The following is a 57,671-nucleotide window of genomic DNA, read 5'->3' on the forward strand; positions in this document are numbered from 1 at the left end:
GTTTCGCAGGAATCGGAGCGGCGATTCGGTTGAAGCAGAACGGTATCGAGGACTTCGTCGTTCTCGAACGCGGCACGGAGGTCGGCGGGACGTGGCGCGACAACACGTATCCGGGAGCTGCGTGCGACATTCCGTCCCGTCTGTACTCGTACAGTTTCGCCCCGAACCCGGACTGGTCGCACACCTACTCGGCCAGCGCGGAGATCCTCGGCTACATCCGAACGATGGTGAAAGAGTTCGGCCTCGAGCCGAAGATTCGGTTTCGGTGCAACGTCACGGGCGTCGAGTGGGACGAGCAGACAGGTGTCTGGGCGATCGCGCTCGAGGGCCGTGAAGCGGTCATTGCCCGGACCGTCGTCATGGCGTCCGGTCCGCTGGCGAACGTCAGCTTTCCTGCTGTTCCGGGTTTGGAGAGCTACGAAGGACACAAGATTCACAGTGCTCGCTGGGACCATGACTACGACTTCACCGACAAGCGGGTCGCAGTGATCGGAACCGGGGCCAGTGGCGTCCAGATCGTCCCTGAACTCGTGAAAACTGCACGATCAGTGAAGGTTTTCCAACGAACACCGGGATGGGCATTGCCGCGAGCAAACCTACGCACCCGATCTCGCACGAAGGATCTGTACCGTCGTCATCCGGTCGTCCAGACTCTGGCGCGTCGGGCTTGGTACTGGGGACACGAATCGGTAGCTCTCGGGGTGGTGTGGGAATCCCCGTTGACGAGGGTGGTGGAAACAGTCGGGCGTCTTCATCTGCGCATGCAGGTGAAGGACCCGTGGTTGCGGCGACAACTCACTCCCGACTTTCGGGCAGGGTGCAAGCGGTTGCTGATGACCAGCGAGTATTACCCGGCTCTCCAGCAAGACAATTGCACACTCGTGACCTGGCCGATCGCGAGATTGGCGCCACATGGCATTCGCACGGTCGAAGGGATCGAGCATCAATTCGACTGCATCGTCTTCGCCACCGGCTTCGACGTTTGCAAGACCGGAACACCGGTCCCGATCATCGGCCGGGACGGACGTGTGCTCGCTCAGGAGTGGAAATCCGGGGCGCGTGCGTACAAGAGCATTGCGGTATCCGGTTATCCCAACCTGTATTTCACCTTCGGACCCAACTCGGGTCCGGGGCACAGCTCCGCCCTTGTGTACATGGAAGCGCAACTCGACTATCTCGCCCAAGCGATCAAGATCGTTCTCGAGCGCGACCTCAAGGCACTCGATGTTCGTCAAGATGTCGAAGATGCGTACAACGTCGAGTTGCAGCGTCGGCTGTCGAAGACCACGTGGAACTCGGGATGTTCGAGTTGGTATCTCACCGACGAAGGATTCAATGCCACTATGTTTCCCGGTTTCGCGACCCAGTACGTGAACCAATTGAAATCGGTGGATCTTCGGGACTACACGAGCACGGTGCGCGAGAAAGACACCGCGCAGACCTGATCCCGGGTTCTGATCGGCCTGGTGTTGCCACTAAGTTGGAATCGTGACGACCGACGCGGCAGAGGAGACGAGGCGGTGACCGAGTACCGCATCGACGATCTAGCGCGCGCTGCGGGCACCACCTCGCGGAATGTACGGGCATATCAGGAACGTGGATTGCTTCCTCCGCCGGAGAAGCGTGGGCGGGTAGGCATCTACGGCGACGCGCACCTCGAACGCCTCAAGCTGATCGACACGCTTCTTCAACGAGGTTTCACCACTGCGCATATCGACGACTTCATCACCGGGTGGGAAAGCGGGAAAGACCTGACAGAGGTGCTGGGTCTGCAGCACGCGGTCACCGAACCATGGTCCCGCAGCGACACCGTGAGTATCGAGATGGCCGTCGTACGCGAGTTTCTCGGGGGAGATGCAGATGGTCAACTGCATCGTCTCGTAGATCTCGGACTGGTACAGATCGAAGGAGAGAACTGCGTTTTCACCGATCCTGCTTTGCTCAGCGGATTTTCGAGTCTCCTCGACTACGGTTTCACTCTCGATCAACTGGTCGATGTGCACGAAAAGCTTCACAACGCTGTGGACGGGATCGCCAAAGACCTGATTCAGGCGGCAAAGGATCGCATCGTCGATCAGCACGGGGTCGGTTGGCTCCCGGAGGGCGACGAGGTTGCCGGAACAGCCGAGATGCTCCAGACGATGCGTGAACTCGGTGTGGCGTCGGTACATTCGGCACTGGCCCGGGCACTCGACGCGAACCTTCAGCGTGAACTCGGCGACTATCTTGCCGCTGCGATCGGCTCGCGGAGCGACGCCGACGAGTCCGACTAGCAGCATCGATCACGTTCGGGATGTGCGGCCCGTCGCGGTGCGCTCAGCTCTTGCGTGCCTCGATCAGGAATCGACTCGAGTGCGCGACAAAAGATCCGTCGCGACGGATCTGCTGATCGAGTTCGCGGAGCCGGTCCCGATACTGCGCGACGGTGAATCCCGGAACCATCCAGATCACCTTGCGTAAGAAGTAGACAACGGCGCCGATGTCGAAGAATTCCATGCGCAGACGCTCGAAACGAAGGTCGACGACGGTGAGCCCGGCCGCAATCGCGTCGGCAGTTTCGTCCTCGTGGTGCCGTCCGCGACGAGCCTGCGGCTGAGGACCGAGAAAGTACTCGACCAGTTCGAACACGCTGGCGTGACCCACATGTTGAGCGAAGTACGTTCCTCCCGGTTCGAGTACCCGCGCGATTTCGGTCCACCACACCGTCGCTGGGTGTCGGCTGGTCACCAGGTCGAAAGCCGAATCGGCGAACGGTAGCGGCGGCTCGTCCTGATCCGCGACCACCACCACACCTCGGGGACGCAGAAGGGCGGTGGCCTTGGCGATGTTCGGTGGCCAGGATTCGGTTGCTGCCATCACCGGCGGGAGTGACGGTGCAGCGGCGAGGACTTCGCCGCCGCCGGTCTGGATGTCCAATGCGGCGCCGGCGCGGCCGAGACGTTCACCCATCAGCCTCTGGTACCCCCACGACGGACGCTGCTCCGTGGCGCGTCCGTCGAGCCACGAGAAATCCCACCCGTCGACGGAGGCGGATTCCGCTTCGGCGACAAGTTCGTCGAAACCTCGTGACATGCTCTGTGACTCGCCTTCAGGCGTTCCTTCCGACATCACATCATCATCGTCGCGGAGGGTCGATGGTGCCAGTTGTTTACGGCTACTTCGGGGTGGCGCCGAGCATCGGTGCGAGTTGAGTGGCAATCGGGTTCAGGTTGAGCTTGTCCGGGTCCACCTTGGGCTTGCCGTCCCACGGTTGCGAGGTGTTCGGGTCGGCGAACGCGATGCGGTTGGCGCTACGAACTCCCGTTTCGCTGCCCTGAGGTGCCTGGCAGTTGGCGGCAGTGTTCAACGGGAAGTTCTGCGTCGTGTCGTCGAAGTTCGGGTCCTTGCGCTTCATCTCGTCGAGGATTGCCATGGTCCCTTCGTAACCGACGGTGCACGAGAGCGGGTTGTTGGTCTCGAGTACCAAGCCCAGATGTACTGTGCCGTCTCCCGGTGCAACGGTGGGCGCCGCCCCGGCGAGCGCAGGCAGGAAGAGCAGGAATGGCTGCAGCGAGGGCAGTGTCGGTGCGGCTGCCGCTGCAACGGCGGAGAGGTTGGAGAGGTTGGTCGTGAGCGCGGGGCCGGCTTCGGTGACGAGAGAGCCGACTTGTTCGCTGGCCGGTATGCCGTTGTCGATCACGCGTCGGATGTCGGGGTCGCTGGTGCGCAATTGCGCCGTCAGTGCGTCGAGGTCGGTGCTGAACTGCTTGATCGCCGACGATTGATCGGACTGGGTCGTGAGCACCGTCTGGCTGTCGCGGATCAGTCCGAGGGTCTGGGGAAGGGTGTCGAGGCCCGACTGGGAGATCCCCGACAGCGAGTCGGCAAGTACCTGCAGATCTTCGCCCTTGCCGTTGAATGCCGCGCCGAGTTCTTTCGCGACGGTGTGGAGTGCGTCGACCGGAACGGAGTGCACCAGACCGTTGGCGCTGGTCAAGACATTCTCGATCGGGATCGGCGTGGTTGTGTCGCCCACGGCGATCACCGAGCCGTCTTCGAGGAACGGGCCCTGGTCGGTATCGGGCTGAAGGTCGACGTACTGCTCGCCGATGGCTGAGCGATTGGCCACCACGGCCCGCGCGGATGCGGGAATCTGCGGAGCACTGCTGTCGATCAACAGGTCGACTTCGATTCCGTCGGACGTGAGCGACATGTCACCGACGCGTCCGACGGGTACACCGCGATAGGTCACTTCGGCGTTGGTGAAGATGCCACCGGACGTCGCCAGTTCGGTTTTGACCGTGTATTGGCCGAATCCCAGAAGATTGTCCAGCCGTACGTATTTCGCTCCGACATAGATCAAGCCCAGGAGTGCAACCACGACGAGGGCGACCAGCTGCCATTTGGCGAGCTTCGACATCACCATGAGGTGAGGACCCTGAACTGATGCGGTGTGTTCATGGTTCGACTCCCGAATGACAAGCCGGGTACGGCTGGTGTTGAGCGAATTGTGTTCACCCACGGACGTTCTGAGGTGAACCGGAAACTTCCGGCAATTCGTTGTTGGCGATAACTATAAACAAGTCGTCACAGATAGAAAGTCGGCGCTGAGATTTCCGCAGGTCGTCGAAACGTAAGTGTCGCAGCTCACTTCGAATGCTTCGATGTGATGCAGACGGCTTTCGGTCCGAATCGGGCTTGACTTCGCCAAACATATCCACAAAAGTAGATGCGTTCCGGTTGTCGTGCAGAGGGGTGTGGTCCATGGATGCTTTGGCGATCTTCAAGGCGCTGTCCAACCCGACTCGCCTGCAGATCATGGAGTGGCTCGCGCATCCGGCGAAGTATTTCGACGAGGACTCGTATACGCAGCAGGATCTCGGGTTTCACATCGGAGTCTGTGTCGGTGACATCCAGGGGCGATCGGGACTTGCCCAGTCGGTGATCTCGGGGTACCTGCAGGGCATGAAAGACGTGGGTCTGCTCGAGTCCGAGCGCATCGGGAAGTGGACGTATTACCGACGAAACGAATCCGTGATCGGCGAGTTCAGGGAATTCGTTCGCGAAAAGCTGTAGCGGCCGAATTGCCCTCGTCGGCCTGTTTGTTCAACCAAATATATCTACATATCTAGATATGTAACTGTCTTGTGTGACGTAGTAGTGAGGAGTGTGTCGTGAAGTCGAAATTGTTGATACCGGTTCTGGCGTTGGGTGTATTCGGAATCATCACTACGGAGATGGGCATTATCGGGGTTCTGCCTCAGATCAGCGAAAAGTTCGGTATCACCGCGTCGACTGCCGGATGGTTGGTCGGTGTGTTTGCACTCGTCGTGGCGGTGACCGGTCCGTTCACAACGCTGATCACCTCGGGAATCAACAGGAGAACCGTTCTGTTGGTAGCGATTGCAGTCTTTGCGGTCTCCAATGTGGTGTATGCGACCACATCGAGTTTCGAGGTGATGTTTGCATTTCGGATCATCCCCGCCGTGGTTCATCCGGTCTTCTTCGCTGTCGCGCTTGCAAGTGCGGTTCGTCTGGTATCGCCGGAACAGGCGACCGCCGCGGTGACCAAGGTATTTGCAGGCGTCACAGTCGGATTCGCGTTCGGCGTGCCCTTGACGTCCTATTTGGCCGAGAACTTTTCGGTGTCGACAGCATTCGTGTTCGGCGCCGTGGTCAACATTCTCGCGTTTCTCGGGATTGTCGTACTTCTGCCCTCGGCTCCTGTGACACAACGCCTGTCGTACGGTGCACAGGTCGGGATACTTCGCCGGCCGCGCGTGTGGTTGACCATTCTTTCCGTCACCTTCGTCTTCGCAGCCATGTTCTCGGTGTACGGATACTTTGCCGAATACCTCGGCGAGGTGACCGGCATGAGCGGATCGTGGATCAGCGCGATGCTATTGGCTTTCGGTGTCGTGATGATCTTCGGCAACTTCGTCTTCGGGGCTCTGCTCGCCAAGGGGGTGGTGCGCACGGTTGTGGCTTTTCCCTTGCTGTATATCGTCGTCTACGTGATGCTCTATCTGGCGGGCCCGTACTTCGGCGCGATGGTTGTAGCCGTGTTGGTTTGGGGTGTAGTGCATTCCGGTGGACTGGTGGTTTCGCAGAGCTGGATGGGGCGAGACGCAGTCGACGCGCCTGAATTCGGCAACAGCCTTTTCATCTCGTTCTCCAACCTGGGGATCACGCTCGGCACTGCGGTCGGTGGACTGTTTCTCGCGCATTTCGAAACCCGCCAATTAGTCTGGGCTGGAGTATTGTTCGCGATCCTGGCGCTGCTGGTGACAGGTGTTCGACTCTCGCTCAGGCACGCTCACAGCGAGAACGGTGTCAGTGTACCGGTGTAGTTCTTGGGAAGTGGGCGTGCGAACTCGCCGCGCGAACTGGTCGACAGCCCGAGGGTGACCAACGACTGAACCATCGTGACCCCAGCGGCAACGCCGTCGACTACCGGGACACCCAGTTCGTCGGACAAGTCCTGGCACAGGTCCGCCATGCCGGCGCAACCCAGCACGAGGACGTCCGAGTCGTCTTGCTCCAATGCGTCGAAACAGGCTTCCAAGATCACCTTTCGCGCGTCGGGATCACGATCGAGTTCCAGAACCGGAATCTCGCAGGAGTGGATACCCCGGCACCGAGCCTGCATGCCGTACCGGTCCACCAGATCGGCTGCGCGGCCGCGGGTTCGACCGAGAGTGGTCACGATGCTGAATCCGCGACCCAGGAAACTTGCGTAGTTCATGGCCGCTTCGGCAACAGCTACGACGGGGCCCTTGGCCAACTCTCGGGCTGCATCAAGACCTGGGTCACCGAAGCAAGCGATGACGTAGCCGTCGACTTCGTTCTTTTCTCCGGCGGCGATCTCGGTCAGGATTCCGGGGACGCTGAGAGCTTCGTCGTAGTGGCTTTCGATCGACGCGGGACCCATGGCAGGGCTGACAGCCTCGACGAATGTGCCCGAGCCTGCGACGGTCCGGGCACATTCCTCGATCTTGGCGGTCATCGCCCACGTGGTGTTGGGGTTGATCACCTTGATTCTCATGACGATCAGTCGACCGTCACAGTGTCGGGAGAGGAAGCATTCCGGACAGCTGAGGAAGAGCGCGCGGCGAGTAGGTAATAGACGGTGAATCCGAGCCCACAACCGATGAACCAGCTGTACTGCGCTGCGGTGTACATCCCGGTGAGGTCCTTGCCCAGGACCGGGACCATCGCGACGACGGCTCCCACCACGGTGGCGATCACTGCAGCAGGGTTGTATCCCTTGCTGTACCAGTAGGTTCCGGTCGGCGACATGCTGAACAGTTCGTCGACGATGACCTTCTGCTTGCGCACGAGGTAGTAGTCGGCAATCAGAATTCCGAACAGCGGACCGATGAAGGCTCCGAGGGTTTCGAGTGTGTAGTGAATGACGTCCGGATTGTTGTACAAGTTCCACGGCGTGATGAGGATCGAGCCGATCGCTGCGATCATTCCGCCGGCGCGCCAGCTGATCTTCTGCGGACTCACGTTGGAGAAGTCGAAGGCCGGGGAAATGAAGTTGGCCACGATGTTGATGCCGATCGTGGCGATGGTGAAGGTGAGTGCGCCGAGAACGATGGCGAAGGTGCTGTCGATTCGTGCAACGGTCGCAACGGGATCGGTGATCAGTTCGCCGTACACCGGCAGCGTCAACGATGCAGTGACGACGACCAACACCGAGAATACGAGGAAGTTCAACGGCAAACCGAGGAAGTTGCCCTTCTTGACGGCAGCGAACGACTTTCCGTAGCGGGAGAAGTCGCCGAAGTTGAGCATCGGTCCGGAGAAGTACGAGACAACCAGAGCGATCGCACCGAGCATGACCGGCACGGCGTCGAAACCCGAGTACTTGACGTCGCCGAGCGTGAGATCGATGGCGCTCCAGCCTGCCTTGTAGATCAGGTAGCCGCACAGCATGAACATCACGACATACACAGCCGGCCCGCAGAAGTCGATGAAGCGGCGGATCGATTCCATGCCTCGCCAGAAGACACAGGCCTGAAGTACCCACAGGAGCATGAAACTTCCCCAGCCCAGTGCGGAGAGTCCGGCGAATCCGTAGTCTTCGACGACGGCATAGGGCGCGAGTGACGGAAAGAGTTTGATCAGTACGACATCGAGGGCTGCTGAAGCGAGGAAGGTTTGAATTCCATACCAAGCCACGGCAATCAGGCCACGAATGATTGCCGGGATGTTCGCGCCGAGGACGCCGAACACGCTGCGGCAGATCACCGGATACGGCACGCCGGTAACTTGGCTGGGCTTGGCGACGAGATTGCAGAAGAAGTAGACGATCGTGATACCGACCAGCAGGGCGACGAGTACTTGCCAGCTGGCCAATCCCAGTGCGAAAAGACTACCGGCAGTGACATATCCGCCGACGCTGTGTACGTCGGACATCCAGAAGGCGAAGATGTTGTACGACGACCAGGTCTGCTTGCGAAGCGGCGCCAAGTCCTCGTTGGTCAAACGAGGGTCGTAGCCCGGCTTGATCAGGCCGCTTCCGACAGGGTGACCCGCGGCTTCGACAAGGTCACCCGATCCGGTTTCCTTTGGGGGAGTGGGGGTAGTGGTCGTTCGGGACGGAAGAATGTCGGTCATGACAGCTCCTGTGCATCAGTGCAGGAAATCAGCGGACGGTGCCACGAGCTCTCAGCGTCAGTGATGAAAACTGTGTTGAGAGAAAGGTATCGATGCTGTGTTGCACGACTATTGCGTGATCGGTATATCTTTTTCGGCCAATAGACCGGTGTCTGTCGGTAGAGTCGCGATCACGGTATCGAGTCGGCGATGATGGATTTCGGAAGCGCTCAGAAGTGCGGATGCGTCCCGACGCAGGAATGCGTCCAGCATCGCGGTGTGATCGGAGTGCAGAACCCGGCGATCGACGCCGGCAACATGGACCATCGGCTGTACTGGTTCGGTGATATTCCAGGCAGCTTCGAACATGTGCAGAAGTCGAAGCATCTGAGACGGTCGGGTCAGTGCGAGATGAAAGTTTCGGCTCTCACAGTGATAGGACTGAGAGTCGTCGTAGCGCAATGCGATCTCCAAACGGGAGTTCACCTCGACGGCGTGTTCGTGATCCTCTTCGGTTGCCTGCTCGACGGCGACGGCCAATGCAGCTGATTCGAGAGTTTCGCGGACGATGTACATCTCTCGCAGTTCTGCCGGCGTCAGCTGAGCAACGGTGTAGCCGAATTGATGTCGATGGTCGACCAAGGACTCTCCGACCAGTGTTTTCAGTGATTCCCGCACAGGTATTCGACTGACACCGAACACATCAGCCACGTCGCCGAGAGGAATCGGGGTACCCGGAGGCGCCGAACCCGACAGAATCACTCGCCGCAGTTCGTCGAGGATCGTTTGTTGTGGACTTCCGGGAGCATCGATTACCAGTTGCGTCAGCAGTACCGATCTACGGCGCGGCGGCATGTCGGTCTCCCTTCGTCTGTCTGCCAGAGTAGGAATACGTTGTTTCGTCTGCGTGACACCGGTGTGGCCGTCGTGCATCTCGCACTCGGGGGAGAACAAGTGGGCTCCGATCACATGCTCGCGTGAGTGCTGCTCGGGAGGCCGATCGTGGGGGTAGCGTTGTTGTGTAGTGGTATGGCAGAAAGCGAGTCGGTCGATGGCATCCGCTGTGCGCTCAGAAGCCGACCAGCGAGTTGTCGGCAACCTGCCCTTGGAGCTGACGAGTTTCGTCGGTCGTCGGCGTGAGTTGGCCGACGCCAGGAGATTGTTCGAGACGTCCCGTTTGTTGACACTCACCGGGATCGGTGGCGTGGGCAAGACACGGCTCGCGATCCGACTTGCGGGCGCGTTGCAAAGGGTGTTTCGAGACGGTGCCTGGTTGGTGGAACTGGGGGAGCAGACAGATTCGGATCTCCTCGAAGATCATGTCGCCGTGACCCTTGGTGTCCGGTCGGTCTCGTCGGCGGACCCGCTGCAGGCATTGATCGACTACTGCGCCGATCGGAGTCTGCTGTTGGTGCTCGACAACTGTGAACATCTGGTCGATGCCGTCGCTGTGTTCGTAGGCGCGATCCTACGGCGATGTGCCGGCGTCAAGATCCTGGCGACGAGCCGCGAATCGCTGGGCCTGGGCGGTGAGGTGACGATGCGCGTTCCCTCACTCACCACACCGCAGCAACAGCCGCCCGAATTCGAGGGAATTGCCCAGTACGAATCGGTGTCGTTGTTCACCGAGCGTGCGGCTTCCGTCGTACCTGGTTTCACCCTCACCGAGGAGAACAAGCGCGCCGTTGCGCATATCTGTCACGACTTGGATGGACTCCCACTTCCGATCGAACTGGCGGCAGCTCGCCTGCGTGGTATGTCTGCTGAGCAGATCATGAACAGGCTCTCGGATCGATACCGACTTCTTACAACGGGTGGACGCGACGTTCCGAGTCGTCAACAGACGCTGCGATTGTCGATCGATTGGAGTTACGACCTCTGCTCGCCAACCGAACAGCAGTTGTGGGGGAGGTTGTCGGTGTTCTCGGGTGGGTTCGATCTCGATGCCGCTGAGGGCGTGTGTGGGCAGGACATGAATTCGACCGAAGTGCTCGATCTCGTCACCGCGTTGGTCGAGAAGTCCATCCTGATTCGTGAGGAAACCGACGGGGATGTTCGGTACCACCTCCTCGACCTACTCCGGGAGTACGGACATGAAAAGTTGGAGTCCGCCGGTGAGTATTCCGCTCTGCGTCGAAGCCATCGTGATTGGTTCGAGGCACTGGTCGTTCATGCGGAAGCCGAGTGGATCAGTGGCCGGCAAGCTGCCTGGATCGCAAGGCTCGGTCGTGAACAGCGCAACGTCAACGATGCGTTGGAGTACTCGATTTCCACTGCCGGAGAGGCGCGATCTGCAACGCGAATGGTCGGTGCGTTGTACAGATTCTGGCTTGCAGGTGGATTACTTGTGCAGGCGCGTTACTGGACGGATCGAGCCTTGAATGCAGAGGATCGAGAGCTGGATCCGTTCCGAGTGGATGTCTTGGCCATCGACGCCGTGAATCACGCGATGCAGGGGGAACTCGAACGGGCAGAAGAGTTGGTCGACGAGAGTTGGCGCCTGGCAAACGACTTGGCGGATGTGCGCTCGCGCGGCTTGGCGACGTGGGGAGACGGATACGTCGATACCTTCAGAGGTAACTTCGATACCGCTACAGCCAAGCTGGAATCCGCGTTGACGCTGTTTCGACTCGACAAGAATCTGCTGCATGTTGTGATCGGCCTGGACACCTTGGGAGTCGCGTACTTCCTGTCCGGCGCTCTTGATCGCTCTGTGGAGTGCAACGAAGAGATTCTCGCGATCACCGTGCCCGCCGACGAGATGATGTTCCAGGCATTTGCGCTGGGAACTCTCGGGCTCGTGAGCTGGCTCCGAGGTGAATTGGATGCCGCAAGTGACTATTTGACTCGAAGTCTGAGAATTCTCGATGCCCCGATGAACTCGGCGTGGTGTATCGAGCCGTTGGCGTGGATTGCTGCAGCGCAACGTGATTGGAAGCATGCAGCGGTTCTGCTCGGCGCGGCAGCCATGTATTGGCAGAAGGTCGGGGGACGGCTGGCGGGCCTGCCGGGTTTGTCAGCTCATCACGACACTGCTGCAGAGACTGCTCGCAAAGCCATGGGTGACGATGCTTTCGACAAGTCGTTTCGCAGCGGGTTTGCGATGTCCGAGGGTGAAGCTGTCGCATATGCGCTCGACAAGCGCTCCAGTGTCACGACTGCGTCGTCGGCTGAAGGGCCTCACCTCACTCCTCGTGAGCAGCAAGTTGCGGAACTGGTTGCCCAAGGTTTGACCAATCGCGCGATTGCGGAGCACTTGGTAATCTCGCTGCGCACCGCTCAGGGACACGTGGAACACGTACTGACAAAACTGGGATTCAGTTCCAGAGCGCAGATCGCAGCGTGGTACGTCTCGACCGCGCAGGAGCGTGACTCGCGTGAGGTCAATGGCTCAGCAGGCCGGAGTTGACGTCCGATAGCAGTTCACCACGGTCGTCGCCGCACAAGCAGAACACCGGGTAGCGCTTACCTTCTTCACGCCCCTGAAACGACACTCGTAGCGGTCCAGGCGCATCCGCGCGAGGGGATTCGGTGAGGAAAGTGTACAGCCACGGCCCCTCGTCCAATTCCACGATGGCGAGAACGGTCGAGGGGTCGCCGTGAACCGTTCGCCAGGACACGACAGTGCCGTCTCCGCAACACCGCGTCACGTCCAACCGCGCCCCACGGCACCTGGCGCAGACCGCGCTCGCGGGCGAGAGGATGACATCACATTCCGCGCAATGGGGGAGTGTCAATCGTTCGGCTCGCGACGAGCGATTCGAATATCGCCGCGATACACGCTGTTTCATCGAGCTTGCGGGATTCATGTCAGTAACGTCGGGCGAGGTAGTACGGCATCGAGTCCACGGGTGCGCGTTCGACCGACTCCCCGGACGTCGGGGCATGAACGATCTCACCGCCTCCGGTGTAGATCCCCACATGCTCCCCGCCGTAGTACAGGACCACGTCACCCGGCTGTAGATCGTCCCGGGAAACTGGAGTGCCGCCAACCGCCTGGTCGTAGCTGGTTCGCGGAATCGAAACGCCCGCTTGTGCATAGGCCCATTGAACGAGACCGGAGCAGTCGAACGAGTCCGGCCCGGTCGCGCCCCAGACGTACGGAGCGCCGATCTTGGACTCTGCGGCTGCCAATACGCGGCCTGTATCCGAGGAAGCGAAAGCTGACACCTTCGCCGGATTCGTGTCGACGGAAACTGCGGCGATGTTCCAGTCCCGAAGCACGGGGGCCTGAGCGTTCGCGGTGTCGATACTCACGGCAAGGGTTGTCAGGGAAAGAACGCCGACGACAAGCGCTCTTCCGAGTGCATGCTTCCTCGTGCGGGGGTCGGTGAATCGGTGGTGCGACATTTCTCGTGTTGCCTTTGCGTCGATGCGTCCCGAAGCAGGTGTCCAGCTGGGTGTGATCGGGCTTCGGCTTGCGACACTCAGCCTGGTTGCGCCTCGACGTGTTCGCATCGGTCAGTTGGACGGGGTGCATACCTGTTTCGAGCGGCATTGTGGGTGCAAGGCCTGTTGATCGATCGCGAGAACTTCGACGGACTTTCGTGATCCGAATCAAGGAGGGCACGGCGGCCGGCCTCACCCCGGCTCCGGTCAGGCGATTCGCAGCGGGAGCGCCGAACGCTCAACAGTGGCACGGTCGGATGGACCACGATCCTGCGCACAAATGGCTGCGCGAACAAGTACGTGAGGCAAGCGTCTGGCTGGATTCGGCGGACGTTCTGTACTCTCGCAGTCATGCAACAGCGGAGCACAGGAACGGTGACACGGTCACTGTTGCTGCTTCTGCTGCCGTTCATCGCTCTTCTCGCAGTGCCTCCGCTTGGTTCCTCGGGTAGCGCCGCGGTGCTGGGAACTGCGATTGCCGTCTTCGTGGTCGCTGCGCTCGCAACTTCCTCGAAGTACGAACTTCTGCAACTGTGCGCGGTTTCGACCACTGGCCCGTCTGATGACGAACGCTGCCTGCGTGGTGCTTTCCGCAGGCAGAGCAGCCCGGACGCGCCCGGTCGTCCGCAACCTCGAGCTCCGGGAATCGGTCTGTAGATCGGCAGTCGACGGGTGTGAACTCGTCGTAGGTCGGTCAGACGTCTTGCGTCCACAACCATTCCCGCGCTCTCATCTCTCTGAGCGTGCCTCTCGGTGAGGTTCATTCGTCATGCTCGATTTTGTCTACTACCCCGTGTCCGGAATCCTCTGGTTCTGGCACAAGGTCTTCTCACTGGTCTCCGGATCACCCGACAACGGCGTCGTGTGGGCGTTGTCGGTCGTATTTCTCGTCTTCACGCTCAAAGCCCTGCTGTTCAAACCCTTCGTCAAGCAGGTCCGCACTCAACTGGTGATGCAGAAGCTGCAACCTCAGATCAAGGCGTTGCAGAAGAAGTATTCGGGTGACCGGCAGAAACTCACTGTAGAGATGGCCAAGCTGCAGAAAGAACATAATTACAGTCCGTTGCTCGGCTGTCTGCCGATGCTGGTTCAGGCACCGGTGTTCATTGGTCTCTATCACGTCCTGCGATCGTTCAATCGGACCGGAGCGGCATCGCACGTCCCGTTTCTGAGCCCGACCGAACCGATGTCGGTGGCGGACAACGCGAACACGGCCAACTACTTCTTCAGTGCCTCGGATGTGCAGTCTTTTCTCGACGCCAAACTGTTCGGCGCACCGTTGTCCGCCATGATTTCGAGCCCGGCAGCACAACTGGAAGCATTCGGCGACGTCAGCCGTATCTCCATCATTCTGGTAGCTGTACCGCTGATGATATTTGCCGCCGTCGCTACACATTTCACATCGCGGGCATCCATCGCGCGCCAAGTGGACACCGGAACCGTCAACCCTCAAACAGCGATCATGAACAAGCTCGCATTGTGGGTGTTTCCGGTGGGGGTGATCGCTTTCGGTGCGTTCGCGCCTGTGGCGATCCTGCTGTATTTCGTGAGTAACAACTGCTGGACGCTGGGACAACAGCATTTTGTGTACGGACGCATCGCTGCGGAGCAGAAGGAAGCCGAATCGTCGCCGACTCCCGGAATGACCGCGCCCCCGTCGCCCAGAGTGGCTGCACCGCCGCTGCCGGGCGCCAAGCCCATCCGCGCCAAGCGCAGGCGATGACGGAAAGCGACCCCTCCCTACCGGCGAGTAAGGCACGTACGCTGGAAAGCATGACCAAATGGACCGCAGAAGACGTAGTCGATCAGACCGGCCGCACATTTGTCGTCACGGGGGCGAACAGCGGACTGGGTGAGGTAGTCGCACGAGCGCTGGGCAAAGCCGGGGCCGACGTCGTCCTCGCCTGTCGTGACACCACGAAGGCCGACGCCGTAGCCGCCGAGATCGGGCCCAACGCGGTTGTCCGCAAATTGGACCTCTCGGATCTGTCGTCGGTACGAGCCTTCGCCGACGCAACGGAGAAGGTCGACGTCCTGGTGAACAACGCCGGCGTGATGGCGGTTCCGTTCCGCCGGACGGTCGACGGATTCGAAATGCAGATCGGCACAAACCATCTCGGACACTTCGCATTGACCGGATTGCTGAAGGACAAGCTCACCGATCGTGTCGTGACGATGTCCAGTGCCCTGCATCAGCTCGGAACTGTCGATCTGGACGATCTCAATTTCGAGCGTCGGAAGTACAACCGATGGTTGGCCTACGGGCAGTCCAAGCTTGCCAATCTGTTGTTCACGTACGAACTTCAACGCAGGTTCGCGGCGTCGGGATCTTCGCTCAAAGCGCTCGCTTCGCATCCGGGATACGCGTCGACGAACCTGCAGGGGCACACCGAGTCGATCCAGGACAAGCTGATGGGAATCGGCAATTCGATCTTCGCGCAGTCCGCGGAGATGGGCGCCCTTCCCGAACTGTGGGCGGCAACCGCGCCGGATGCCTTCGGCGGCAGTTACATCGGACCGGACGGTCCGTTCGAGCAGCGAGGGTATCCGAAGGTCGTGGGGTCGAACAAGAAGTCACACGATACGAAGACAGCCTCGGGTTTGTGGACACTGTCGGAGAAGTTGACCGGAGTCTCGTTCGGGATTTGATTCAGATATGAAGGTGGCCGCGAACTTCGAGAAGTTCGCGGCCACTTTCATATCCGTTCGAGCTAGATGTTGTTCGGGTTACAGCGTGACAACCATCTTGCCGGTGTTCGCGCCGCGCATCAGGTCGATGAACGCTTGCGGTGCATTCTCCAGGCCTTCGACGATGGTCTCGTCCCACTGAATCTTGTTGTCGGCGAGCCACCCTGCCATGTGGGTGCGGAATTCGCCACCGAGATGACGGTAGCCGCCCACGAGGAATCCGCGCAGTGTGAGCTGCTTGCCGATCACCAGTGCCAGGTTGTGGGGAGCGGTGGGCTTCTCGGTGGTGTTGTACTGAGCGATGGCTCCGCACAGGGCAATCCGGCCACCCTGGTTCATGGCATCGATTGCGGCTTCGAGATGCTCGCCACCGACGTTGTCGAAGTACACGTCGATGCCGTCAGGGGCGGCAGCGGCGAGTAGTTCGGTGATCGGGCCGTCGTGGTAGTCGAATGCCGCATCGAATCCGAGTTCGAGAAGTCGGGCAACCTTCGCCGGTGAACCGGCGCTACCGATTACTCGCTTCGCTCCGAGCAACTTGGCGATCTGACCGACGAGCGATCCGACGGCACCTGCTGCGCCGGAGACGAATACGGTATCGCCTTCCTTGAACTCCGCAACCGCGGTGAGGCCGGCATACGCGGTGAGGCCAGTCATGCCGAGGGCACCCAGGTAGGCCGTCGCCGGCGCGATGGACGTGTCGGCCGGAGTCACTGCGGATCCGTCGAGGATGGCGTATTCACGCCATCCGAGGCCGTGGACGACAACGTCGCCCACGGCGCGATCAGCCGACTTGGATTCGACGACCTCGCCGACGGCACCACCGTCGAGCGGCGCACCGACCTGGAACGGCGGAAGGTAGGACTTCACGTCGTTCATTCGGCCGCGCATGTACGGGTCGACGGAGATGGCGATGTTGCGGACCAGGATCTGGCCGTCTTCGAGTTCGGGGAGTTCTACTTCGGCGGTGGCGAAGTTCTCCGACGTGGGCCAACCGTTCGGGCGTGAAGCGAGACGGATTTCCCGGCTGACAGTGGTAGTGCTCATTCGTCGTCCTTACTTACTTCGAGGGTGACCTCGATGTTGCCGCGAGTTGCATTGGAGTACGGGCACACCTGGTGTGCCTTCTCCGTCAGCTCGACGGCCTGATCATGGGGTAGATGGGGGAGTGAAACCTCCAGCGTCACAGCGAGTCCGAAGCCTCCTGCACCGTTGGGGCCGATGCCGACCCGCGCGCCGACTGCGGAATCAGCCACGTTGGCCTTCTCGGCACGGGCGACCATCTGCAGAGCGGAGTGGAAGCATGCTGCGTATCCGGCGGCAAAGAGCTGCTCGGGGTTGGTGCCTTCGCCGCTGCCACCCATTTCCTTGGGAATGGCGAGGCCGAGATCGAGGCGTCCGTCCGAGGTGCGAGCGTGACCGTTGCGGCCTTCGCCGGTGGCAAGTGCTTCTGCGGTGTAGACGATGTTCATGACTTCTTCTTTCCGTCGGAGTGGGCGTTGGATGCTTGAAGTGACTCACCGAGACGAGTGAGAACGTCTCGGAGTTCGGTGAGTTCGTCGTTACTCAGACCAGTGGCGCCTGCGAGCTTGGCCGGGATGTCCTCGGCCTTGCTACGCAAGGTGGAACCCGCCTCGGTCAGGTGAATCTCGACGCGACGCTCGTCCGTGGTGAGGCGTCGGCGCTCGATGAATCCCAGACCCTCCAGCCTCTTGAGCAGCGGCGACAGAGTTCCGGTATCGAGATCGAGTGCCTCACAGATCTCACGCACGCCCCGGCCGTCTCGTTCCCAGAGTGTCAACAGGACGAGGTACTGGGGATACGTGATTCCCAGGTCGTCGAGCATTGCCCGGTACGCGGCCGTAGTGGCCCGCGACGCCGAATAGAGGGCGAAGCAGACCTGGCGTTCGAGAGCGAGTGGGTTGGTCACGAGAACAACTGTAGCGCACAGTTAAGTTGTGCACAACAAAGAAGTGTCAAATAGATCTACGGATAGGCGGCCGTTCGTCTACGGCGTCGACAGGATCTCGGAGACATGCGAGAGGAAGGTGTGCACTGTCCGGGCAGCGGGCGCAGGAAACCTGGTCCGCACTGCCAATCCGTCGTGAGTTCGTGAGAACCAGAACTGAACGTCGTCGGCGTTCGAGACGCGACTGAGTTGCTGCGGATTGATCGGCGCAGGCTGTGATTCGCTGGACTTTGATTTACGGGGGCGAGATCCACCGGGCATGGTTCTGTAGTCGGCGTAGGACACCGAGAAGATGTCTCTGCGAGTGGGCGAAACCTCGGGCCCCAAGCTCCGCAACACCTGCCTCGACGAGACGGACGACAGTGAAAGTGACTCGTGGAAAGCGAGATTGACTGCCCGGGCAGTGCTGTGAAGATTGTCCATGCTCGTCACGGTGATGGGCGCATTGGCTACCAGCCATCCGAAGGTGTGGTTGTGTCGCGGTTCCCGACGCGTGTGAACAGGGAACAGTAGGTGCGTGTCCCTCTTGCCGGTCAATTGTGTTGTGGCCAAACCGATCGACGCAAGAATTGCACCGAACGACGAGTGCCGATGATCGGCGCAGTTCTGGTCGAACAGCTCTGCTTCGTCGGCGTCGAGGAGCATTCGGGTGTCTGTGCCCTGGGGCGACATCGCCCCGGCGGGCAGTCCCAGATCTACGGGAAAATGGGGAGTGTCACCCCCGCATGCTCGGAGGAAGGACCGCCAACCCGCAATCCGGTGGTCGCCGGGCTCTGGATCCGCGGTTGCCGATTCCCGGAAGCAGTAGTTGAGGAAACTCCCGGGCTCCGGAAGGAGATCAGACGCGATCGGATCACGGTCCGCCCGCGTGTATTCGCGATACAGAGTGCTGATCTCGGTAATTGCGATGCTCATGGACCAGCCGTCGCAGATGGCATGGTCGAACCCGCAGACCACTGTCGACTGGTCCTCGCGGGTGATGGCACCGAGAAAGTACGCGGGAAACGCGAAAGGATTGCACCATCGATCCAAGCGCTCGCCCAAGAGTTCTCGCACCTGCTCCGGTGTTCTCGCGTCAGCCACTGTTTCCTCACGCAGGCGCAGATCGCCGACGTCGGCGACGTCGACGAACAGTGCCGAGGATTCACCCGATTCTTCGGCCTGGGAGAACGAGCACGACAGGGCGTCGTGACGGGACGTCCATTCCTCGAAGCTGGCCTTGAGTGCGTCCGTGTCGATGGGGCCGGGAACGTCGAAAGTAGCAGCGAGCCAAGTCGTATCGCCGCGGCTGCCGGCAAGATGCAGCTGCTGATTGGAGGTCGGGGGAACCGGATACGTCGTTCCGGTGGAGATTTCGCTCGGCGTCCACTGCAGAATGCGGCCCGGCCGTGCCTCGAACCTGTCGAGAAACGTGATGTGCATCAGGCGGTCTCCACTTCCTGACGTGCATCCGCCTGACGCACGACACGGTAGTCGCCGGTATCAGCGACCGTTCTCAGGACGTTGCGAAGGTGTCGTAGGTACCGATTCACCGATGTGTGCGCCTGCTCGGTGTCTGGAAAACTGACCATCACGTACGTACGGTCTTCCTTCCGGTTGATCCACATCGACAGATCACCCGTCGTTCCTGGCCCACCCAGTGCCCGCGCCTCGAGTTCGTCATGGTGCTCGGCACCTGGAATCAGGCGCATGTCGATGTACGACACCATCGGCGGGACCGAGGTTCCACCGATGTCGGATCCGGTCAACTTCGACACCTGGGCGATCACCGAGTGAATGGACACGTCCGCGAGTCCCTTCACCGCAGCGCGAGCAGCGTGGGCAAGGGGGAGTGCATCGGTAAAGTTCGTGACACCGCTCAGCGTGAACGAGACCGGGACGAGATTGATGAACCAGCCTTGGGAATAGAGGTATCTCGGATCGGAGCGAGTGCCGACTGCGTTGAGCGCGAAGTAGTTCGCTCGATCCGCAACTTCGATCTCGGTGAGGGCGAGGGCTGCGAAGATCCCCGTGGAGAAGCCGACGCCATTGGACTTGCACAGCGCTGCGAACGCGGCTGACTCGTCGCTGTCGAGAACGTCGATGTGTGTGCGGGTCGACCGGGCCTGTTCGCCCCGCGCGACACCGAGGTCGAGGGGGAACGTCGGGAGTTGGCCGGCGTTGGCGGCGAGAATCGAAATCCACTGCTGCACAGGCGTTGCGGCCAGGTCGAGGTTCCCCGCGGATGTCCGTTCCTCGCCGCTGTACTCGACGTAGCTGCCGGGAGAGGGAAGTTGAGCCTCGATGCCGGCGCTTTCGGCGATGTACAGCGCACGAAGTTCTTCGACGCCCAGCATCAACGACAGGCCGTCGGTGTGCGAGTGATCGACGCCGTAGTAGACGGTGAAGCCGGCGCCGTGCTCGACGACGCCACTGATGAACGAGGGCCATTGCAATGGGCTGGTATCGCCGGCGAAACTTCGGCTCACATGCTCGCGAACCGCATCTGTCGTGTTCAGAGAACCGACGCTGTGCGGCGTGAGTTCGATCGTCGACGCATCCACCACGTGACGGTCGATGACCCCGCTACCGTCGGGATCTTCGGATGATCTCACCTCGAACCAACTGTGCAGTGTGTTGTGCCGCAGGACAAACGCCTGGACCGCCCGACGCAGTGCCTCCCGATCGAGATCACCGGGCAGAGTGAACGTGAATCCGATCCACGGTGACCAGTCGACGCCTTGTGCGCGCTTGTGATCGGCGGTACGAATGTGTCCTTCCTGTAGGAACGAGAGCGGTTGGTCGCTCCGCGGTGCCCCGGATGCCGCCGCCAGGGATTGTTCAGTAGGCCTGAACTCGGTGAGCGTCCCGGCTTTCGGTGCCCAGAGATCGATGGGTGTCATTTCCATGAGAGTTCTCCTCGATCGGTGCAGCGGTTTTGGTCGGAGGTGCGAAAGTGTCGGTCGAGAAGGCAAAGTCCTCCATTTCGCGGCGTAGGAGTCCCGCGAACTGATGGATGTGGCGGCTCGTGCGCGCGTTGCCCGGGTGGCGTATGGCCAGATTGAGCCCTTCGGGAGTCCGCGTGAGCCAGATGTAGACGTCGGTTCCCGAATGATCTCGACTACGAAGGCCCCTGGTCTGCCAGCTCGTCCATTGCTCGGCACCAGGAACGTGACGAACGTCCATGTACGAGAGCACGAACGGCAGGTGCTGCGGGGAGTCGATCAGCTCGCACACTTTCGAATACGGCAGTGCCGCGGCGGGGCGGACGCGCCGTATCTCCGTGCCGGCAACCTTGGCCAGATCGCTCACGGTTGCGGCGGGGGCAATCGGAATCCTCACCGGCACAACACCGATGAACCATCCCAGCGACGCGGCCCATCGAAGCTCCGAACGGGTGTGTTGCGGCACGACGACGCGGAATTCGTCTGCACCGGTGAGATCGCCGGTCACCTTGGCCGCGCACGCGAGTATCGCGGCCAGGAATCCTTGGTTGCTGCGCTTGCTCGCTTCTGCCAGGCGTTCGGCTCCCCGGGCGCTCAGAAGCCAGGCAGACAGGCTCTGCTGAGGGACTCGGCGTCCGGTGACCGGTTCGGGTAGCGCTGGAAAGTACGGAGCCTCGCCCTGCGCGTAGAACTCGCGCCACGTCTGCACTGCCGGGTGAGAGCGGTCCGCGTGTCCCACGAGATCTCGTTCCTTGGTGCCGAAGTCGATGTAGCTTCCGGTCTCCGGCGGCGAGGGAGGGCTTCCCTCGCTCAACGATCGGTAGATCGTCTGCAGTTCGTGCGCGGTCAACGCCACCGAATATCCGTCCAGCAGAGCATGATCAGCGGCAAAAACCACGGTGAAGTGGTTGGGGCCTTCGATCGTCGCGAACTGATACGCAGGCCAGACAAGTGGATCGGTCGATCGGTCGAGCAGTTGCTGCAGATGCGTGAAGACAGACATCGAGGACGCAAGGTGTCCGACCTCGGTGCCCAGAATCCGGACGTCTCCAGACGCCGCGGTGCGTCGGACTATCGTTTCGCCCTCCACGGCGACGTGTGTTCGGAGCACTTCGTGGCGATCGATCCAGTGATCGAGAGCGGCCGCCCAGATCCTTCGGTCGAGTCGGTCGTGGATGCGAAACGAGGTACCCAGCCACGACGGAGTGCACACGTCGGTCTGATGGTGCACCTGCCGTTTCGCCTGCTGGGCATGTTTCAAGTGTGCCTCGTGTATGTAGCTGGCGGGACGCTGGTCGACAGGCCACAGCTCGGGCGGATTCACCGCGGCGGGAGTCCACTCGGTGACGGTCCCTGGAGGTAGGGGATAGTCGGCAAGTTCCGTGAATTCCATTGGCAAACCTGATCTCTCGAGATGGCGAAAGGTGGGGATCGTGAACGGGGCGGATGTTTGTAACCGAGAGTGACAGATGATTAGTCAAGGCAAGTAGAACGCGGCCCGAGGCTCCGCGCAACTGCTTCGGTGCGGGATGTGACGAGGAACATTCCGCTCGTTATTTCGGACAATTCGAATACTGGACATCCGGTTTACGGCCCTGGTCACCTGTCAGTTGATCGATCAATCACTCTGTGGTGAAACAAATTTCAACAGACCGTTGTGAATTCCGTCGGCGACGAAGCATGTGCGCATGCGAACATCGGAATATGTTTATGTGTAGCAAGTTTCGTATGGATTCGGCTGTATCTCTTTTAATTGCAACAGGGTTCGTGTACTGCCGTCGTGTCGTTTCGGCGCGCGGATTGTTCACCGAGTATTGACATGCTCGGCATCTGCCGGTCGTATGCAGACGGTATTTCTAAGCGATGACTGATCCGATGGAATACGACCTGGTTGTGATCGGCTCCGGCCCGGGTGGGCAGAAGGCTGCCATCGCGGCGGCCAAGCTGGGTAAACGGGTAGCGATGGTCGAGAAAGGCAACATGCTCGGGGGAGTGTGCGTCAACACCGGCACCATTCCGTCGAAGACGTTGCGTGAGGCGGTTCTCTACCTCACCGGGATGAACCAACGCGAACTGTACGGCGCGAGTTACCGCGTCAAGGAGAACATCACTCCGGCCGACCTGCTGGCGCGAACCCAGCATGTCATCACCAAAGAAATCGAAGTCGTTCGATCTCAGCTCCTGCGCAACCGCGTCGAATTGTTGGTAGGGGTCGGCTCGTTCGTCGACGAGCACACCATCCTCGTCGAGGACGCCTCGCGCGGAGACAAGATGACGATCACGGCGAAGTTCGTCGTGATCGCGACCGGAACGTTGCCTGCTCGCCCGGCGGGGGTGTCCTTCGACAGTCACCGGGTGCTCGACTCCGACGGAATCCTCGATCTGACCTCCATCCCGACCACCATGGTCGTCGTGGGCGCGGGAGTGATCGGTATCGAGTACGCATCGATGTTCGCGGCACTCGGCACCAAGGTCACCGTCGTCGAGAAGAGGACGTCGATGCTGGACTTCTGCGACCCCGAGGTCATCGAATCGCTTCGATTCCATCTACGCGATCTGGCGGTCACTTTCCGATTCGGTGAAGAAGTGACGGCCGTCGACGTCGGAGCGAACGGAACGCTTACGACGCTGCGCAGCGGCAAGCAGATTCCCGCCGAGACCGTGATGTACTCGGCTGGACGGCAAGGCCTCACGGCGCCACTCGCGCTGGAGAACGCCGGGCTCGAAGCCGACGAACGTGGCCGTATCTACGTCGACGACAATTTCCGCACCAAGGTCGAACACATCTACGCCGTCGGTGACGTCATCGGATTCCCGGCGTTGGCGGCGACGTCGATGGATCAAGGTCGACTCGCGGCCTATCATGCCTTCGACGAACCAGGCGCGAAGCTGATGGATCTGCAGCCGATCGGCATCTACTCGATTCCCGAGGTGTCGTACGTGGGCGCCACCGAGGTCGATTTGACCAAGGAATCGGTGCCGTACGAGGTCGGGGTTTCCCGATACCGCGAACTCGCACGCGGGCAGATCGCAGGCGACACCTACGGGATGCTCAAGATCTTGGTGTCGACGGATGACCTGAAACTGCTCGGTGTTCATATCTTCGGCTCGGGTGCAACGGATCTCGTGCATATCGGCCAAGCGGTGATGGGGTGCGGCGGGACCGTCGAATACCTTGTCGACGCCGTCTTCAACTATCCGACACTGTCCTAGGCGTACAAGGTGGCGGCGCTCGACGTCATGAACAAGATCAGGGCTCTCAAGCAATTCCACTAGGGGTCGGGGTGTCCCCAGGTACCGGTCAGGGGCGGTCGGTGTACTTCTCGGGTAGCACTTGTTCGAATACCTGAGGGTGATGTCAGGCCTGGGGAAATAAGGCAGGGTCTATCTCCATGACCATTGCCCAGGAACTTCGTGTGGAATTTCGATGCTGATCGGACTGATTGCCGCGATCGTGGCATGCGTCGGGTACGGCGTTGCATCCGTGCTGCAAGCCTACGGCGCGCGCAAGTCGGCAGCTGCCGCCGAGCAGCGTGGCGAGGCCGGACACGTGACGGCGTCGGGTGGCCCGACCTTGCGTTCGACGTTCGCGGCCGCGCTGACGGCGTCGTTCATCCTGGGCACCGTGCTCGATGCGGTCGGATTCGCCGGAAGTGCCATCTCCGCGCGGCTCATTCCACTGTTCTTGTCGCAGACAGTGGTCAGTGCCAATCTCGTCATCACGGCAGTGCTGGGGACCGTGGTCCTCGGCATCCAGTTGCATCGTCGCGACTGGTTCGCGATCGCTGCGGTGATCGGATCGCTCCTGCTGCTCGGATTGTCGTCAGGTCACGCGGGCGGTGGGAGTTCCAACGACGTCGTCCATTGGGGTGTCCTCGTGGGCTCGGCGTTGATCTTGCTGATCGGCATCGGTTTGATCCGATGGTTGGGCTCACGCGCAGCAGTTGTCGCCGGGTTGATCTCGGGTGTGCTGTTCGGCTGTCTGGCCATTGCCGTACGCGTGGTCTACGGAATCGATCCGTTCGAAATCGGTACGATGCTCCGCGATCCGGCCGGCTGGGCGATCCTCGTTTCGGGCCTGGGCGGTTTCTATCTGCACACGGTGGCGCTGCAACTGGGATCCGTCAACGGAGCGACAGCGGCTCTGGTTGTCGGCGAGACGGTGGTTCCGGGAATCGTCGGCGTCGTGGTGCTCGGCGACGCGTCGAGACCGGGCCTGGAATGGCTTGCCGTGGTCGGCTTCGTCGGGGCAATCGCGGGCGCCGTCGCCGTGGCCGTCTTCGGCGCGGCGAGCCACGAGGAGAAACCGGTCGAAGAAGTGACCGTCTGATGCGGTAGCGAAAAGCTGTGCTGTTCGACCGGTCAATTGGTAACGGAAACCGCGTTGTCGCAGATAGTTCCAGCGCGCCCCAACGTCCCGCATACGTTGTGCGGTCACGGGCAGCGGGACGAAGAACGGAGGAAAGTGATGAGCAGCTTGGATATTCAACGCTGGTCGAACGACTTCACCGCGCTGACCAAGGTCATATCGGAAGGCATCGAGCAGTTTGTTCTCCGGTTCATTTCCAGCTGAAGTGATCTGAGCTCGTTGCCGGGTGCGGATAGTTCAGTCGTCGCTTCCGCGGTTCGAGTGATGAATTGCGATGAAATAGAGGTTCTTACGGCGTCTGGGAGGCCTGGGCGGGGGCGAGCAGGTAGGAGAACACGTACGTAACTGCGGCGATGACCGCCAGTACGATCAAGGACATCGGGAACCCTGCGGCATCTCGCACCGGGTCACCAGTAGCGACGACAGCCGACATGAACAGTCCTATCCAGGACCAGGCTCCATCTCCGACTATCGGGATCATCACGGCGACACCTGTGACCGCACCTGTGAGCGCAGCCAGACTCAGTTCCTTGTCGACCCAGCTCATGGATCAACTAGAACACAGGCACGCTCGCGAGGCTGTGGAGTATCTCGGATTCAGGGGCTGAAGAACTCGAGTCTGCGGCGCAGGCGTGCGATCGACGGGTCCCCGATCGTGCGTCTGCCGTCGGTTCGGGCTTGGCTCGGGGTCATCCCGTAGAAGTCCTTGAACGCTCGCGCCAACTGGGATTTCGAGGTGAAGCCGCATCGCAGGGCCAACGCTTCGATCGTTTCGTTCGGCATCTCGGTTCTGGTCAATTCGCGGTAGACGAGTTCGAGACGCTTCCGCCGAATGACAAGAGCTATTCCGCCGTCGGATGCGAATGCGCGATAGAGCTGTGCCCGGGAGACGGACAATGCTGCGCACATGCTCGTCGGGCCGAGCCAGGTCTCCGAGAGATGCTCGGCGATGTGGGCGTACGCACGATCGCGGAGAGAGTGATCGGGCCGCGGCGACAGATCAGGTTCGGCGATACCCAAACTGACACGAAGGAGGGAAGCGACGACGTCCTCGTAGCCGGCCGCAGCATCGGGATCGAGATGCGGTAGCGCGAGTACGACCGATTGCATGCACTGAGCGAGCACGACGGCAGGAACTCCGCGCAGTACCGTCCCGTGTAGAGAACGACCCTTCGACTCGGCCTCGACGAGGGAACGCGGTGCGAGGAGCGTGATTGTGCGCCCTGTCGATTCCGCCTCCGCGTCGGCGGTCCAGGTACGCCCGAGGTCGAAGAATGTGACATCGCCTGGACGTGCGACGAAATCGACTCCGTCGGCGTTGCCGCTCAACTGCCCGTCGAGGACGACCTGGACCATGTATTCATCGTCGAGTCCGCTCTCGGCGATCAGCCGATTGTTTCGGGTGTACTTCTGTGCGTTGAAGGTAGTTTGACCGATCAACGAGGTTCCGATGGAAAGCGCTGTGATCGAGCCTTCGAGAGATGTGTCAGGGTCAATTCGGTCGGTGACGAAGAACGGACGTGTGACACTGCGCCAGAAGTCGTCGGCGTCCGCAGGATCGACCGATCGGGTCGACACGCGGATGCGGGCGGAATTCATCGACACGCGGGCATGATATGTCAGATCCCGCAGGTCGCAGTCACTCTCCCGCAAATAGACGTCAATAGTGACCGAGCCCACATAATGAGACAAATCGGGCGTATTTGTGAGACGGCCAGTGCTCGCGTGTCGCGGCGAAGCTGTCTATGTTGTTCGTTATGGGTGGACAGGTTGGGAGTTCGATGCTCGAACGAAATCTCGAGTTCGGCGGGGATCGACTGCTCGTTTGTCGGCCATCATGACGTCCACTTCGAATCGATCGCAGCTATCTCGAGCAAAGCGAAATCCTCGAGGAAGGGGCACGCTGCAAAGGCGGCTTGCCGGGCGTGGAGCCACGGCGATTCGTCCCCGCCTCCTCGGATTGATGGAACGCTCGGCGGGATTGACTGTCATCGATTCGCCGCTTGGGTTCGGCAAGACGGAACTCGCCGCGTTGTGGCTCACGACTCTCGGGCAGGTGCCGAGCAGACCGGTAGTCTGGGTGCCGGCGCCATCGCATCGGATGACCCCCCTCGAGTACTGGAACACCGCGCTCGCAGTAATTCAGGATTCGCTGGAATCACTCGAGGCCCCGCCACGAATGCGCGAGGATCCAGTGGGCGCGATCGAATCACTCCTCGACTCGTCGCCCGCACCATTCGTGTTGGTGTTCAACCGCATCGACCTGGTTGAGGGTGACGAGGTGGGACGCCGAATCGTGGATCTGATCGTGCGGCTTCCCGGATTGAAAGTAATCGTCACGCTGCAGGATCGGTCTGCGACGGACTTGCTCGAAGACGTCCGTGTGGACGAGTACCTGTGCGCGAACGACCTCAGATACACGCTCGACGAGTCCACCGTTCTGTTCGCGGAGGCAGGGATTCACCTTCCCTCGGGCATCGTCCATTCGATCTGTGAACGCGTCGCCGGCGTTCCCGTGCTGATGAAGGTTGCTCTGAGTGCGGTTGCGGGGCTGAGTGAACCGAGCCGTGGACGCGAACGCGTTCAGCAGCGAGTGGACCAGGCGATCCACGCGTACGTCAGTCGGACCGCTCCTCGGTCGGGCAAGTCGCTCGAGTTGTTCGACTTCGCGACTACGATCGCCGCTGCCCGCACGGTGACACCAGAGATCGCTCGTGTCTTGTCCGACGATCTTGACGTGGAGGGCAAACTGGACTTGCTCGAGTCTTTCGGTCTGATCTTCCGGAATGGTTTCGAGGGAGAACCGTCCTGGTACTTCGCGCCGTCAGTTCGACTGGCATTCATACAGATACGGGCCGAACAAGGGGATGGATTCGAAGATCCCTTCCAGGTTCTCGTCGATCACGCTCTCGGGACTTCGGATATAGCCGGTGCCGTTCACTACGCCTTGGACGGACGCAAGTGGACCAGGGTGCTCGACATACTCGAGCGCCACTGGGCTGATCTTCTGGTCGATCACACCGGATTGGTCCGGACTGCGTTGCAATCCATACCCGGTGACGTACTCAGTTCGAACCCTTCGATTCTGGTGGGTCGTGACCTGCTCGAATCACGTCTGCGGCCGCAGTTGATCAACGGCGATTCATTACCGACGGAACCGGCGGAATTGCGTGCGATAGGTGGTAGTCCGCATGCGCACAGCTTGTTGAACGTCGGAACTGTCCAATCGGTGGTGCTGAGAACATCCGGTAAGTACCAACGCTCTACCGAGATCACGCGCAAATTGGCGCACGTCGTGTACGGCCTCGGCGACGAGTCGTTGGGCGCGTTGGGGTCTCAACTGCCCGCCCTGCGGCTGATCTGGGGGGTCTCGCATCAATTGACCGGTGACCTCGGTGATGCCGCGGTGGAATTGCGACTCGCCTATCAAGGTGCGGTGCAACATGGTCCGGAGTTCGTCCTGCGTCACGCCGCAGGCAATGCCGCGCTCAACTCCGCGCTGATCGGGGACGTCGCGCACGCGACGGACTGGCTGCACCTGGAAAGCACACACCCGGACGTTTCGGGATGGTTGGGACCGCCCTCGCACATGGGGGGAGCGATCGCGCGGGCACTGGTGGCGTGCGACAGCGTGGACCTGCACGCCGGAGCTGCCGCGATGGACGCACTCGCCGAGGTTACACCGCCGGGCGACCTGTGGGCGTTCGCGGCCTACACTTACACCAGATTTGCACTGCTGCAATCGGACCCGTTCTCGGGGCTGATTTCCCTCCAGCGCGCAGTGGCAACGCACGGGCACGTGAATCCGTGTGAACGATCGCTCGGTGACGCGCTTCTCACCGCGGCACGTATCGATCTTCTGTTGGCGTCCGGGGAGGGTACCAAGGCGCTGGAAGAATCAGTCGCTGCGCCACATACGTTTGCAGTTGTCACGGTCTCCGTGGCGCGGACGCATCTCCTGACCGGGTCGCCGTCCCAGGCATTGGAATTGTGCCGCGAAATCGACTGGAGCGGGCAGTATCTCACGAGGTTTCGGCTCGAATCTCTGCTGATCGAATGCGCTGCTCTGTGTGAACTGGGCAGGATCCCCGCTGCCGCGAGTACATGGGAGGAAGCTCGCGGACTGCTCGAAACCTCCGGTGTCCTGTCGGCCCTGGCGACGATACCGCGTGATCTGATCAGGCAACTCGAAGATCGGGCCGAGGGCTCGAGCAGTGCCGTCGCGACCTTTCTCGAATCCGAAGCGGCGCAGATATATCCGGCGGCCATCGTTCGGGTCCAATTGACGAAACGGGAGATGGACGTTCTCGTGGAACTGGGTCTCGGCATTCCGATCGGTGAGATCGCGCGGCGGTTGTTCGTATCCAACAACACGCTGAAGAGTCACCTCCGAGCCTTGTATCGCAAACTCGGTGCACATTCCCGGGAAGAGGCTGTCGCGGCAGCGCACCGACACAACCTCCTCGGCAGTGGGCAGGACTGATCGGCGTCAGTGCAGATTGCGCTCGGCGTAGACCTTCATCGCGTCACGGACCAGCGAAGCGGTGCCTTCTCCGTACTTGTCGTAGTTTGCAGTGAAGCGGGGATCGTCGACGTACATCTGGCCGAGTCCGGTGAAGGCGTCGGCGCTGGGAGTCCTTCCCTGCCAACCGATCTTTATCCACTCGAACTGTCTTCGGGTAATCGTCTGGACGTCGTCGCTTTCCGCGGACAGCCCCGCTGTCAGTGCTTTTCCGAATGCCGCTGCGATGTCGGCTTGAGCTTGCAGATGAGCTTTACGGTCCTGCTCCGACATCGACCGCCACCAGTTGTCGCCGCTGGTGTAGGCGTCCTTGCCCCAGCGCTCGATGACCTCGTCCTTGTATCGGGTGTGGTCGAACCCGTCGAAAACATCTTCCGGCATGAGTGATTCACCATTCTTCGTCTTGTTCAAGGTCCTGTTGACCGATTCGATCTGTCTCGAGATCCGCGTGCGCTCTTGCTCGAGGAGTTCGAGGTGCGTACGCAGTGCGGCGGCCGTATCGCGTTCGCCGGTGAGGACTTCGGCGATGGCCGGCAATCCGAGTCCGAGTTCCCGAAGTAGAAGGATGCGTTGCAGTCGCACCAGGGCGTCTTCGTCGTAGAAGCGGTAGCCGTTGGCGCCGATGCGACTCGGTTCCAGGAGTCCCAAATCGCCGTAGTGACGCAGCGTTCTGCTGGTGGTACCTGCGGATTTGGCGAGTTCTTGGATGGACCATTCGCTCACGTGGAGTTCCTACTCTCGGATCGGTTGTGCTCATTCAGCATGCAAGTTGACGTTGCGTCAATGTCAAGAAAGTTCTCGGTGTGCATTGTCGGGAACGTTTTATGTCCGTTTCGCCGTATCGCCACGAACGGGTCTCCAACTGATTGATTCGATGACCTAGGTCACGTGATTTGGCTCACAAATTGTCAATTTGAATAGTTGAACAAGCCTCTGTTGACGCTTTCACATACCTCGACCACGATCATCTGAACAGATCGAGTTACGCGGTTGTTGAAAATGCACGGTAGTTGAAATGCACTGCAGACGGAACGGTGGTCCACGATGACTGAACTGGTGTCGGGCGTAGCCCAGGCCAAGCCCTATGACCTCGATGATCGGTACCGGTCGGGATCGGGACCGGTGTTGCTGACCGGTGTTCAGGCAATTGCACGCGGCTTCGTCGAGCAGCACGTTCGCGACATTCGGGCAGGTAAGCGTATTGCCACCTTCGTCTCCGGTTACCAGGGCAGCCCCCTCGGTGGCGTCGACAAGATGCTTCACGGCATGCCCAAGGTTCTCGCCGAGCACGACATCACCTTCATCCCTGGCTTCAACGAGGAGCTCGCCGCCACGGCGGTATGGGGAAGCCAGACGGATCTCCCTGCCGGAACCGCGACCCACGACGGCGTGACCGGCGTCTGGTACGGCAAGGGCCCCGGCGTCGACCGCGCTACCGACACCATTCGCCACGCCAACATGTACGGCGTGAACCCCAAGGGCGGCGTCGTCCTCCTGGTGGGCGACGACCCCGCGTCGAAGTCCTCCACGGTTCCGGCCGTCAGCGAGCGCTCGCTTGCCGCGATGGGCGTGCCGGTTCTCTTCCCACGCAATGCCGAAGAGATCATCACGATGGGTATGCACGCCGTTGCTCTCTCGCGTGTCTCCGGTTGCGTCGTAGCGCTGAAGATCGTCGCCGACGTCGCAGACGGTGCCTGGACGATCGACGGCAGCATCGCGGACTTCGACATCGTGGTTCCGGAAGTGCAGTTCGAGGGCAAGCCCTTCGTCTACAAGCAGCGTCAGATGGCCGCGCCGCCGGACAGTGTCATCGCCGAGGCCGATCTGTACGGCCCGCGATGGGATCTTGTGCACGCGTACGGAACTGCCAACAAGCTCGATGTGATCGAGGTCAACCCCTCCGGTGCGAAGATCGGTATCGCCGCCACCGGTACAACTTTCGACTCCGTCCGTCAAGCTTTGGCAGACCTCGGCGTCGATGATGCCGCACTGCACCGCGCCGGGATCCGTCTCCTTCGCATCGGAATGTGCTACCCCGTCGTGGGCGAGAAGATCAAGGAGTTCGCCGAAGGCCTCGAGCAGATCGTCGTGGTCGAGGACAAGACCGCGTTCATCGAAGCTCAGATCCGGGAAGTCCTGTACGGCACCGACGATGCCCCTCGCATCATCGGCAAGCGTGACGGCCAGGGCCGTCTGCTCATGCCTGCCAGTGGTGAACTGACCGCAGGCCGGCTGCTCGCCCCGTTGCGCCGCGTACTGAAGCCGCACGTCGAGCTCAAGCGCACCCTCCCGGCCCCGCTGTCGCTCAACGTGCTTTCCGCCAAGCGAACCGCGTACTTCTGCAGCGGGTGCCCCCACAACCGTTCCACCGCTATCCCCGAGGGTTCCATCGGCGGCGGCGGAATCGGTTGCCACACACTCGTCACCATGTCCGGCCGTGAGGACAGCGCTGTCACCGGCCTGACGCAAATGGGCGGCGAGGGCAGCCAGTGGATCGGGCAGGCACCGTTCACCGACGTGCCTCACCTGTTCCAGAACATCGGCGACGGCACCTTCTTCCACTCCGGTCAGTTGGCTGTCCAGGCATGCATCGCCGCAGGCGTGAACATCACCTACAAGTTGCTCTACAACGAAGTAGTGGCGATGACCGGTGCACAGGACGCGGAAGGTGCCCTCTCCGTTGCTCAGCTCAGCCACAAGCTGACCACCGAGGGCGTCAAGCAGATCATCATCTGCGCCGACGAGCCTTCGCGTCACAACAAGCGCGCTCTGGCCAAGGGCACCAAGCTCTGGCACCGCGATCGCCTCGACGAGGCCCAGAAGGAGCTTCGCGAGATCAAGGGCGTCACAGTGTTGATCTACGACCAGCACTGTGCGGCCGACGCTCGTCGCCAGCGCAAGCGTGGCACGCTGCCCACTCGCAACACTCGCGTCGTCATCAACGAGGCAGTGTGCGAAGGCTGCGGTGACTGCGGTGTGAAGTCGAACTGCCTCTCGGTCCAGCCCGTGGACACCGAGTACGGCCGCAAGACGAAGATCGACCAGACGTCCTGCAACACCGATTACACCTGCATGGACGGCGATTGCCCGTCGTTCGTGACCGTCGAATTGGTACCGGGCAAGAAGGCTCCCAAGGCCGCACGTCCCGCCCCGCCCGTCGTCGCAGACCCCGATTTCGGACCGCTCACCAGCACGCAGAACGTTTTCCTCGCGGGCATCGGCGGCACCGGCATCGTGACCGTCAACCAGGTGCTCGCAACGGCTGCACTGCGCGCCGGCCTCGAGGTGGAGAGCCTTGACCAGATCGGACTGAGCCAGAAGGCCGGACCGGTTGTCTCGCACCTGCGTTTCAGCTCCAGCGCGCTCGAGCCGTCCAACCGCCTCACTCCGGGCAGCGCGGATTGCATCGTCGCCTTCGACCTGCTGACCGCGACGGACAACAAGAACCTCGACTACGGCAACGCCGAGAAGACGGTCTCCATCGCCTCGACGTCGCAGACGCCGACCGGAGACATGGTCTACGACAAGGCTGTTCGCTACCCCGAGGAGACGTCACTCCTCGCCCGTCTCGACAAGGTGTCGCGCACCCTGCGTTCGTTCGACGCACTCGCCGCGGCGCAGGAGTTGTTCGGTAACACCGCAGCAGCCAACTTCCTGCTGATCGGTGCGGCCTACCAGAGCGGCGGACTTCGTCTGCCGGCAGAGGCCATCGAAGAAGCGATCGGCATCAACGGCGTTGCCGTGGACGCGAACATCGCGGCATTCCGTTGGGGTCGTGCAGCAATTGCCGACACCGCAGCGTTCTCGGCCGTCACCACGCCGGCCAAGTCCGTCCGCGAACCCGTTGTCGCACCGGCTCACATGTTCGCCGGAACCACCTTCACCGGTGAAACCCTGCGACTGGTGGAACTGCGTGCGGCGCAGCTCATCGAGTTCCAGTCCGTCAAGATCGCCCAGCGCTACATCGATCAGGTTCAGGCAGTCTGGACCGCCGAACGTGCCGCAACCGAGCGGACCGATTTCAGCGAGGCTGTTGCCCGCGGCCTCTTCAAGTTCACCGCGTACAAGGACGAGTACGAAGTTGCTCGTATGCTGGTCGACCCCGCATTCATCGAGGACGTCAAGTCTCAGGTGCCGGCCGGGGAGAACCTGACCTACAAGCTCCACCCGCCGATCCTTCGAGTGATGGGCCGCAAGAAGAAGATCGGTCTCGGACCCAAGTCGCATGTTGCACTGAAGGTTCTGGCCAAGGGTAAGAAGCTTCGCGGTACCAAGCTCGACCCCTTCGGCTACATGCACGTCCGCAAGGTCGAGCGTGAACTGCTCGCCGAGTACGAGGCCATGATCGCTGACCTCTCTCGTACGCTCGCAACCGACGGATACGATCGCGCCGTCGAGATCGCGGCACTGCCGGACGTGGTTCGCGGTTACGAAGACATCAAGCTCGGCAACATCGAGCTGTACAAGACTCGCCTGCGCGAACTCGGTGTCGGTGAGTAGGAGCGCCGGCGAGTAGATCGAACAAGACTGTGCCCCAGTGACCGTCGTCGCTGGGGCACAGTTGCATTCAGGGCCTTCTCGGACCCAGGCAGGTTCAGGAGGGCGGGAACTGGCCGTCGGCAACCACGGCGCTGCCGTTCCACGTGAAATTCACTATGTTCGGTCCGCCTTGGGGACAGCAGAATGCATCGTCGTCCAGCAGCCAACGGTATTGGACGGATACCGAATCCTTGTTGCTGTCGATGACGTGTGTGTACGAGTACGGCTCACTGGTAGCCGTGCCCAGGTATGTTCCGTCGTGGAAGAACAGGACGTGTGACTGGTAAGTCGCATCGCCGACGCCGTCGCCGTCCACCGAAACCCAGAGCAGGTCAGGACAATTCCCGATCTGTTCTTCGCTCGCGGATCTCGGTATCCAATTGCCCCCGTTGATGTCGGTGCCCAGCGTGCCGATGGCGTCGGTGACGAGCGAGGAGCCGACGTCGAGACAGGGACCCGAAGCGGGGATTGCTGTCGTAGTCGCCGTCGTGGATGCATTTGTGCGGGTGTTCGATTGTGGCGGGGGAGAGCTCGCTACCGTCGTCTCGGTTTCGTTTGCCGTCGATGTCGCCGACGCCGTTGAACTAGCTGCCGTGGAACTCGCCGCCGCTTCAGGTGTTCCTTCGGTCGACCCACAACCGGCGACCGTCAGGGCAGTGGCCGTCACCAGTGCAGCGGCTGCGACGGCGGCCGAAATCGGAGCTTTCCTGCGCATGCGTCCTCCAGAGTGTATGGGTTCACGTGTTCAAGTCCCTCCTTCGTTCTGTCGCCGGGCCGCGTGCGTGCGTTATCGAACAACCGGTAACGATCAGCTATCGGACTCGGTGTTCCGTGCTTCGGTGCTCTTGGCCCCGGCCGCGTCGTATCGCACGGATCCAGCAACGACGGTCATCGCAATCTCCGTGGTCAGGAGAGAATCGACCCCTTCGGTGAACGGATCTTGTTTCAGTACGACAAAATCGGCTGCTTTACCCCGAACCAGCTGGCCGGTCACATCTTCCCACCGGCACGAGTAGGCAGCGTCGCGAGTTGCGTGAGCCAGCGCGTCCGCGAGGGGGAGTGCGTACTTCGGCAGGTTGGGTGCCAGTGACGGATCGATTGCGGATCGACGGGTGGTGGCGATGAACATGTTCGGCAGCGGCGGGTGGGGAGCGGTCGGAGCGTCCGAACCCAAGGCCAGAACCGCTCCGGCCTCGGTGAATTCAGGCCAGGGGTACGCGCGATTCACCCGGTAGTCGCCGAGCATCGCCTGCCAGTTCTCCTGGATTGCAGGGTCAGCGTGAACCGGTTGTATCGAGGCGATGATTCCCAGGCGGGCAAGCCTTTCGACGTTGTCCCGGGTGATGGACTCCAAGTGTTCCATTCGGTGCCTGCGGGGAATGTCTCCGTTGGCGGCGATCGCGTACTCGAGTGCCGTCAAACCGATCTCCGACGCCTCGTCGCCGATCGCGTGCATCGCGATCTGCAGGCCTGCGGCGTCGGCGGCTGTCACGACGGGGATCAAGGATTCGAGATCCCAGATGGGCTCGGCGTTGGTGCCGTCCGAGTACGGTTCTTTCATTGCGGCAGTGCAGCTGTCGATCACACCGTCGATGATGATCTTGATTCCGGCGATACGGAGCCACGGACCTTGGACACGCTCGTGGAGTTCGATCACGTCGTGAACTTGTCGGACGTTGTCGGCCTCATTGTCCTCGCGGGTCATCAGCCAATGAGCCGCGACGCGCAGCGGCAGTGTTCCGTCTCCTGCGTCCAATGCTCTTTCCAGCGAGGCTAATTCGTCCGCGCCGAGAGCCATGTCGACCGCACCGGTCACGCCGTCCTCGAGATAGTGGCGGAAGGCGAGAGCGAGGGCGGCGTCCCGGTCTTCGTCGGATGCGAGCTCCGCCAGTTTCGGCCAGACGTAGAGCATCATGGCGGTCTCGTACAGCATTCCGGTGGCTTCTCCGGTGTCCGGATCCCGGCCGATACGACCGCCGATCGGATCGGGAGTGTCCGCGTCGATGCCGAGTTCTCGCAGTGCTGCAGTGTTCACCCAGACCGAATGTACGTCGTTGGCGTCGAGGTACACCGGGCGATCGGGTACGACGGCGTCGATCATCTCTCGCGTCGGGTGCCCTCCATCCAGCGCGGAGAACAACCAACTGCGACCCAGCAGTCGTGGTGCGTCCGGGTTCGATTCCGCGAATTGCTTGATGCTGGACTGAATGTCGGCGAGATCGGCGGCATCACGCAGATCCAACTTCTGCAGCGCGAATCCCATCATCACCAAATGCGTATGGGCGTCGACGAAACCGGGTAGCACGACGGCACCTTCGAGATCGATCACCTCGGCGTCTGGAGCCAGGATATCGGCATAGACGGTTTCGCCCACGAATCTGAGCTTGTGGCCTTCGACGACTATCGACTCGGCCCATCCGTCGTCGGCAGCCGTGAAGATCTTTCCGTTGCGGTAGTGAGTGATGCTGTCATTCATGACTTCTACGTGATCCTTACGCGATGACGGTAGTAGTGATGGCGGCGCTGTGGTGACGATACGCACCTTCGGTACGTGCGGAGAGTCGGGAAACCAAGGCGAACGGGACCAGTAGAACGAAGCTGATCCCCGAGATGATGACTCCGAAGGTCGGATACCCGAGGCCGGCCGTCACCGAAGTTCCGAACAGCGGCGCGAACGCGGAGCCGATGAGGTAGGTGCCCAGTAGTGGCGCCGACCATCGGCCGGCCGCGTCGAGCGCGGCCGAGATGGCAACCAGGACGATGAACGTGGCCGCGTAGATCGTGTTCCAAGCGATGACCACTACCAGGTAGATCGTGGGATCGGTGGTGAGGCCGGCAGACAGCTTCAGAATTGCCCCGAGTATCAGTAGCACGGAGATCGATACTGTCCGACTGACCCGAGAACCCAACGCGGTCAAGGTAACAGCCGCGAGCACACCACCCGCCGTTGATGCGCTCAGTGCGAGACTCATTTGTTGATCCGAGAGCCCGGCGTGCTCGGAACCCATGATGCCGAGTACTGCCCACAACGAGTCCTCGCTGATCGCCCAGACTGCAAGCATCGCGAGAAATGCGGTTCCGGCAAAAGTGAGTCGTTTCGCGCTGACCCCGGCGGGGAGAGCTGTGGTCGTATTGGCGGACTTCGCCGTCTCCGGCGACTCTTTCACCGGGGACGACGGCAACCAGGTGACCGTTGCTGCGGTAGCCAGTGCCAGGACTGCGACGATGCCGAATGCGTTGGTCATGTGTGTGCCGAGGATGGGTATGAGAGCGAGGACGGCTGTGACGACGACACGGTTCACGAGGCCGCTGATGCTTGACGCCCGGTCCGGGTTCGTGAGCGCGGCCAGTGCCGCTCCGCCAACGGATGCGGATCCACCAGCGCCGATACCGCCGACGATGATCGCGGCGCATGCGATCGTCGTGGACGGTGCGATGGCCGCAACGCCGAATGCGGCTGCCATCGCGATCAGGCTGACGCGGCCGAGGAGATGGCGATGCCGGCCCGAGGCGATTCGGGTGGTGGCGAGGCAGGTGACGGCGCAGACCAGCAGCGATGCGGTCAGAACGGCACCGGCAGCGGATTCGGTGACACCGAGGTCCTCGACCATTGCCACGATCATCAGGGGGATGAGGTTCGCGGTAATGAACCCCATGACGCCGATACTGAAGACGGCAATACCGCGGTTGGCGGTGAGTGGAACCCGGTCGGACTGCGTATTCGTCGAAGCGTTGATCGGCACTAGGGCAACCCCATGTCCTGAAGGGGGTGGCTGAACCGACCCCTGGTGTCGTGATGCGAGTCACTTAATGAATGTGATTCGTTAAGTATGGGGATGAGCTCCGCCACGGTCAAGAGATCTAACGAATTTGATTCGTTAATTGTATGTTTCCGGATACCTGCTTCCGGAAAGTGGCGTCGCCGGTCTGTTTCCTGTTGTGAGGCTTATGCTTCCGCAATGGCTGAGATTGCGGAACGCACCCGCTACTTCGAGCGCTACGTCACTTTCATCGACGCGATTGTCGCCATTGCGATCACGCTGCTCGTACTGCCGCTGGTCGAACTCACCAGTGACCACCACGGCACCACGTCGGAACTGCTGCGCGATCACGCTGCGCAGTTCTATTCGTTCGCCCTGAGCTTTCTGGTGATCTTCCGGCTCTGGTGGTCGCAGCATCGGCTGCTTCGTTTTGTGGTCGACGCGGACAAGGTGGTCGTTCGCGGACTGGGGTTGTGGGTGATGACCATCGCGTTCCTGCCCTTCCCGACAGCGCTCGTTGCGGCGCCGTCGCAGGATCTCGGAACCAGGGCTCTCTACATCGGGACAATGGCAGCCAGTGCTGCGTGCCTGGCGGTGGTCGCGTGGGGTCTGGTTCGCAACCCTTCGTTGAGCGAAGAGAATGCGAAGCCGCATTTCACCGCTGAAATCGTCACTTTCCTGATCATGGTGGTGGCGCTGCTCGTCAGTGTGCTCGTCCCGGTGACGTCGTACTTCCCGCTGTTTCTTCTCCTGTTGTCGACGCCGATCGAGAAGCTGTGGAACCGAGTGGCGGCGAAATGGAGTCGTGGTGAAGGTGAGATGAGCTAGTCGGCGCGAGCGGTCATCGCGGATTTCTTGGCTTTGTTTCCGCAGATGTTCATCGAGCACCAGCGTCGGTTGTTGCCGCGACTGGTGTCGACGTAGAGGCCGGTGCACCCGTCGCCCTGGCAGGCTTTGACGCGGTCGTGGTCGGGTCCACCGAGCACCGCGATCGCGTCGGCAGCCACTATCGACAAAGCGTCGCGGATCGGATTGTCTCCGGCTGATTTCCAGAGGGCCCGGCCACTCTCGAGGACGAGGTGGGCATCACCGAGTTCGGATGCGGTGTTGACGATCCCGACATCGGCGCGTGAGACGCGGCGGTCCTCGCATACGGCGGTTCCGATGCGATGAATGGCCTCACGTAAATTCTGCGCGCCGAGGAGGTCGTCTTCTGTCGCGGTTGCGGGGGCGTCCATCAGATCGTTGGCGCGTAACCATAATTCGAGTCGCTGCGGGCTCGTGAGTCGTTCGAACCTCGAGCCGTTCCGATTGGTGAGGGTGGCGGTGAAGCGGAAGGCGAGCGTGTCGTTGTCGAGTCGAAACACGTCCCGAGCGGATTGATCAGCTCCTGCTTCGTTCACTTTCGTCCTCCTTCGTGGCGAACCATCTCAAACCGGTTCGACAGCAACTGTACCCGTATGAGAGTCTTGAACCGTCTTAGATGGTTCAGCACTTTCGAGAGGGAAATCCATGACTTCTGTTTCCGTGGTCGGCTTGGGCGCGATGGGCCGTCCCATCGCTCGAAATCTACTGGGCGCAGGCTTCGACGTGACGGTGTGGAATCGCAGCCCTGAAGCGGTAGCCGAACTGGTCGAGGAAGGGGCGATCGGCGCGAAAACCGTTGCCGAGGCATTCCAGTCCGGTGTTGTGCTGTCGATGTTGGCAGATGATTCGGCCGTGTCTTCGGCCATTCTGGATCCCGCCGTCCTCGCATCCGTTCCGAGTGGAACCGTGCACGTCAACATGGCCACCGTCAGCGTCGACCTTGCCAAGCGCGCCGCCGCACTGCACGCCGAGTACGGCATCGGGTACATCGCGGCGCCGGTGTTCGGACGCGTTTCTGTTGCTCAGGCTGGCCAGTTGAACATCATCGCCGCCGGCGACAGTTCCCTCCTCGAGCGAGTGCAACCCTTCCTCGACGTCATCGGTGCTCGCACGTGGCCACAAGGTGAGCGTCCGGAGCAGGCCAACATCGTCAAGATCATCGGCAATTACCTCATCCTCGCCGCGATTCAATCCTTGGGCGAGGCAATCACATTGGGGGAGAGGTCAGGTGTGGACGGAAGCCAACTCGTAGAACTGCTGACCTCGACGATCTTCCCGGGGCCGGTCTACTCCAGCTACGGAAACCTCGTCGCGACGCGTCAGTACGAGCCTGCAGGATTCACCACAGCTCTGGGCCTCAAGGATTTGAGGCTTGCGCTCGACGCCGCCGACAGCGTCGATCTGGATTTGCCGTTCGGTGGCGTACTTCGAGGCGTGCTCGCTCAGGCTCTGGCGAACGGTCAGGGCGAGATGGACTGGGCGTCTATTGCAGAACTGGTCCGTTCCGGCCAGTCGGGTGAAGGCAGTCCCGAAACACCGACGAGGTGAGCTCGAACTCGGACGGGACGGCGACTTCGGCACTGACGGAGACCGATTCCGTCCGGACACTACCGCTGGCCGGGTTGTCGGCACTCGCAATGGCAGGCTTCATAGCGATCACAACCGAAACCATGCCGGCCGGACTACTGGTGCAGATCGGGTCAGGGTTGTCCGTATCAGTCTCCGGCGCAGGGCAATTGGTTACCGCATACGCATTGGGTTCCGTCGTCGGGGCGGTACCACTGATCGCATTGACCCGAGGGTTGCGACGGCGTGCTGTCCTGGTGTCGGCGATTCTGGGGTTCGGTGTCTTCAATCTGGTGACAGCGCTTTCGTCGAATCTTGTTCTCACCTTGGGTGTTCGGTTTCTGGCCGGTATGGCGGCAGGTGTGGTGTGGGGGTTGCTTGCCGGGTACGCACGCAGGATGTCGCCCCCTCACCTGCAGGGGCGGGCCGTTGCGGTTGCCTCCGTCGGACAGCCGATCGCGTTGGCAATCGGCGTTCCGATGGGGGCGTGGCTCGGGACCCTGGCCGATTGGCGCGTCGTCTTCGCCGTGATGTCGGTTGCTGCGCTACTTCTGGTCGCGTGGATACTCACGGTGATGCCGGACTTTCCCGGGCAACAAGCGGATCGGCAGCTGCCGGTGCGGAAAGTCCTGGTCCTGCCTGGCGTACGACCGATTCTGTTTGTCGCGTTCTTGTGGATCCTCGCGCACAACATCGTGTACACGTATCTGGCGGCGTTTCTGGATCGCATCGGTTTCGGCGATCGGTTGGGAATCGTCTTGTTCGTGTTCGGACTTTTCGCCTTCGTGGGCATCGGTGTGGTCGGGGTGTTTGTCGACCGGGCCCTTCGAAGTCTCACCGTGCTGAGCTTGGTGGTCTTTGCCGCAGCTTTGACGGCGTTGGGCGTCGGCGGTGACAGCTTCGCAGTGATCGCACTCAGCGTTGCGGCATGGGGCGTGGCATTTGGAGGCGCTCCCACTCTCCTTCAGACTGCGCTCGCGGATACGACGGGCGACGCTGTGGACACTGCGCAATCGGTTTTCGTGACGATCTTCAATGCGGCGATCGCAGCGGGCGGCGTCGTGGGCGGGCTGATCTTGGCGGACAGGGGTGCGGGAGCGTTGCCGTTGGTTTCGCTGGTGCTGATCGTCGTCGGTGTTCTTGTGGCCAGTATCCGACAATTCGGACATAGCTTGTGATTCACTTCACGCATGCGAAAGTCATTGCTGGTGGTTGCGCTCGTTGCTACGTGGTTTGTCGCCGGAGCGATGCCCGCGGGGGCTGCGGATGCGAATTGGTCCGGTGATTACTCGCTCAAGCGTTTCGCCGCGACCAAGACGGGCACAAGTCTGGCCGCCAGCCAGTGGGAGCCGGATTTCTCCGATACATACACGTTCGAGACGGACTGCTCGAGCGGAGTCTGTATCGCCACAGTGGTCGGCGGTCCGGCTCCCGCCAATCCGACGTTGCCGCAGCCTGCGCGATACACCTGGGACGGAACCAGTTGGGTGCACCCCTATGACTGGGAGTGGGATTGCTACCAGGGGGAAGGCGTGCCCAAGGTGTGGGCACCGGCGCACTCCGAGGCGTATTACACACCTCAGCCCGATGGCAGTCTGAAAGGTTCGTGGCGTACCGACATCGCGAGTGGTCCCTGCGGGGGATCGGTGATCATGCACGTCGAGGCGTACCCGGTCGGTCGATCTACCGGATCCTTCGGTAGTTGAGAACGATCTGTGGCCCGAAGGTGTTGAAACAAATCTGAGCCCGCGGGAATTGATCGAGCCCCATGCACGTTAATTGAGTCAGTAACGCTCAACTTTCTGCAAGGAGGCTTCGGAATGCCAGCATTCTTCGGGCCCGAGGGTCCCGGTCGCATCGATATTTCACGGCTCATGAGCAGGGCCACCCAGCAACTCATGGCTGACGCTGCACGTGTAGCGGCTGCTCGCGGTGATTCGGATCTCGATGCACTGCACGTTCTCCGCGTCATGGCGGAGCAGGATCCGGTCCGCACGCTCATGCAGCGCGCCGGAGCCGACCCGAAATCCGTGGTCGACGCCGTCGACCTGCGGCTGCCACAAGGCCGTGAGCAGGGGGCCTACTCTGCTCCTGCGCTCAGCAGTGCCGTGAAAACCGCTCTACTCGAGGCTCATCAACTGGCCCGAGCCCTGGGATCGACGTACATCGACCCCGAACATCTCTTCATCGCCCTGGCCGGTGACCCCGATCATGTTCCGGGTCGTCTGCTCGCTTCGGCCGGCATCACGCCGGAGAAGCTGCAGGCAGCGGTTCAGAATCCCGCAGCCGGTCCAGTCGAAGACGAGTCCACCACACCGACGCTCGACAAGTACGGCATCGATCTCACCGATCGCGCCCGCAACGGCGGCGTCGATCCGGTGATCGGCCGCGCCGACGAGATCGAACAGACCATCGAGATCCTCTCCCGCCGCACCAAGAACAACCCGGTCCTGGTGGGTGAGGCCGGCGTCGGCAAGACTGCCATCGTCGAAGGTCTCGCCCAACGCATCGTCGACGGGGATGTCCCGGAATCGTTGGTGGGCAAGAAGATCGTCCAGCTCGAACTCTCGAGCATGGTCTCGGGTACCCGTTACCGCGGAGACTTCGAGGAACGGCTGACCAAGGTGATCGACGAGATCACCGCACACAAGGACGAGCTGATCGTCTTCATCGACGAGATGCACACCATCGCCGGTGCCGGAGGCGGCGCAGACGGTGCGATGGATGCCGGAAACATCCTCAAGCCCAAGCTCGCTCGCGGTGAACTGCACATCGTCGGCGCCACCACGCTCGACGAATACCGCAAGAACATCGAGAAGGATCCCGCGCTCGAGCGGCGCTTCCAGCCCGTACAGGTCGGAGAGCCGTCGATCGAGGACGCAATCGCAATCTTGAGCGGACTGCGCAGTCGGTACGAGGATCACCACAAGGTGCACTACACCGACGAGGCGATCACCGCTGCGGTGGAGCTGTCGGCACGTTACATCGGCGACAGGTTCTTGCCGGACAAGGCAATCGACCTGATCGACCAGGCCGGCGCCAGGCTTCGCTTGAAGACGGCCACGGTAGACACCGCTGCGCTGCAGCAGCGTCTCGAGCAGCTCGAGAGCGACAAGGAAAAAGCCGTCGCCGACGAGTTGTACGAGAAGGCGTCGACCCTGCGTGACGAGATCAACGGCGTCGCAAAGCGTCTCGAGAAGGCAGGATCCTCGGTTCCTTCCGAGGAAACGCCGGACGTGACCGCTGAACAAATCGCCGAAGTTGTCGCTCGCGCAACGGGTATTCCGGCAAGCCAGATGACTCAGGCAGAGAAAGATCGCCTGCGCCGTCTGGAAGAGGAACTGCACGGTCGTGTCATCGGGCAAGATGACGCCGTTCGCGCAATCGCGCGTGCCGTGCGTCGTAGCCGTACCGGTATGAGCGATCCGGATCGTCCCGTCGGTAGCTTCCTGTTCCTCGGACCCACTGGCGTCGGCAAGACGGAGCTCGCAAAAGCTCTGGCTGCCATACTCTTCGGAGACGAGAACAAGATGCTGCGCTTCGACATGAGTGAGTTCGGTGAGAGGCACACGGTCAGCCGACTGGTCGGTGCTCCTCCCGGATACGTCGGCTACGGCGAGGCCGGACAGCTCACGGAACAGGTGCGTCGTAACCCGTACTCGGTGATCCTGCTCGACGAGATCGAGAAGGCACACCCGGACGTGTTCAACACCTTGCTCCAGGTGCTCGACGACGGGCGTCTGACCGACGGTCAGGGTCGGACGGTGGACTTCAAGAACACCGTCGTGATCATGACCAGCAACCTCGGCTCGGACATCATCTCGAGCAAGTCCGGTGGACTCGGCTTCACCACGGGTGACGCAGAGTCGGCGGAGAAGCCACTGCGCGACCGCGTGATGGCCAGGTTGCGCGAATCGATGCGGCCGGAGTTCCTCAACCGTATCGACGAGATCGTGATCTTCCGCAAGCTCGACACCGAGCAACTGCACCGGATTACTGATCTGCTGCTCGACGACAGCCGGAAGCGGCTGCAGTCCAAGGGCATCGAGATCGAGTTCACTGCCGACGCGGTGGACTGGATCGCCGAGCACGGGCATCAACCCGAGTTCGGGGCTCGCCCGTTGCGTCGTTCGATTCAGCGTGTGGTCGACGACAAGATCGCCGACATGCTGCTCGACGATCTCCTCGAAGAGGGCGGCAGTATCACCGTCGCGGTTGACGAGGGTGAGTTGGTGTTCAGCTAGGGGCACAGCCCCCTGTGAGCGGTTAGGGAGTCCCAGGACTCCCTAACCGCTCACAGGCGCGTAGCGCCCAAAATCTCCGCCGCCAGGGCATCGTTGTGCCGGAAGAACCCTGCATTGGTACGGGGACGAGGGAAAGCCGCCGACCAGTTGTGGCCTGCAACCCACGGCCCTGCGGCGAAGCGGCGGGGATGAGCACTGTTGTCCTGAAGAAGAATTCGTGACGTGCCGTCGACGGCGAGCTTCGCCGAACTGTCGGCGGTGGCACGTAGTTCGACTGCCTCGCCCCGACGGTGAAGCGTCCGCAGGAGCAAGTCACCGCTCGCGCTGATGGACGCAACCGGCAAGCGTGCTTCGACGAGGGTGTTCGCGGCCACGATGTCGGTGTGCGACGCACTGCGAGCGACAAAGATCCCAGCCCCCGTTGCCGGGTCGATCTCGGTGGAGAACGCTGAATCCGGCCCGAGGAACTGGACGATGCCCGCCTCGTTGAGGGCGATCAACTGTTCCAGTCGCTCGGGCGGCGGACCACTGGCGATGAAGCTGAAGAACGAATGAAGCCAACCCTCGACGTCCTTGGCGACGGATTCGGCCGGGATTCTGCCGCGCCGCAACAATTCTCCGACGGTCATGTACGTCGACAGCAGCGCTGAGAAGACAGCCGCGTCGGCGCTGAAATACGGGTCCGACCTCCGCGCGACATCCGCCGAGATGTATTCGGTGATCCGGGACTGGACCTCGGCAAGCCCGTCGTAGCGCTCACCGCCGAGTGGGCGGTTCAGCCGCTCGAGATCGATACGGTCTTCCGGCTTCGGGACTGCGTTCTCGACCAGTTCCTGCAATCGAGGCGATCCCCAAGCCAGCGAGGCGAATTCGGCGTCGAACTCCTCCCAGGTGCCCACTGTCCGATCCGGGTGAGATGCAAACAGCTCGTAATAGTGGGCGCCTGCCAGTTCTTTCGACGCCAAGGGCCAGATGTCGTTTCGGAAATCCAACGGTCCGTCGCCGGGAACGAGATCAGCGGTGAAGAACCGCGGTAGCGGTGGCCGCGCGTCAGCGATCGAGTACGAAATCTTGGAATGATACGGCACTCCGCGACGAGATCCGGCATACAACAGGGGTTCCCGACCCGAGGGAGCGTAAGTGAGGACGCCGTCTTCACCGCGTTCGAAGATGCCGCCACGGCTCTCGGCGAGGAGAACCATCCAGTCGATGAAAGCCAGCCCGAGTCCGGCGATCAGAACCGGTTCGCCTTCGGGAATGACATCGGCGTCGAGATCGGCAGTGTAGCCCGGACCCACATACGTCAACCCGTGATCGGACGCGAAGCTGGTCAGCGCGGTTTCACGTGGGGCAGGCAACGCATCGGGGTGCCCTTGTGCGAGAAGGACGGTCGTCGCGTCGATGACAGCTCCGTCGTCCAGATGAACCGTCTGTGTCTCGCCGACGTTCACGATGTCGACCACGGATCGTCGATGAACTCGAACGTCGACGTGCGCTGGCGCGGAGTCGACTGCAGTCTCGAACACCCAGTTCAGGTATCGGCTCTGCAGTGACCTCGATGCAAACGACGACGGGGTGATCGTCGGAACTTCTGCTGCGATTTCTGGGAATTCGGCAAGCTCAGCCGAGCGCTCGGCGACCCATTCCGCGAGGGTCGGACCCGGCAGCACCGGGCCGATCACGGCGGTGGTCTCGTCGGTGAACATCGTGACGTCCGCGGTTGTCGAATTCATCCACAGAAGCGGCGCCTGGCTGCCTCGCCAAATACGGCCGGCGCCTGGCGGATACGGGTCGACAACGTGAATGTCGATCGGTGTGGGATCGGCGTTCACCGATTCGTGAGCGAGGATCCGCTCGAGTACGCCGGTCCCGCGGGGTCCACCGCCCACGATCACGATGACAGCTGCTGTCCCCACTGAGGTACGGGGTCGATCGCCTGGCACGAGTCCTCCATCGGACCTGGCAGAAAGCACCCGCACCTCAGCAGAGGGGGTTGCTGGAACGTCACGGAGCCAGGACTCTCGATCGCTCTGGATGGTTAGTCCAGCTTATCTTCGGAGAATCGTGAGGCAAGGAATTCCGGACATCAGATCAGCGTGAATCAAACAGTTGTCAATCACTATCTTTCGGTCTGCGTTGCAGGCAGGATCCGAGCGTGAACATCCCCGAAGCCGATTCGTGATCCGCCGACGCCGGGAGCGGTGGCTGAGATGGCGATGGTGTCGCCGTCTTCGAGAAAGGTACGGGTCTCGGAGCCCACAGCTACGGGTTCCTTGCCGCCCCACGTCAGCTCGATGAAGGCGCCGCGCTGATCTTTGTCTGGTCCGGAAATGGTTCCGGACGCGAAGAGATCGCCGGTGCTCGCTGCTGCGCCGTTGATGGTGGTGTGCGCGAGCATCTGCGCAGGCGACCAGTACATCTGGGCGTAGGGCGGCCGGGAGACGACGTGACCGTTCCATTCGACGGCCAGGTCGATGTCCAACCCCCACTTCTCTTCACCACGCAGATAGGAAAGCGGTTCGGGATCCTGCACCGGAGTGTCGATTCGGGCTGCTTCGAGAGCGAGCAAGGGTACGACCCACGGTGAGATGGAGGTCGCGAAACTCTTCCCCAGGTTCGGACCGAGGGGCACGTACTCCCACGCCTGGATGTCTCGGGCAGACCAGTCGTTCACGACGACGGCGCCGAAGACGTGCTCGGCAAATTCGTCCGGGGTGATGGAATCGCCCATCTTCGAGGGAGTTCCGACGATGAATCCCATCTCGGCTTCGATGTCGAGGCGCCGGGACGGTCCGAAGTCCGGGCTTTCCTGATCGGGTGCCTTCCGCTGTCCGCAGGGACGAACGATGTCGGTGCCGGAGACGACGACGGTGCTCGAGCGCCCGTGGTATCCGACGGGAAGATGCTTCCAGTTCGGCATCAAGGGGGCTGCGTCCGGGCGGAACAACCGCCCGAGGTTGGTTGCGTGATTCTCCGAGGCGTAGAAGTCGACGTAATCGGCCACTGCGATCGGCAAATGCATTGTCACCGAATCAACGGAAAACACTGCATTCGAGTCTATTTCGCTAGTCACGAGCTCCGTGATCCGGTTTCGCACCGATACCCACTGATCTCGTCCCTGAGCCATGAACGCGTTCAGAGTCGGTTCGGAGAAGACGGAATCACCTAGTGTCGCTGCGAGATCGACCACCGATTCGGCGACGCGCACACCGACACGCGGTAACCCTCCCGCGGGGGAGAAGACCCCATACGGCAGATTGTCGAGACCGAACAGTGAGTCGGCGGGAATGTCGATGGTCGTGACAGTCATACGAGAGTTCCTTCGGTTTTGTCGGAGCGGACGATCAACCCGAGGCCTTCCAGCTCGGTCAGAGGGTCCGAGATGCTGCAGGTACCGAACGAGAGGAATCGGCGACGCACCTCGCCGGCCTCGTCCTCGGTGAGGTCGGCCAGGGCTTGCGCGATCGATTTTCCATCGCGCTGAGACAGTGCAGCAACAATTTCCGAACGATCGGCGCCCCGCCTCGCCGCGTCGACGGCCACCATGATGTTGAGGAAGCCGTGTTGCTCGAAGCCTGTTTCCGGATCGGTGTTGCGCACGCCGTGGTGCAGTCCCGCAGTCGCCTTGAACGGGATATTGGCTCGGACAACGGATATCACCGCATCGGCGAGCTCTTCCTCGTTCGGGTACGCCTCGGCGACAATCCCGCCGGTGCGAAACTTTGCGGAATGCCCGGCAGTTTCGAGAGCTGCCAGATAGCCCGCGCGCCGATCACCTCGAGGCACCTCGACAAAAATGTCGACGTCGGGATGAGCGGCATGGACACGAGAGAGTTCCTCGAAGGCCGCATCGGCGTCCAACCCGTCAGGAATTCCCACCTCGACGGCGGCGACGTGAACACCAGGGATGGCTCGCGCGTTCGAGAGTGCGGCCACCGCATCGGATGGGCCGGCCGGCACGGTCAGACTCAGCGTCACCGGGCTGTCCGCTGAAACGTACGCAGCCAGTTCGCTCAGTCGCGGCGCGGGAAAAACGAAAGGCCCGACCAGTGCGTCGTAATCCGCCTGCAGGTAGGCGGCGTGGGCCGGAATTGCCTCGGCGAGAGGAGCATTGCCGGGTGGGAAGAGTGCTGCGTCGTCGCACAGGCCACGCAGGAGTGGGGAGATGATCGTCATTGCCGAGGCCCCCGCCCTGCCCAACTCCAGGCGTACGCTTCGTCCTCGCAGGCAAGGGCTCCCTCACCCAATTCGAGGGGCCGGAACGTATCGACCATGACGGCCAGCTCGTCGAAGAACTCGGCGCCGATGCTCCGCTCGTAGGCGCCGGGTTGTGGTCCGTGGGCGTGGCCGCCGGGATGAATAGATATCGAACCCTGTCCGATGCCGGAACCCTTGCGCGCCTCGTAGTCACCGCCGCAGTAGAACATGATCTCGTCCGAGTCGACGTTCGAGTGGTAGTACGGCACCGGGATCGACAGGGGGTGGTAGTCGACCTTGCGCGGAACGAAGTTGCAGATCACGAAGTTGTTCCCCTCGAACGCCTGGTGCGCCGGCGGCGGTTGGTGAACACGGCCCGTGATCGGCTCGTAGTCGGAGATGTTGAAGGTGTACGGGTACAGGCAGCCGTCCCAGCCGACGACATCGAAAGGGTGCGTGGGATAAACCATTCGGGTGCCGACGATGCCCGCCGACGTTCGGTGCTTGACCAGTACCTCGACGTCGGTTCCTTCGGCGATCATGGGCGCGATCGGTCCGTGCAGGTCTCGTTCACAGAACGGTGCGTTCTCGAGCAGCTGGCCGAAGCGGGAAAGATAGCGCTTGGGCGGGACGATGTGACTGTTCGCCTCGATGGCGTAGGCACGAAGTGGCTTGTCACCCTTGGGGATCCATCGATGCGTTGTGGACATCGGGATCAGTACGTAGTCACCTTCACTGGCCTCGAGTGCACCGAAGACGGTCTCGACGGTCGCCTCGCCAGATTCGATGTAGACCATCTCGTCGCCGATTGCGTTGCGATACAGGGGAGATGGCGCTGCCGCAACGACGTAGGACAATCGCACGTCGGCATTTCCGAGGATGAGACGACGGCCGGTTACCACGTCGGTCTCGTTCCAGGTGCTTTCGGGAAACAGCGTGTGGAGTTTCAGATGGCGAGGTTTGAGGGGATGGTTGGGGGTTGTGCTCTGATCGCGCAGTTCCCAGACCGTTGCGTCGACGATGGCCGACGGGATCTCGCGGTGGTACAGCAACGAAGAATCCGAGGAGAAACCTTCCTCTCCCATCAGTTCTTCGTAGTAGAGGTTGCCGGACTCGTCACGGTGTTGGGTGTGACGCTTCGGTGGGATGTTGCCGAGTTGTCGATAGAACGCCATGACGGGGCTCCTTCTGTGCTGTTCTGCCTGGCTCACCTCCACCAGATAGTAAACACATTAACTAAAATGATGTGATGAGCGCAACCCTCCAAGGGGGTTGGGGTCTATGTCAGTTACGTCCGCGTACGTCGAACTGGCTGCGGTTGGTGATCAGTTTGTCCAGGAGCATGACAAGAATTCGCTGTTCGGCCTCGCTCAGGACGCTTACCCAGGCGTGTTCGCGTTCGTTCTGCTCGCGAAAGGCTTCGACCATGGCTTCTCGGCCCTTGTCGGTCAGGTACAGCTGGACGGAACGGCCGTCGTTCTCGGTGGGCCGACGATCGATCAATCCGTCTGCCAGCAGCGACTTGGACAGATTGGAGACCGCTGCCCTACTCATGCCGGTGAGCTCGGCGGCAGCCTTCGGCTCGATCGGACCGGCCAGCCAGGTGACGAACAACAGCCTGAAGGAGGACCATGACCAGCCGCGAGGGCGGTGGATCGACGACTCGAGATCGTAGGTGACCACGTTGGAAGCCCGATTGAGTGTCAGTAGTACCTCGGTGGCCAGCTGGTCGCGAAAGCCGTGTTCGGTGGCCAGTCGCTTGTTGGCCAGTTCGATGAACGACCAGAAGTTCAGCACGCCGACGGTTGGCTGGTCATCGGTTGTCCGGTCAGTCATGGACTAACCCTAGCGCGATCTGCAGTTGATTAATCCGTGTATTAGATCTCGGGGTTACGATGAAACTTCGCAACCCGGCACTGCGGTCAGGATTCTGAACTATCGTGACGCGCGTGACTGCGCGCAGCGACGAGTTTCCCTTGGACGTCGACCTCATGTCGGTGGGGCAACTCGAGCGGAGAGGACGACTGACCACGGCGGTGGTCGAGATGCTGGCCGAGATGCCGTCGGATCGAATCCAGATGAAAGACGTCTCGGAGCGTTCATGCGTCGCACTCGGAACGCTGTATCGCTACTTTCCGACCAAACAGCAACTTCTGGCTGCGGCGATGACGGCGTGGAGCGGTCTCGAATCGGTCCGTCGTCCTGAGAAGTTGCGGGCAGACGGTGGCGAGAACAACGCGTACGAGCGGGTTCTGGCACTTCATCGCCGCGAGATGAAGGCATTCGAGCGTAGGCCCTACTTCGCTCGGTTGGAGATCGAACTCCATTCGTCCTCGGATCAGTTCGTGATCGAGTCGTTGGATCTGCGCGCAGCGGCACATCGGAGAATGCTGTTCGAGTTGATGGACGGCGTCCCGGCCGAGACGGCGAGGGTTGCGGCCGTGGCAATAGGCGGGACGATGTTGACGGCCCTTGCGCTGTGGACCAGTGGCCGGATCGGATTCGCAGAGGCCCAGCGGAACGTCGAAGACGTCATCGGACTGGTAATTCGCTGAACGGTTGCAACCTAGAATTCAGTTCTTGTTTCTGCTGTCATGAACGCGAATTATCGCTTCGGCTTTGTGAAAACGAAGACGCAGGACGAGACCTTACCTAGAATTCACTTACAAATATGTCGGGGTGTCCGATCCAGGGATCGACGTATCCGTGAACTGTGAAAGTGAGTCGCAATGAAGCGCTCGTACCGAGTCCGCGCTCGAATCTGGATGGTTGTCCTGGCGTCGGCGACGCTGGTGGTGACGGGGTGCGCCGGTAGCAGCCAAGGTACGACCACGGATGCATCGGACGTGACGGTCGGAGTTGTCGGTGACCAGAACAACGGGGGAGAGCCGCGATCGGGTGGCACCGTGTCGTTTGCCACCTACAACGGGATCAGCAGTCTCGATCCGGCTGACCGTCAGGACGGCGGCGCTACCGGTGGTAGCGAAATGGCAGCCATCTACGACCTTCTCATGCGCTTCGATACGTCGGCGGGCGAGTATGTTCCCTACTTGGCTCAGTCGTTGTCGGCCAACGGCGACAACACGGTGTGGACACTGAAATTGCGCGACGGCGTCACATTCAGCGACGGCACTCCGATGGACAGTGCGGCAGTCCTGTGGAGCATCGATCACTATCTGCAGAAGAAGGGAACTCACGCGCTGGTGTGGAAGACCGCTGTGCGCGAGACGAATTCACCGGATCCGAGTACGGTCGTCTTTACATTGGCGCAGCCGTGGGACGAGTTCCCGATCATGTTCACCACCGGTCCCGGCATGATCGTCGCGCCCTCGTCGATGGCTACCGGCACGTTCACCCCGATCGGGGCAGGCCCGTTCACCGTCGAGAAGTTTGCCTCCCAGGACGAATTGGTGCTCGCTGCCCGTCCGACGTACTGGGACGGGGCGCCGTACCTCGAGAAGTTGCGCTTTCCGGCAATCGTCAACGAGAAGAGCAAACTGGAAGGATTGCACACCGACGGAATCCAGGTTGCCTATCTGAAGTCTCCCGACTTCATTCACGAGGCTTTCGAAGCCGGTGATCCCGGATTTGTGTACTCGGCCAGCATGGCCGGAGTTCTGGCAATCAATCAGCGCGACGATCGGGCAGCGAAGGACGAGCGCGTGCGTAAGGCGATTGTCGCTGCGGTGGACCCGAATACGTTCAACGAGCGAGTTCAGGGCGGCTTCGGCGAACCCGGCACCGACATGTTCGCGTCGTGGTCGCAGTGGCACGGATCGGTGGCCGGGAACGGCTTCGACCCCGAGGCGGCCAAGAAGTATCTCGCCGAGGCGAAGGCGGACGGTTACGACGGAAAACTGACGTACGTCGGGATGAACGATCCGGCGACGCAGCGCAGCGCACTGACGTTTCAGTCGCTCTTGCAGGCAGTGGGTTTCACGGTCGACATCACCTACGCAACCAGCATCAACGATCTGATTTCCATGCTGTACGCAAAGCATGACTACGACGTGTCCTACTTCGCGTTCAACGTGCTGGAAGAGTCACCGTTCGTGCGTATGTACGGCAACCTGTTCAGCGAATCGCCGTCGAACATTCTCGGTTACAAGAACGCTCGGATGGACGAGTTGCTCGGCAAGCTGCAAACGGCGTCGGGCGAGGATGAGCGGCGAGCCGTCATCGACGATATTCAGACCGTGGTCAACGAGACGGCGCCGATGGCCGTGGTCAACTCCGGCAAGGTCTTCATCCCGTGGCGCGAGAACGTGCACGGAGTGACCCCGAGTGCGGACGGGATTCTGCTCTTCGGCAATACGTGGTTGAGCTGACCCCCGTGCGCCTTTTTGGTAGTGCCCACTACCAAAAAGGCGCACAGGGGCTTTGCCCCTATAGCTCCGCTCGTACCAACTTCGCGGCTTCGACGAGGTTACGCAGTGACGCCTCGACCTCGACGGAACCGCGGGTCTTCAAACCGCAGTCCGGGTTGACCCACAACCGCTCGACAGGAACAGCTTTGAGTGCCTCACGCAGGGATTCGGCAATCTCGTCGACGCTCGGCACCCGCGGCGAGTGGATGTCGTAGACACCCGGGCCGACGCCGAGGTCGAACCCGACCGAACTGAGATCGTCGAGGACCTCCATGTGTGAGCGCGCCGCCTCGATGGACGTGACGTCCGCGTCGAGGCCGGCGATGGCGCCGATCACCGCTCCGAACTCGGAGTAGCACAGGTGCGTGTGGATCGCGGTGGAATCCGCGACGCCCGAGGTAGCCAACCGGAAGGCGCCGACCGACCAGTCCAGGTAGGCACGCTGATCCTCGGCGCGCAGTGGGAGTAGTTCTCGTAGAGCCGGTTCGTCAACCTGGATGATTCCGATTCCGGCGGCCTGCAGGTCGACGGTCTCGTCTCGAATGGCCAGTGCGACTTGATTTGCCGAGTCGACGAGGGGTTGGTCGTCGCGGACGAACGACCAGGCCAGAATGGTGACGGGTCCGGTGAGCATGCCCTTGACCGGCTTGTCGGTCAGGGACTGCGCGTACGTGATCCAGTCGACGGTCATCTGTTTCGGGCGGGAGACGTCGCCGTACAGAATCGGCGGACGCACGCAGCGGGTGCCGTACGACTGGACCCAACCGTTGGCGGTGGCGAAGAATCCGTCCAACTGCTCCGCGAAGTACTGGACCATGTCGTTGCGTTCCGGCTCACCGTGAACAAGAACGTCCAGGTCCAGCTTTTCCTGGAGCGCAACAACTTCGGAAATTTCGGCGCGCATACGGTTGACGTACTCGGCTTCGTCGATCTCGCCCTTGCGCAGTGCTGCGCGAGCGATGCGGATCTTCGAGGTTTGCGGGTACGAACCGATTGTCGTCGTGGGCAGCGGCGGCAGAGAAAGCAGTTCGTCCTGGGCAGCGCGACGTTCGGCGGCGGGCGCGCGACCGGTCGCCGAGTTCAGCACGGCGGCCAGGCGTCCCCGAACACTCGCATCATTGAGTCTGCGATCGTCCTTGCGGGTCGACGCGGCCGCTCGTGCCAGAGCGAACTCGTCTTCCACCGACTCCCGGCCCTGTGTGAGAGCGGTTGCGAGAGTTACTACTTCCTTGACCTTCTCGGTGCCGAACGCGAGCCACGAGCGCAGGGCCTTGTCGACATCGGCTTCTGCGTCGAGAGTGTACGGAACGTGCAGCAGGGAGCACGATGTGGAGACGGCAAGATTATCCACGCTGCCCAACAGAGCACCCAACGTGCTCAGTGCCGAATCCAGATCCGACCGCCAGATGTTTCGTCCGTCGACCACGCCGGCGACGACCAGTTTGCGGGCGAGTTCGGGGACGGAGCCGATCGAATCCTGACCGGCCACCAGGTCGACGGCAAATCCTTCGACGCCGGTGGACGCAAGCGCGGGCAGCGCCTCACGCAGCGAACCGAAGTACGACGCCAACAGGATCGACGGCCGCTCGGACAGCGCTGAAAGCTGTTCGTACGCAGCGCGTGCCGCTTCGATTTCCTCGTCGGTGCGATCGCCCACGAGGGCCGGTTCGTCGAGCTGAACCCAGCTCGCACCGGCCTTCGCGAGCCGACCGAGTAGATCCGCGTAGAGGGGGAGTAGTTCTTCGAGTCGCGAGAGCAGCGGCTCGTCGGTGCCGACAGCCTTCGAGAGCAGCAGGAAGGTGACCGGTCCGATGACGACCGGGCGGGCTGCAATGCCGTCGGAAAGTGCTTCTGCCAGTTCGGACAAGACCTTGGACGGGTCGAGTGCGAACGTGGTGGACGGCGAGATCTCCGGCACCAGGTAGTGGTAGTTGGTGTCGAACCACTTCGTCATTTCGAGCGGCGCGATGGTGTCCGTCCCACGGGCAGCGGCAAAGTAGCGGTCCAACGGATCGGCGACCGACGCGACGCGGTCGGGCAGCGCGCCGAGAAGAACTGCGGTGTCGAGCATCTGGTCGTAGAAGGAGAAGGTATTGACCGGGACGGAGTCGAGGCCCAGGTCACGGAGGTCGGCCAAGCCCTGCCGACGGAGGTCACGGGCGACAGCCTGCAGGGCGTCGGCGTCGATGCGCCCTGCCCAGTAGCTTTCGGTTGCCCGCTTGAGTTCTCGATGAGGACCGATGCGCGGTGAGCCCAGCACGGTCGAAGTGAATGTTGTTGTCACGGAGTTTCTCCAGATTGCCAATGCACTGATGGCCACTGCCGGCAGACGGGTACACCTCACGAGACCCCGAGTTTCAGCGGGCAGCACTGCCCGCACCGCACACGAGGTCCGATGGAGATCTACACGCCCATTCCACGAGGCGGTGGACCGTCGGGCACGGCGTGCCCGACACAGTCGGCAGGTCTTCGGACTCGCGGGCACTCGATCGAGTTGGATCGAACCTACTGGCCGTCGCTTCCCAGGCGGATGCCCAGTGCACATGAACGGCGGTCGTTCCTGCTTACCGCTGCGGGACAGTCCCGGATTTTCACCGGGTTCCCTCTCACCCCGACAGCTTGCGCTGACGGAGCTTCGACGCCGGGACCGGTCTTCGGGGCTCCTCATGACCGTGCCGGGCGAACCAGCTGCATCGACCAGCATAAGGCCAACCCTCCCTGAGCAGTCAAGGAGAGTCGGCGAAGGGCGCTATGCGCGTGACATGTAGGAATTCGAGTCCGGTGGTACGCGCGGAAGATTTTCGGAGGAACGTAGATTCTCCGCCATTTCGACAAGCAGATCCTGTGAAGACGGTGAGAGGTCGACGACACGGGAGGTGAGGTTCCGCAGGCGCACGTTGTGCAGCTGTTCGAGGAGGGAGAGGTCTGCCTCGCCACCTGAGATCGCGGGCGGAGTGTGATCGGACGGGGCGTAGAAGTAGTCCGGATGGACCTTGAAGAAGTGGGCGAGGGCGGCAACCACTTCGGGTGACGGATTGGTTCGGACGCCGGTGCGCAGTTGCGACAGGTACGGCGTCGAGATGCGGCAGCCGAACTCGGTCATGCCGCGAACGACCATCGCGTTGGTGACGTGAAAGTCGGCAGTCTCGAACAGCGAGTTCAAGCGATCGTTGAACTGGTTCGACATGAGACGTCCCTTCCCCCGCTACGCACAGGCTCCGTCGGTTCAATTAACTGCATCATAGCCAGGTATCGAACGATTAGCTGTTTCGGATTCTCGCGAAGCGGTCGTTTGCAGGGAAAATCCCTAGGGTAGAAGGTCCCTACTTTGAGTGATCTGGACAAATCGCCATCACGAATCGAACGGCGAACTATTTGCCGGGGAAGGCGATTCCAGACGCGCGGATCAGAGCCAGCCGTTCGACTCGGCGATTCTGACGGCTTCCGCGCGCGTCGACGCACCCGTCTTACCCATCGCGGATGACAGATGATTTCGAACTGTCCCTGCGGACAAGAAGAGCGCCCCTGCGATGGCTGCCACGGGTGCGCCGTCGTGAGCGGCGCGCAGTACTTGGGTCTCACGCTCCGTCAGGGGCGACTCGCCGCTGACGAGGCTGTCGGCCGCAAGGGTGGGATCGACGACGCGCAGTCCGGCGTGGACACGCCTGACCGCGTCGGCAAGCTGCCTGGCGGGGGTGTCCTTGACGACGAACCCGCCGGCCCCGGCGTGCAGGGCTTTACGAAGAAATCCGGGACGGCCGAACGTGGTGACGATCAGAACCCGGGTGTCGGGTGCTGCCTCGCGGAGGGCCGCCGTCGCGGCGATTCCGTCCATGCCGGGCATCTCGACGTCCAGAAGCGCGACGTCCGGGCGGTGTTCGAGAACGGCGGACACCACCTCGTCGCCGCGACCGACCTCGGCCACCACGGACAGGTCGGATTCCAGATCGAGCAGCGCGGCCAAAGCTCCTCGCACGAGCGCCTGATCGTCCGCCAAGAGCAGCCGTATGGTTGCTCGATCGCCCTGGCTGTTCACTCTGTCTCCTGTTCGACTACCTGAAGTGCAAACCCCTGCGGCTGGGGATGAGTGATGATCACTCGTGCGCCCGACGCTCCGGCGCGCTCGCGCAATCCGATCAGACCGTTTCCGGAAGACGTCGACTCGGCCCCTCGTCCGTCGTCGACGACCGACGCACTATTTTCGTCGACCGTGATCCGGCAGTGGGTCGCACCGCTGTGTCGAACGACGTTGGTGACGCCCTCACGGATCGTCCATGCAAAGAGTTCCCGAAGACGCGTGGGAACCATGTCGGTGCTGCTCGGCACGTCGTCTTCGATACCAGCCGCACGCAATGCCTCTCGCGCTCGGGCTATCTCGACGGGAAGAGAAATCCCACGAAATCCTTCGACGGCCGAGCGCACGTCCGCCAGCGCGTCTCGAGAGAGCCTTTCGAGGTCGTCGAGTTCGTTGCGCGCACGTTCGATATCGACATCGAGTAGGCGATTGGCCAGTTCGGCTTTGATCGTGATGACGGTCAGCGAGTGCCCGAGGATGTCGTGCAGATCCCGCGCCATCCTCGTTCGCTCCTCCATGATTGCCCGCTGCTCCTGCTCTTCGCGTTCGTGGAGTATGGCGAAGTTGCGGCTGATCAGGGACATGATTCCCCAGGTCGCGAACGCGGCCGC

Annotated in this window: 47 protein-coding genes, 1 pseudogene and 1 riboswitch (2 of these 49 only partly in view); of the genes and pseudogenes, 19 read left to right on the top strand and 29 right to left on the bottom strand. The window is 61.4% G+C overall.

Annotated features, from left to right (window positions below):
• Together ABIE52_RS28430 and ABIE52_RS28435 are read left to right on the top strand one after the other, a co-directional pair.
• Positions 1 to 1,445, top strand: the 3' portion of a protein-coding gene (locus tag ABIE52_RS28430; RefSeq protein WP_007733920.1) for a flavin-containing monooxygenase. The gene continues 43 nt to the left of window position 1, outside the view; the window shows 1,445 of its 1,488 coding nt (coding positions 44-1,488); the start codon falls outside the window, past its left edge; its stop codon occupies positions 1,443 to 1,445.
• 75 nt (positions 1,446 to 1,520) lie between these two features.
• On the top strand, positions 1,521 to 2,273 hold the full coding sequence (locus ABIE52_RS28435) for a MerR family transcriptional regulator (protein WP_007733922.1): 753 nt from the start codon (positions 1,521 to 1,523) through the stop codon (positions 2,271 to 2,273).
• Positions 2,274 to 2,316: 43 nt separating this feature from the next.
• On the opposite strand, the gene ABIE52_RS28440 is transcribed toward ABIE52_RS28435, so the two are convergent.
• Together ABIE52_RS28440 and ABIE52_RS28445 are read right to left on the bottom strand one after the other, a co-directional pair.
• Positions 2,317 to 3,072, bottom strand: coding sequence for a class I SAM-dependent methyltransferase (locus tag ABIE52_RS28440; protein ID WP_007733927.1), 756 nt, complete (start codon positions 3,070 to 3,072; stop codon positions 2,317 to 2,319).
• Between the two features lie 82 nt (positions 3,073 to 3,154).
• Positions 3,155 to 4,405: an MCE family protein gene (locus ABIE52_RS28445; RefSeq protein ID WP_202425829.1), complete on the bottom strand. Its 1,251-nt coding sequence runs from the start codon at positions 4,403 to 4,405 to the stop codon at positions 3,155 to 3,157.
• Positions 4,406 to 4,743: 338 nt separating this feature from the next.
• Between ABIE52_RS28445 and ABIE52_RS28450 the strand changes: the two genes are divergently transcribed.
• The gene (locus ABIE52_RS28450) at positions 4,744 to 5,055 is read left to right on the top strand and encodes an ArsR/SmtB family transcription factor (RefSeq protein ID WP_007733929.1); all 312 of its coding nucleotides are present in this window, start codon (positions 4,744 to 4,746) and stop codon (positions 5,053 to 5,055) included.
• Positions 5,056 to 5,153: 98 nt separating this feature from the next.
• Complete coding sequence (locus ABIE52_RS28455; RefSeq protein ID WP_192712249.1) at positions 5,154 to 6,329, top strand: MFS transporter; 1,176 nt, start codon at positions 5,154 to 5,156, stop codon at positions 6,327 to 6,329.
• Here ABIE52_RS28455 and ABIE52_RS28460 read toward each other — a convergent pair.
• The 3 genes from ABIE52_RS28460 to ABIE52_RS28470 form a co-directional block, all read right to left on the bottom strand.
• Positions 6,296 to 7,024 (bottom strand): aspartate/glutamate racemase family protein, encoded by a 729-nt coding sequence (locus tag ABIE52_RS28460; protein WP_007733934.1) that lies wholly within the window; start codon positions 7,022 to 7,024, stop codon positions 6,296 to 6,298. The genes ABIE52_RS28455 and ABIE52_RS28460 overlap by 34 nt on opposite strands.
• Before the next feature lie 5 nt (positions 7,025 to 7,029).
• Positions 7,030 to 8,604: an NCS1 family nucleobase:cation symporter-1 gene (locus ABIE52_RS28465; protein ID WP_058226165.1), complete on the bottom strand. Its 1,575-nt coding sequence runs from the start codon at positions 8,602 to 8,604 to the stop codon at positions 7,030 to 7,032.
• Between the two features lie 108 nt (positions 8,605 to 8,712).
• Positions 8,713 to 9,438 (bottom strand): GntR family transcriptional regulator, encoded by a 726-nt coding sequence (locus tag ABIE52_RS28470; protein WP_042451513.1) that lies wholly within the window; start codon positions 9,436 to 9,438, stop codon positions 8,713 to 8,715.
• A 196-nt stretch (positions 9,439 to 9,634) separates the two neighbouring features.
• Between ABIE52_RS28470 and ABIE52_RS28475 the strand changes: the two genes are divergently transcribed.
• Positions 9,635 to 11,992 carry an ATP-binding protein gene (locus tag ABIE52_RS28475; protein ID WP_058226164.1) on the top strand — a complete coding sequence of 786 codons (2,358 nt, stop codon included), beginning with the start codon at positions 9,635 to 9,637 and terminating at the stop codon, positions 11,990 to 11,992.
• Here ABIE52_RS28475 and ABIE52_RS28480 read toward each other — a convergent pair.
• Both ABIE52_RS28480 and ABIE52_RS28485 read right to left on the bottom strand, forming a co-directional pair.
• A complete protein-coding gene (locus ABIE52_RS28480) occupies positions 11,967 to 12,203 on the bottom strand; it encodes a PhlB family protein (protein WP_007733940.1) in 237 nt (78 codons plus the stop codon). The two genes, ABIE52_RS28475 and ABIE52_RS28480, sit on opposite strands and share 26 nt — an antisense overlap.
• A 190-nt stretch (positions 12,204 to 12,393) precedes the next feature.
• Positions 12,394 to 13,041, bottom strand: a complete 648-nt coding sequence (locus ABIE52_RS28485) for a C40 family peptidase (RefSeq protein WP_230587450.1) — start codon at positions 13,039 to 13,041, stop codon at positions 12,394 to 12,396.
• Between the two features lie 282 nt (positions 13,042 to 13,323).
• Here ABIE52_RS28485 and ABIE52_RS28490 point away from each other — a divergent pair, with 282 nt between their 5' ends.
• The 3 genes from ABIE52_RS28490 (at position 13,324) to ABIE52_RS28500 (ending at position 15,621) form a co-directional block, all read left to right on the top strand.
• Positions 13,324 to 13,629 (top strand): DUF6412 domain-containing protein, encoded by a 306-nt coding sequence (locus ABIE52_RS28490; protein ID WP_065455270.1) that lies wholly within the window; start codon positions 13,324 to 13,326, stop codon positions 13,627 to 13,629.
• A gap of 112 nt (positions 13,630 to 13,741) precedes the next feature.
• On the top strand, positions 13,742 to 14,695 hold the full coding sequence (yidC, locus tag ABIE52_RS28495; protein ID WP_003939695.1) for a membrane protein insertase YidC: 954 nt from the start codon (positions 13,742 to 13,744) through the stop codon (positions 14,693 to 14,695).
• Positions 14,696 to 14,745: 50 nt separating this feature from the next.
• Positions 14,746 to 15,621 (top strand): oxidoreductase, encoded by an 876-nt coding sequence (locus tag ABIE52_RS28500; protein ID WP_030535283.1) that lies wholly within the window; start codon positions 14,746 to 14,748, stop codon positions 15,619 to 15,621.
• Between the two features lie 78 nt (positions 15,622 to 15,699).
• Here ABIE52_RS28500 and ABIE52_RS28505 read toward each other — a convergent pair whose 3' ends face one another.
• The 6 genes from ABIE52_RS28505 to ABIE52_RS28530 all read right to left on the bottom strand — a co-directional run bounded on the left by ABIE52_RS28505 (position 15,700) and on the right by ABIE52_RS28530 (position 21,946).
• Entirely contained in the window at positions 15,700 to 16,707 is a 1,008-nt protein-coding gene (locus tag ABIE52_RS28505; protein WP_019745038.1) for an NADP-dependent oxidoreductase, read from the bottom strand.
• Entirely contained in the window at positions 16,704 to 17,132 is a 429-nt protein-coding gene (locus ABIE52_RS28510; protein WP_003939720.1) for an organic hydroperoxide resistance protein, read from the bottom strand. The genes ABIE52_RS28505 and ABIE52_RS28510 overlap by 4 nt, the downstream gene beginning before the upstream one ends.
• A complete protein-coding gene (locus tag ABIE52_RS28515) occupies positions 17,129 to 17,590 on the bottom strand; it encodes a MarR family winged helix-turn-helix transcriptional regulator (RefSeq protein WP_003940568.1) in 462 nt (153 codons plus the stop codon). Before ABIE52_RS28515 ends, ABIE52_RS28510 begins: the two co-directional genes overlap by 4 nt.
• Before the next feature lie 78 nt (positions 17,591 to 17,668).
• A complete protein-coding gene (locus ABIE52_RS28520; RefSeq protein WP_003940563.1) occupies positions 17,669 to 19,051 on the bottom strand; it encodes a condensation domain-containing protein in 1,383 nt (460 codons plus the stop codon).
• Positions 19,051 to 20,517 (bottom strand): condensation domain-containing protein, encoded by a 1,467-nt coding sequence (locus ABIE52_RS28525; RefSeq protein WP_151098154.1) that lies wholly within the window; start codon positions 20,515 to 20,517, stop codon positions 19,051 to 19,053. Before ABIE52_RS28525 ends, ABIE52_RS28520 begins: the two co-directional genes overlap by 1 nt.
• Complete coding sequence (locus tag ABIE52_RS28530; RefSeq protein WP_064073509.1) at positions 20,450 to 21,946, bottom strand: condensation domain-containing protein; 1,497 nt, start codon at positions 21,944 to 21,946, stop codon at positions 20,450 to 20,452. Before ABIE52_RS28530 ends, ABIE52_RS28525 begins: the two co-directional genes overlap by 68 nt.
• Positions 21,947 to 22,416: 470 nt before the next feature.
• Here ABIE52_RS28530 and sthA point away from each other — a divergent pair.
• Positions 22,417 to 23,763: pseudogene (gene sthA, locus ABIE52_RS28535) on the top strand (Si-specific NAD(P)(+) transhydrogenase); the annotation flags it as partial.
• A gap of 217 nt (positions 23,764 to 23,980) precedes the next feature.
• Positions 23,981 to 24,883 (top strand): hypothetical protein, encoded by a 903-nt coding sequence (locus tag ABIE52_RS28540; RefSeq protein WP_003940348.1) that lies wholly within the window; start codon positions 23,981 to 23,983, stop codon positions 24,881 to 24,883.
• A 328-nt stretch (positions 24,884 to 25,211) separates the two neighbouring features.
• Here ABIE52_RS28540 and ABIE52_RS28545 read toward each other — a convergent pair whose 3' ends face one another.
• Together ABIE52_RS28545 and ABIE52_RS28550 are read right to left on the bottom strand one after the other, a co-directional pair.
• Positions 25,212 to 25,469 (bottom strand): hypothetical protein, encoded by a 258-nt coding sequence (locus tag ABIE52_RS28545; RefSeq protein ID WP_054782014.1) that lies wholly within the window; start codon positions 25,467 to 25,469, stop codon positions 25,212 to 25,214.
• Positions 25,470 to 25,519: 50 nt separating this feature from the next.
• Positions 25,520 to 26,521, bottom strand: a complete 1,002-nt coding sequence (locus ABIE52_RS28550; RefSeq protein WP_230691730.1) for a helix-turn-helix domain-containing protein — start codon at positions 26,519 to 26,521, stop codon at positions 25,520 to 25,522.
• A 364-nt stretch (positions 26,522 to 26,885) separates the two neighbouring features.
• Between ABIE52_RS28550 and ABIE52_RS28555 the strand changes: the two genes are divergently transcribed.
• On the top strand, positions 26,886 to 29,405 hold the full coding sequence (locus ABIE52_RS28555; protein ID WP_030535290.1) for a helix-turn-helix transcriptional regulator: 2,520 nt from the start codon (positions 26,886 to 26,888) through the stop codon (positions 29,403 to 29,405).
• A 6-nt stretch (positions 29,406 to 29,411) separates the two neighbouring features.
• Here ABIE52_RS28555 and ABIE52_RS28560 read toward each other — a convergent pair whose 3' ends face one another.
• Positions 29,412 to 30,167, bottom strand: a complete 756-nt coding sequence (locus ABIE52_RS28560) for a MerR family transcriptional regulator (RefSeq protein WP_030535291.1) — start codon at positions 30,165 to 30,167, stop codon at positions 29,412 to 29,414.
• Between the two features lie 321 nt (positions 30,168 to 30,488).
• Between ABIE52_RS28560 and ABIE52_RS28565 the strand changes: the two genes are divergently transcribed.
• The gene (locus ABIE52_RS28565; RefSeq protein ID WP_125051890.1) at positions 30,489 to 33,944 is read left to right on the top strand and encodes an indolepyruvate ferredoxin oxidoreductase family protein; all 3,456 of its coding nucleotides are present in this window, start codon (positions 30,489 to 30,491) and stop codon (positions 33,942 to 33,944) included.
• Between the two features lie 94 nt (positions 33,945 to 34,038).
• Here the strand turns inward: ABIE52_RS28565 and ABIE52_RS28570 are convergent, their stop codons facing one another.
• The 3 genes from ABIE52_RS28570 to ABIE52_RS28580 form a co-directional block, all read right to left on the bottom strand.
• Positions 34,039 to 34,698, bottom strand: a complete 660-nt coding sequence (locus ABIE52_RS28570; protein ID WP_003940243.1) for an LppP/LprE family lipoprotein — start codon at positions 34,696 to 34,698, stop codon at positions 34,039 to 34,041.
• Positions 34,699 to 34,791: 93 nt separating this feature from the next.
• Positions 34,792 to 36,459, bottom strand: a complete 1,668-nt coding sequence (locus tag ABIE52_RS28575; RefSeq protein WP_158170088.1) for an amidohydrolase — start codon at positions 36,457 to 36,459, stop codon at positions 34,792 to 34,794.
• A 16-nt stretch (positions 36,460 to 36,475) separates the two neighbouring features.
• Complete coding sequence (locus tag ABIE52_RS28580; protein ID WP_007733614.1) at positions 36,476 to 37,726, bottom strand: MFS transporter; 1,251 nt, start codon at positions 37,724 to 37,726, stop codon at positions 36,476 to 36,478.
• Positions 37,727 to 37,942: 216 nt separating this feature from the next.
• Here ABIE52_RS28580 and ABIE52_RS28585 point away from each other — a divergent pair, with 216 nt between their 5' ends.
• On the top strand, positions 37,943 to 38,572 hold the full coding sequence (locus ABIE52_RS28585) for a TMEM175 family protein (RefSeq protein WP_192712250.1): 630 nt from the start codon (positions 37,943 to 37,945) through the stop codon (positions 38,570 to 38,572).
• On the opposite strand, the gene ABIE52_RS28590 is transcribed toward ABIE52_RS28585, so the two are convergent.
• Positions 38,569 to 39,147: a CGNR zinc finger domain-containing protein gene (locus tag ABIE52_RS28590; protein WP_192712251.1), complete on the bottom strand. Its 579-nt coding sequence runs from the start codon at positions 39,145 to 39,147 to the stop codon at positions 38,569 to 38,571. The genes ABIE52_RS28585 and ABIE52_RS28590 overlap by 4 nt on opposite strands.
• Positions 39,148 to 39,256: 109 nt before the next feature.
• Between ABIE52_RS28590 and ABIE52_RS28595 the strand changes: the two genes are divergently transcribed.
• The 4 genes from ABIE52_RS28595 (at position 39,257) to ABIE52_RS28610 (ending at position 44,421) form a co-directional block, all read left to right on the top strand.
• Positions 39,257 to 40,159, top strand: coding sequence for an NAD(P)-dependent oxidoreductase (locus tag ABIE52_RS28595; protein WP_003939725.1), 903 nt, complete (start codon positions 39,257 to 39,259; stop codon positions 40,157 to 40,159).
• Positions 40,156 to 41,355: an MFS transporter gene (locus ABIE52_RS28600; protein ID WP_192712252.1), complete on the top strand. Its 1,200-nt coding sequence runs from the start codon at positions 40,156 to 40,158 to the stop codon at positions 41,353 to 41,355. Before ABIE52_RS28595 ends, ABIE52_RS28600 begins: the two co-directional genes overlap by 4 nt.
• 12 nt (positions 41,356 to 41,367) lie before the next feature.
• The gene (locus ABIE52_RS28605; protein WP_054188910.1) at positions 41,368 to 41,883 is read left to right on the top strand and encodes an Rv2253 family sensor-like surface protein; all 516 of its coding nucleotides are present in this window, start codon (positions 41,368 to 41,370) and stop codon (positions 41,881 to 41,883) included.
• A 114-nt stretch (positions 41,884 to 41,997) separates the two neighbouring features.
• Positions 41,998 to 44,421 (top strand): ATP-dependent Clp protease ATP-binding subunit, encoded by a 2,424-nt coding sequence (locus tag ABIE52_RS28610; protein WP_192712253.1) that lies wholly within the window; start codon positions 41,998 to 42,000, stop codon positions 44,419 to 44,421.
• A gap of 50 nt (positions 44,422 to 44,471) precedes the next feature.
• Here ABIE52_RS28610 and ABIE52_RS28615 read toward each other — a convergent pair whose 3' ends face one another.
• From ABIE52_RS28615 to ABIE52_RS28635, 5 genes are all read right to left on the bottom strand, one after another.
• Positions 44,472 to 46,364 (bottom strand): FAD/NAD(P)-binding protein, encoded by a 1,893-nt coding sequence (locus ABIE52_RS28615; RefSeq protein WP_354541562.1) that lies wholly within the window; start codon positions 46,362 to 46,364, stop codon positions 44,472 to 44,474.
• Positions 46,365 to 46,540: 176 nt separating this feature from the next.
• Positions 46,541 to 47,731, bottom strand: coding sequence for a fumarylacetoacetase (gene fahA / locus ABIE52_RS28620; RefSeq protein ID WP_054188907.1), 1,191 nt, complete (start codon positions 47,729 to 47,731; stop codon positions 46,541 to 46,543).
• Positions 47,728 to 48,597, bottom strand: a complete 870-nt coding sequence (locus ABIE52_RS28625; RefSeq protein WP_192712254.1) for a hypothetical protein — start codon at positions 48,595 to 48,597, stop codon at positions 47,728 to 47,730. Before ABIE52_RS28625 ends, fahA begins: the two co-directional genes overlap by 4 nt.
• Positions 48,594 to 49,793, bottom strand: coding sequence for a homogentisate 1,2-dioxygenase (locus ABIE52_RS28630; RefSeq protein ID WP_030535304.1), 1,200 nt, complete (start codon positions 49,791 to 49,793; stop codon positions 48,594 to 48,596). The genes ABIE52_RS28625 and ABIE52_RS28630 overlap by 4 nt, the downstream gene beginning before the upstream one ends.
• Before the next feature lie 109 nt (positions 49,794 to 49,902).
• Positions 49,903 to 50,454 carry a MarR family winged helix-turn-helix transcriptional regulator gene (locus tag ABIE52_RS28635; protein WP_003939926.1) on the bottom strand — a complete coding sequence of 184 codons (552 nt, stop codon included), beginning with the start codon at positions 50,452 to 50,454 and terminating at the stop codon, positions 49,903 to 49,905.
• A gap of 104 nt (positions 50,455 to 50,558) precedes the next feature.
• On the opposite strand from ABIE52_RS28635, the gene ABIE52_RS28640 reads away from it, so the two are divergent.
• Both ABIE52_RS28640 and ABIE52_RS28645 read left to right on the top strand, forming a co-directional pair.
• A complete protein-coding gene (locus ABIE52_RS28640; protein ID WP_192712255.1) occupies positions 50,559 to 51,173 on the top strand; it encodes a TetR/AcrR family transcriptional regulator in 615 nt (204 codons plus the stop codon).
• A gap of 174 nt (positions 51,174 to 51,347) precedes the next feature.
• On the top strand, positions 51,348 to 52,946 hold the full coding sequence (locus ABIE52_RS28645; RefSeq protein ID WP_192712256.1) for an ABC transporter substrate-binding protein: 1,599 nt from the start codon (positions 51,348 to 51,350) through the stop codon (positions 52,944 to 52,946).
• A gap of 58 nt (positions 52,947 to 53,004) precedes the next feature.
• Here the strand turns inward: ABIE52_RS28645 and metE are convergent, their stop codons facing one another.
• From metE to ABIE52_RS28665, 4 genes are all read right to left on the bottom strand, one after another.
• Positions 53,005 to 55,269 (bottom strand): 5-methyltetrahydropteroyltriglutamate--homocysteine S-methyltransferase, encoded by a 2,265-nt coding sequence (gene metE, locus ABIE52_RS28650; protein ID WP_039973353.1) that lies wholly within the window; start codon positions 55,267 to 55,269, stop codon positions 53,005 to 53,007.
• Between the two features lie 159 nt (positions 55,270 to 55,428).
• A riboswitch (cobalamin riboswitch) is annotated at positions 55,429 to 55,653 on the bottom strand.
• A gap of 81 nt (positions 55,654 to 55,734) precedes the next feature.
• The gene (locus ABIE52_RS28655; RefSeq protein ID WP_003940179.1) at positions 55,735 to 56,172 is read right to left on the bottom strand and encodes a helix-turn-helix domain-containing protein; all 438 of its coding nucleotides are present in this window, start codon (positions 56,170 to 56,172) and stop codon (positions 55,735 to 55,737) included.
• Between the two features lie 219 nt (positions 56,173 to 56,391).
• Positions 56,392 to 57,021, bottom strand: a complete 630-nt coding sequence (locus ABIE52_RS28660) for a response regulator transcription factor (RefSeq protein WP_003940330.1) — start codon at positions 57,019 to 57,021, stop codon at positions 56,392 to 56,394.
• On the bottom strand, positions 57,018 to 57,671 hold the 3' portion of the coding sequence (locus ABIE52_RS28665; RefSeq protein ID WP_042451298.1) for a sensor histidine kinase. The gene runs 471 nt beyond the window's last position; 654 of the gene's 1,125 nt are visible here — the last part of the coding sequence; its start codon lies off the right edge, out of view; it ends in the stop codon at positions 57,018 to 57,020. Before ABIE52_RS28665 ends, ABIE52_RS28660 begins: the two co-directional genes overlap by 4 nt.

Source organism: Rhodococcus sp. OAS809 (assembly GCF_040546695.1).
Taxonomy (GTDB): Bacteria; Actinomycetota; Actinomycetes; order Mycobacteriales; family Mycobacteriaceae; genus Rhodococcus_F; species Rhodococcus_F qingshengii.

Excerpts from the sequence above, each read along its gene's own strand:
- ABIE52_RS28505 (WP_019745038.1), bottom strand. The coding sequence starts at position 16,707 with ATGAGCACTACCACTGTCAGCCGGGAAATCCGTCTCGCTTCACGCCCG.
- ABIE52_RS28500 (WP_030535283.1), top strand. The coding sequence starts at position 14,746 with ATGACCAAATGGACCGCAGAAGACGTAGTCGATCAGACCGGCCGCACA.
- ABIE52_RS28475 (WP_058226164.1), top strand. The coding sequence starts at position 9,635 with ATGGCATCCGCTGTGCGCTCAGAAGCCGACCAGCGAGTTGTCGGCAAC.
- ABIE52_RS28490 (WP_065455270.1), top strand. The coding sequence starts at position 13,324 with ATGCAACAGCGGAGCACAGGAACGGTGACACGGTCACTGTTGCTGCTT.
- ABIE52_RS28460 (WP_007733934.1), bottom strand. The coding sequence starts at position 7,024 with ATGAGAATCAAGGTGATCAACCCCAACACCACGTGGGCGATGACCGCC.
- ABIE52_RS28625 (WP_192712254.1), bottom strand. The coding sequence starts at position 48,597 with ATGACGATCATCTCCCCACTCCTGCGTGGCCTGTGCGACGACGCAGCA.
- ABIE52_RS28565 (WP_125051890.1), top strand. The coding sequence starts at position 30,489 with ATGACTGAACTGGTGTCGGGCGTAGCCCAGGCCAAGCCCTATGACCTC.
- ABIE52_RS28440 (WP_007733927.1), bottom strand. The coding sequence starts at position 3,072 with ATGTCACGAGGTTTCGACGAACTTGTCGCCGAAGCGGAATCCGCCTCC.
- ABIE52_RS28585 (WP_192712250.1), top strand. The coding sequence starts at position 37,943 with ATGGCTGAGATTGCGGAACGCACCCGCTACTTCGAGCGCTACGTCACT.
- ABIE52_RS28450 (WP_007733929.1), top strand. The coding sequence starts at position 4,744 with ATGGATGCTTTGGCGATCTTCAAGGCGCTGTCCAACCCGACTCGCCTG.
- ABIE52_RS28610 (WP_192712253.1), top strand. The coding sequence starts at position 41,998 with ATGCCAGCATTCTTCGGGCCCGAGGGTCCCGGTCGCATCGATATTTCA.
- ABIE52_RS28575 (WP_158170088.1), bottom strand. The coding sequence starts at position 36,459 with ATGAATGACAGCATCACTCACTACCGCAACGGAAAGATCTTCACGGCT.
- ABIE52_RS28510 (WP_003939720.1), bottom strand. The coding sequence starts at position 17,132 with ATGAACATCGTCTACACCGCAGAAGCACTTGCCACCGGCGAAGGCCGC.
- ABIE52_RS28485 (WP_230587450.1), bottom strand. The coding sequence starts at position 13,041 with ATGCGAACACGTCGAGGCGCAACCAGGCTGAGTGTCGCAAGCCGAAGC.
- ABIE52_RS28570 (WP_003940243.1), bottom strand. The coding sequence starts at position 34,698 with ATGCGCAGGAAAGCTCCGATTTCGGCCGCCGTCGCAGCCGCTGCACTG.
- ABIE52_RS28470 (WP_042451513.1), bottom strand. The coding sequence starts at position 9,438 with ATGCCGCCGCGCCGTAGATCGGTACTGCTGACGCAACTGGTAATCGAT.
- ABIE52_RS28545 (WP_054782014.1), bottom strand. The coding sequence starts at position 25,469 with ATGAGCTGGGTCGACAAGGAACTGAGTCTGGCTGCGCTCACAGGTGCG.
- ABIE52_RS28520 (WP_003940563.1), bottom strand. The coding sequence starts at position 19,051 with ATGCACATCACGTTTCTCGACAGGTTCGAGGCACGGCCGGGCCGCATT.
- ABIE52_RS28445 (WP_202425829.1), bottom strand. The coding sequence starts at position 4,405 with ATGGTGATGTCGAAGCTCGCCAAATGGCAGCTGGTCGCCCTCGTCGTG.
- ABIE52_RS28655 (WP_003940179.1), bottom strand. The coding sequence starts at position 56,172 with ATGTCGAACCAGTTCAACGATCGCTTGAACTCGCTGTTCGAGACTGCC.
- ABIE52_RS28530 (WP_064073509.1), bottom strand. The coding sequence starts at position 21,946 with ATGGAATTCACGGAACTTGCCGACTATCCCCTACCTCCAGGGACCGTC.
- yidC (WP_003939695.1), top strand. The coding sequence starts at position 13,742 with ATGCTCGATTTTGTCTACTACCCCGTGTCCGGAATCCTCTGGTTCTGG.
- fahA (WP_054188907.1), bottom strand. The coding sequence starts at position 47,731 with ATGACTGTCACGACCATCGACATTCCCGCCGACTCACTGTTCGGTCTC.
- ABIE52_RS28635 (WP_003939926.1), bottom strand. The coding sequence starts at position 50,454 with ATGACTGACCGGACAACCGATGACCAGCCAACCGTCGGCGTGCTGAAC.
- ABIE52_RS28540 (WP_003940348.1), top strand. The coding sequence starts at position 23,981 with ATGCTGATCGGACTGATTGCCGCGATCGTGGCATGCGTCGGGTACGGC.
- ABIE52_RS28550 (WP_230691730.1), bottom strand. The coding sequence starts at position 26,521 with ATGAATTCCGCCCGCATCCGCGTGTCGACCCGATCGGTCGATCCTGCG.
- ABIE52_RS28595 (WP_003939725.1), top strand. The coding sequence starts at position 39,257 with ATGACTTCTGTTTCCGTGGTCGGCTTGGGCGCGATGGGCCGTCCCATC.
- ABIE52_RS28525 (WP_151098154.1), bottom strand. The coding sequence starts at position 20,517 with ATGGAAATGACACCCATCGATCTCTGGGCACCGAAAGCCGGGACGCTC.
- ABIE52_RS28465 (WP_058226165.1), bottom strand. The coding sequence starts at position 8,604 with ATGACCGACATTCTTCCGTCCCGAACGACCACTACCCCCACTCCCCCA.
- ABIE52_RS28605 (WP_054188910.1), top strand. The coding sequence starts at position 41,368 with ATGCGAAAGTCATTGCTGGTGGTTGCGCTCGTTGCTACGTGGTTTGTC.
- ABIE52_RS28630 (WP_030535304.1), bottom strand. The coding sequence starts at position 49,793 with ATGGCGTTCTATCGACAACTCGGCAACATCCCACCGAAGCGTCACACC.
- ABIE52_RS28645 (WP_192712256.1), top strand. The coding sequence starts at position 51,348 with ATGAAGCGCTCGTACCGAGTCCGCGCTCGAATCTGGATGGTTGTCCTG.
- ABIE52_RS28555 (WP_030535290.1), top strand. The coding sequence starts at position 26,886 with ATGGAACGCTCGGCGGGATTGACTGTCATCGATTCGCCGCTTGGGTTC.